Annotated in this window: 51 protein-coding genes and 1 pseudogene (2 of these 52 running past the window's edge); 29 read left to right on the top strand and 23 right to left on the bottom strand. The window is 62.0% G+C overall.

Features of this window, described 5'->3' with window-relative positions; translation table 11 throughout:
• Positions 1-1,714, bottom strand: partial view of an ABC transporter ATP-binding protein gene (locus EFQ99_RS26410; protein WP_126924166.1) — the 5' portion only. Its footprint begins 143 nt before the window's first position; only the first 1,714 of its 1,857 coding nucleotides appear in the window; its start codon is at positions 1,712-1,714; its stop codon lies beyond the left edge, outside the window.
• Positions 1,715-2,100: 386 nt separating this feature from the next.
• Here EFQ99_RS26410 and EFQ99_RS26400 point away from each other — a divergent pair, with 386 nt between their 5' ends.
• Entirely contained in the window at positions 2,101-2,562 is a 462-nt protein-coding gene (locus tag EFQ99_RS26400) for a tRNA (cytidine(34)-2'-O)-methyltransferase (protein WP_126924165.1), read from the top strand.
• Between the two features lie 196 nt (positions 2,563-2,758).
• The gene (locus EFQ99_RS26395) at positions 2,759-4,405 is read left to right on the top strand and encodes a Na/Pi cotransporter family protein (protein ID WP_126924164.1); all 1,647 of its coding nucleotides are present in this window, start codon (positions 2,759-2,761) and stop codon (positions 4,403-4,405) included.
• A gap of 3 nt (positions 4,406-4,408) precedes the next feature.
• On the opposite strand, the gene EFQ99_RS26390 is transcribed toward EFQ99_RS26395, so the two are convergent.
• On the bottom strand, positions 4,409-4,669 hold the full coding sequence (locus EFQ99_RS26390) for a hypothetical protein (RefSeq protein WP_126924163.1): 261 nt from the start codon (positions 4,667-4,669) through the stop codon (positions 4,409-4,411).
• Between the two features lie 175 nt (positions 4,670-4,844).
• Between EFQ99_RS26390 and hemF the strand changes: the two genes are divergently transcribed.
• The 3 genes from hemF (at position 4,845) to EFQ99_RS26375 (ending at position 6,414) form a co-directional block, all read left to right on the top strand.
• Positions 4,845-5,756, top strand: coding sequence for an oxygen-dependent coproporphyrinogen oxidase (gene hemF, locus EFQ99_RS26385; protein WP_126924162.1), 912 nt, complete (start codon positions 4,845-4,847; stop codon positions 5,754-5,756).
• Positions 5,757-5,857: 101 nt separating this feature from the next.
• Positions 5,858-6,118, top strand: coding sequence for a hypothetical protein (locus EFQ99_RS26380; RefSeq protein ID WP_126924161.1), 261 nt, complete (start codon positions 5,858-5,860; stop codon positions 6,116-6,118).
• 110 nt (positions 6,119-6,228) lie between these two features.
• On the top strand, positions 6,229-6,414 hold the full coding sequence (locus tag EFQ99_RS26375) for a DUF1059 domain-containing protein (protein WP_126924160.1): 186 nt from the start codon (positions 6,229-6,231) through the stop codon (positions 6,412-6,414).
• A gap of 57 nt (positions 6,415-6,471) precedes the next feature.
• Here the strand turns inward: EFQ99_RS26375 and EFQ99_RS26370 are convergent, their stop codons facing one another.
• Genes EFQ99_RS26370 through EFQ99_RS26360 form a run of 3 tightly spaced genes read right to left on the bottom strand, consistent with a single transcriptional unit; the run spans position 6,472 to position 8,992 of the window.
• On the bottom strand, positions 6,472-7,725 hold the full coding sequence (locus tag EFQ99_RS26370; RefSeq protein WP_126924159.1) for a CCA tRNA nucleotidyltransferase: 1,254 nt from the start codon (positions 7,723-7,725) through the stop codon (positions 6,472-6,474).
• On the bottom strand, positions 7,722-8,372 hold the full coding sequence (locus EFQ99_RS26365) for a CoA pyrophosphatase (protein WP_126924158.1): 651 nt from the start codon (positions 8,370-8,372) through the stop codon (positions 7,722-7,724). The genes EFQ99_RS26370 and EFQ99_RS26365 overlap by 4 nt, the downstream gene beginning before the upstream one ends.
• On the bottom strand, positions 8,369-8,992 hold the full coding sequence (locus tag EFQ99_RS26360; protein ID WP_126924157.1) for a DUF1285 domain-containing protein: 624 nt from the start codon (positions 8,990-8,992) through the stop codon (positions 8,369-8,371). Before EFQ99_RS26360 ends, EFQ99_RS26365 begins: the two co-directional genes overlap by 4 nt.
• A 158-nt stretch (positions 8,993-9,150) precedes the next feature.
• Here EFQ99_RS26360 and EFQ99_RS26355 point away from each other — a divergent pair, with 158 nt between their 5' ends.
• The 5 genes from EFQ99_RS26355 to EFQ99_RS26335 are packed head-to-tail and all read left to right on the top strand — an operon-like array spanning position 9,151 to position 16,395.
• On the top strand, positions 9,151-10,161 hold the full coding sequence (locus EFQ99_RS26355) for an AAA family ATPase (RefSeq protein WP_126924156.1): 1,011 nt from the start codon (positions 9,151-9,153) through the stop codon (positions 10,159-10,161).
• Positions 10,162-10,174: 13 nt separating this feature from the next.
• Positions 10,175-11,095, top strand: a complete 921-nt coding sequence (locus EFQ99_RS26350; RefSeq protein WP_126924155.1) for a DUF58 domain-containing protein — start codon at positions 10,175-10,177, stop codon at positions 11,093-11,095.
• Positions 11,092-13,905, top strand: a complete 2,814-nt coding sequence (locus EFQ99_RS26345) for a DUF4159 domain-containing protein (RefSeq protein WP_126924154.1) — start codon at positions 11,092-11,094, stop codon at positions 13,903-13,905. Before EFQ99_RS26350 ends, EFQ99_RS26345 begins: the two co-directional genes overlap by 4 nt.
• A gap of 1 nt (position 13,906) precedes the next feature.
• Entirely contained in the window at positions 13,907-15,976 is a 2,070-nt protein-coding gene (locus EFQ99_RS26340) for a hypothetical protein (RefSeq protein ID WP_126924153.1), read from the top strand.
• Positions 15,977-15,978: 2 nt separating this feature from the next.
• The gene (locus EFQ99_RS26335; RefSeq protein ID WP_126924152.1) at positions 15,979-16,395 is read left to right on the top strand and encodes a GNAT family N-acetyltransferase; all 417 of its coding nucleotides are present in this window, start codon (positions 15,979-15,981) and stop codon (positions 16,393-16,395) included.
• 8 nt (positions 16,396-16,403) lie between these two features.
• On the opposite strand, the gene EFQ99_RS26330 is transcribed toward EFQ99_RS26335, so the two are convergent.
• Complete coding sequence (locus EFQ99_RS26330) at positions 16,404-16,967, bottom strand: GNAT family N-acetyltransferase (protein ID WP_126924151.1); 564 nt, start codon at positions 16,965-16,967, stop codon at positions 16,404-16,406.
• A gap of 268 nt (positions 16,968-17,235) precedes the next feature.
• Between EFQ99_RS26330 and EFQ99_RS26325 the strand changes: the two genes are divergently transcribed.
• Positions 17,236-18,222 (top strand): glutathione S-transferase family protein, encoded by a 987-nt coding sequence (locus EFQ99_RS26325; RefSeq protein ID WP_126924150.1) that lies wholly within the window; start codon positions 17,236-17,238, stop codon positions 18,220-18,222.
• A 6-nt stretch (positions 18,223-18,228) separates the two neighbouring features.
• Here the strand turns inward: EFQ99_RS26325 and EFQ99_RS26320 are convergent, their stop codons facing one another.
• The gene (locus tag EFQ99_RS26320; protein ID WP_126924149.1) at positions 18,229-18,708 is read right to left on the bottom strand and encodes an NUDIX domain-containing protein; all 480 of its coding nucleotides are present in this window, start codon (positions 18,706-18,708) and stop codon (positions 18,229-18,231) included.
• 70 nt (positions 18,709-18,778) lie between these two features.
• Between EFQ99_RS26320 and EFQ99_RS26315 the strand changes: the two genes are divergently transcribed.
• The 4 genes from EFQ99_RS26315 to EFQ99_RS26300 all read left to right on the top strand — a co-directional run bounded on the left by EFQ99_RS26315 (position 18,779) and on the right by EFQ99_RS26300 (position 21,946).
• A complete protein-coding gene (locus tag EFQ99_RS26315; protein WP_126924281.1) occupies positions 18,779-19,687 on the top strand; it encodes a metallophosphoesterase family protein in 909 nt (302 codons plus the stop codon).
• A gap of 158 nt (positions 19,688-19,845) precedes the next feature.
• Positions 19,846-20,406, top strand: coding sequence for a tetratricopeptide repeat protein (locus EFQ99_RS26310; protein WP_126924148.1), 561 nt, complete (start codon positions 19,846-19,848; stop codon positions 20,404-20,406).
• A gap of 186 nt (positions 20,407-20,592) precedes the next feature.
• Entirely contained in the window at positions 20,593-21,102 is a 510-nt protein-coding gene (locus tag EFQ99_RS26305; protein ID WP_126924147.1) for an RNA polymerase sigma factor, read from the top strand.
• Between the two features lies 1 nt (position 21,103).
• Positions 21,104-21,946: an anti-sigma factor family protein gene (locus EFQ99_RS26300; protein WP_126924146.1), complete on the top strand. Its 843-nt coding sequence runs from the start codon at positions 21,104-21,106 to the stop codon at positions 21,944-21,946.
• Positions 21,947-22,262: 316 nt separating this feature from the next.
• On the opposite strand, the gene leuA is transcribed toward EFQ99_RS26300, so the two are convergent.
• The 3 genes from leuA to EFQ99_RS26285 all read right to left on the bottom strand — a co-directional run bounded on the left by leuA (position 22,263) and on the right by EFQ99_RS26285 (position 26,290).
• A complete protein-coding gene (gene leuA, locus EFQ99_RS26295) occupies positions 22,263-23,981 on the bottom strand; it encodes a 2-isopropylmalate synthase (RefSeq protein ID WP_245441588.1) in 1,719 nt (572 codons plus the stop codon).
• A 343-nt stretch (positions 23,982-24,324) separates the two neighbouring features.
• Positions 24,325-25,524, bottom strand: coding sequence for a benzoate/H(+) symporter BenE family transporter (locus EFQ99_RS26290; protein ID WP_126924145.1), 1,200 nt, complete (start codon positions 25,522-25,524; stop codon positions 24,325-24,327).
• Between the two features lie 181 nt (positions 25,525-25,705).
• Complete coding sequence (locus EFQ99_RS26285; protein ID WP_008530697.1) at positions 25,706-26,290, bottom strand: ATP-dependent Clp protease proteolytic subunit; 585 nt, start codon at positions 26,288-26,290, stop codon at positions 25,706-25,708.
• Positions 26,291-26,521: 231 nt separating this feature from the next.
• Here EFQ99_RS26285 and EFQ99_RS26280 point away from each other — a divergent pair, with 231 nt between their 5' ends.
• Positions 26,522-27,304: a DUF2076 domain-containing protein gene (locus tag EFQ99_RS26280; protein WP_126924144.1), complete on the top strand. Its 783-nt coding sequence runs from the start codon at positions 26,522-26,524 to the stop codon at positions 27,302-27,304.
• Positions 27,305-27,497: 193 nt separating this feature from the next.
• On the opposite strand, the gene queF is transcribed toward EFQ99_RS26280, so the two are convergent.
• The 6 genes from queF to EFQ99_RS26250 all read right to left on the bottom strand — a co-directional run bounded on the left by queF (position 27,498) and on the right by EFQ99_RS26250 (position 34,770).
• A complete protein-coding gene (queF, locus tag EFQ99_RS26275; RefSeq protein ID WP_008530693.1) occupies positions 27,498-27,962 on the bottom strand; it encodes a preQ(1) synthase in 465 nt (154 codons plus the stop codon).
• Complete coding sequence (gene emfA / locus EFQ99_RS26270; RefSeq protein WP_126924143.1) at positions 27,962-28,876, bottom strand: CDF family cation efflux transporter EmfA; 915 nt, start codon at positions 28,874-28,876, stop codon at positions 27,962-27,964. The genes queF and emfA overlap by 1 nt, the downstream gene beginning before the upstream one ends.
• Before the next feature lie 196 nt (positions 28,877-29,072).
• Positions 29,073-29,753 carry a DUF2161 domain-containing phosphodiesterase gene (locus tag EFQ99_RS26265; protein ID WP_126924142.1) on the bottom strand — a complete coding sequence of 227 codons (681 nt, stop codon included), beginning with the start codon at positions 29,751-29,753 and terminating at the stop codon, positions 29,073-29,075.
• 15 nt (positions 29,754-29,768) lie between these two features.
• On the bottom strand, positions 29,769-30,008 hold the full coding sequence (locus EFQ99_RS26260) for a hypothetical protein (protein ID WP_126924141.1): 240 nt from the start codon (positions 30,006-30,008) through the stop codon (positions 29,769-29,771).
• 101 nt (positions 30,009-30,109) lie between these two features.
• Positions 30,110-32,299, bottom strand: a complete 2,190-nt coding sequence (locus EFQ99_RS26255; protein ID WP_126924140.1) for an anthranilate synthase — start codon at positions 32,297-32,299, stop codon at positions 30,110-30,112.
• Positions 32,300-32,565: 266 nt separating this feature from the next.
• Positions 32,566-34,770, bottom strand: coding sequence for a TonB-dependent hemoglobin/transferrin/lactoferrin family receptor (locus tag EFQ99_RS26250; protein WP_245441592.1), 2,205 nt, complete (start codon positions 34,768-34,770; stop codon positions 32,566-32,568).
• Between the two features lie 281 nt (positions 34,771-35,051).
• Here EFQ99_RS26250 and EFQ99_RS26245 point away from each other — a divergent pair, with 281 nt between their 5' ends.
• Both EFQ99_RS26245 and EFQ99_RS26235 read left to right on the top strand, forming a co-directional pair.
• Entirely contained in the window at positions 35,052-36,020 is a 969-nt protein-coding gene (locus EFQ99_RS26245) for an extensin-like domain-containing protein (RefSeq protein ID WP_126924138.1), read from the top strand.
• 261 nt (positions 36,021-36,281) lie between these two features.
• Entirely contained in the window at positions 36,282-36,539 is a 258-nt protein-coding gene (locus tag EFQ99_RS26235) for a CopG family ribbon-helix-helix protein (protein ID WP_126924136.1), read from the top strand.
• Here the strand turns inward: EFQ99_RS26235 and EFQ99_RS26230 are convergent.
• Entirely contained in the window at positions 36,518-38,197 is a 1,680-nt protein-coding gene (locus EFQ99_RS26230) for a formate--tetrahydrofolate ligase (protein WP_126924135.1), read from the bottom strand. The two genes, EFQ99_RS26235 and EFQ99_RS26230, sit on opposite strands and share 22 nt — an antisense overlap.
• Before the next feature lie 258 nt (positions 38,198-38,455).
• Between EFQ99_RS26230 and EFQ99_RS26225 the strand changes: the two genes are divergently transcribed.
• Positions 38,456-38,977, top strand: a complete 522-nt coding sequence (locus EFQ99_RS26225) for a TIGR00645 family protein (protein ID WP_126924134.1) — start codon at positions 38,456-38,458, stop codon at positions 38,975-38,977.
• Between the two features lie 12 nt (positions 38,978-38,989).
• Here the strand turns inward: EFQ99_RS26225 and EFQ99_RS26220 are convergent.
• Positions 38,990-39,931, bottom strand: a pseudogene (locus EFQ99_RS26220) (COG3904 family protein); the annotation flags it as partial.
• Positions 39,932-40,262: 331 nt separating this feature from the next.
• On the opposite strand from EFQ99_RS26220, the gene EFQ99_RS26215 reads away from it, so the two are divergent.
• Together EFQ99_RS26215 and EFQ99_RS26210 are read left to right on the top strand one after the other, a co-directional pair.
• Positions 40,263-40,988: a helix-turn-helix transcriptional regulator gene (locus tag EFQ99_RS26215; RefSeq protein ID WP_126924132.1), complete on the top strand. Its 726-nt coding sequence runs from the start codon at positions 40,263-40,265 to the stop codon at positions 40,986-40,988.
• Between the two features lie 47 nt (positions 40,989-41,035).
• Positions 41,036-41,497, top strand: coding sequence for a PAS domain-containing protein (locus tag EFQ99_RS26210; protein WP_126924131.1), 462 nt, complete (start codon positions 41,036-41,038; stop codon positions 41,495-41,497).
• 4 nt (positions 41,498-41,501) lie between these two features.
• On the opposite strand, the gene EFQ99_RS26205 is transcribed toward EFQ99_RS26210, so the two are convergent.
• The 3 genes from EFQ99_RS26205 to EFQ99_RS26195 form a co-directional block, all read right to left on the bottom strand.
• Positions 41,502-42,632 carry a DUF2333 family protein gene (locus EFQ99_RS26205; protein WP_126924130.1) on the bottom strand — a complete coding sequence of 377 codons (1,131 nt, stop codon included), beginning with the start codon at positions 42,630-42,632 and terminating at the stop codon, positions 41,502-41,504.
• 148 nt (positions 42,633-42,780) lie between these two features.
• On the bottom strand, positions 42,781-43,854 hold the full coding sequence (locus EFQ99_RS26200; RefSeq protein ID WP_126924129.1) for a hypothetical protein: 1,074 nt from the start codon (positions 43,852-43,854) through the stop codon (positions 42,781-42,783).
• 121 nt (positions 43,855-43,975) lie between these two features.
• A complete protein-coding gene (locus EFQ99_RS26195; protein WP_126924128.1) occupies positions 43,976-44,578 on the bottom strand; it encodes a thymidine kinase in 603 nt (200 codons plus the stop codon).
• 237 nt (positions 44,579-44,815) lie between these two features.
• Between EFQ99_RS26195 and EFQ99_RS26190 the strand changes: the two genes are divergently transcribed.
• The 5 genes from EFQ99_RS26190 (at position 44,816) to EFQ99_RS26170 (ending at position 48,955) form a co-directional block, all read left to right on the top strand.
• On the top strand, positions 44,816-45,772 hold the full coding sequence (locus tag EFQ99_RS26190; protein ID WP_126924127.1) for a choline ABC transporter substrate-binding protein: 957 nt from the start codon (positions 44,816-44,818) through the stop codon (positions 45,770-45,772).
• Between the two features lie 73 nt (positions 45,773-45,845).
• Positions 45,846-46,691, top strand: coding sequence for a choline ABC transporter permease subunit (gene choW / locus EFQ99_RS26185; protein ID WP_126924126.1), 846 nt, complete (start codon positions 45,846-45,848; stop codon positions 46,689-46,691).
• Entirely contained in the window at positions 46,688-47,740 is a 1,053-nt protein-coding gene (gene choV, locus EFQ99_RS26180; protein WP_126924125.1) for a choline ABC transporter ATP-binding protein, read from the top strand. The genes choW and choV overlap by 4 nt, the downstream gene beginning before the upstream one ends.
• 31 nt (positions 47,741-47,771) lie before the next feature.
• A complete protein-coding gene (locus tag EFQ99_RS26175; protein WP_126924124.1) occupies positions 47,772-48,521 on the top strand; it encodes a HugZ family pyridoxamine 5'-phosphate oxidase in 750 nt (249 codons plus the stop codon).
• A 116-nt stretch (positions 48,522-48,637) separates the two neighbouring features.
• Positions 48,638-48,955, top strand: a complete 318-nt coding sequence (locus EFQ99_RS26170; protein WP_126924123.1) for an ArsR/SmtB family transcription factor — start codon at positions 48,638-48,640, stop codon at positions 48,953-48,955.
• Positions 48,956-49,087: 132 nt separating this feature from the next.
• Here the strand turns inward: EFQ99_RS26170 and EFQ99_RS26165 are convergent, their stop codons facing one another.
• The gene (locus EFQ99_RS26165) at positions 49,088-51,103 is read right to left on the bottom strand and encodes a PhoX family protein (protein WP_126924122.1); all 2,016 of its coding nucleotides are present in this window, start codon (positions 51,101-51,103) and stop codon (positions 49,088-49,090) included.
• A gap of 249 nt (positions 51,104-51,352) precedes the next feature.
• On the opposite strand from EFQ99_RS26165, the gene aptA reads away from it, so the two are divergent.
• A complete protein-coding gene (gene aptA / locus EFQ99_RS26160; RefSeq protein WP_126924121.1) occupies positions 51,353-52,678 on the top strand; it encodes an omega-aminotransferase AptA in 1,326 nt (441 codons plus the stop codon).
• 98 nt (positions 52,679-52,776) lie between these two features.
• Here aptA and EFQ99_RS26155 read toward each other — a convergent pair whose 3' ends face one another.
• Positions 52,777-53,691: an HD-GYP domain-containing protein gene (locus EFQ99_RS26155; protein WP_126924120.1), complete on the bottom strand. Its 915-nt coding sequence runs from the start codon at positions 53,689-53,691 to the stop codon at positions 52,777-52,779.
• Positions 53,692-54,160: 469 nt separating this feature from the next.
• Here EFQ99_RS26155 and EFQ99_RS26150 point away from each other — a divergent pair, with 469 nt between their 5' ends.
• Together EFQ99_RS26150 and ade are read left to right on the top strand one after the other, a co-directional pair.
• Positions 54,161-55,264, top strand: coding sequence for a branched-chain amino acid ABC transporter substrate-binding protein (locus EFQ99_RS26150; protein WP_126924119.1), 1,104 nt, complete (start codon positions 54,161-54,163; stop codon positions 55,262-55,264).
• Between the two features lie 116 nt (positions 55,265-55,380).
• Positions 55,381-57,000, top strand: partial view of an adenine deaminase gene (gene ade / locus EFQ99_RS26145; RefSeq protein WP_126924118.1) — the 5' portion only. It continues 78 nt past the right edge of the window; the window shows 1,620 of its 1,698 coding nt (coding positions 1-1,620); the start codon lies at positions 55,381-55,383; its stop codon lies off the right edge, out of view.

Raw genomic sequence — 57,000 nt, 5'->3', positions numbered from 1 at the left:
CGATCAGCCGGTCCATTTCCGTCAGCGTCGAAAGCCGGTGGGCGATCGCGATCACAGTCTTGCCCTCCATCAGGGCGAAGAGGTTTTCCTGGATCGCCGCCTCGACTTCGGAATCGAGCGCCGAGGTCGCCTCGTCGAGCACCAGGATCGGCGCGTCCTTCAGAAAGACGCGGGCAATCGCGATGCGCTGCCGCTGGCCACCTGACAGTTTGACGCCGCGTTCGCCGACCTGGGCGTCGAGCCCCTGCCGACCCTGCATGTCGACGAGCCCTTCGATGAACTCCCAGGCGTTGGCGCGCTTGGCCGCCTCGGTCACCTCTGCGTCGGTCGCCTCCGGCCGGCCATAGGCGATGTTGTCGCGGATCGAGCGATGCAGCAGCGACGTATCCTGCGTCACCACGCCGATCAGCGAACGCAGGCTTTCCTGCGAGACGCCTGATATATCCTGCCCGTCGATGGTGATGCGGCCGGCTTCCAGATCGTAGAAGCGCAGGAGCAGGTTCATCAGCGTCGTCTTGCCGGCGCCGGAGCGGCCGACGAGGCCGACCTTTTCGCCCGCCTTGATGTCGAGCGACAGGTTGTCGATGACGCCCTTGCTCTTGCCGTAATGGAAGCCGATGCGGTCGTAGTGGATCGCGCCCTTCTTCGCCGTCAGGACGGGCGCACCCGGCTTGTCGACGATGTCGTGCTGCTTGCTCATCATCTCCATGCCGTCATAGACCGTGCCGATATTCTCGAACAGCGCCGAGACTTCCCACATGATCCATTGCGACATGCCGTTGACGCGCATGGCAAGACCGATGGCGATGGCGATCGCGCCGACCGAAATCGCCCCGTTCAGCCAGAACCAGATCGACAGTCCCGAGACGACGAAGAGCGCAACGCAGTTGTTGAGGTAGACGCTGATGTGGAAGAGCGTCACCTTGCGCATCTGCTTGTGCACGGTCTGCAGGAACTCGTCCATGCCCTCCTTGGCATAGACCTCCTCGCGGCCCGCATGCGAAAACAGCTTGACCGTCGCAATATTCGTATAGCTGTCGACCACGCGCCCCGTCATCATCGAGCGTGCATCAGCCTGCGTCGCCGCAATCTTGCGAAGCCGCGGCACAAAATAGCTGACAATGCCGATATAGACGGCGAGCCAGACGAGGATCGGAATCATCAGCCGCCAGTCGGCCGCCGCAATCACGATGATCATCGTCAGGAAATAGCTGACGACATAGACGAAGACGTCGAGGATCTTCATGACAGTTTCGCGTACGGCAAGCGACGTCTGCATCACCTTGGTCGCGACACGTCCGGCAAACTCATTGGCAAAGAACGACATGCTGTGGCGCAGCAGGAAGCGATGCATCTGCCAGCGCGCGCTCATCGGATAATTGCCGAGCAGCATCTGGTGCATGATGAGGGAATCGATCCCGGCCGCCAGCGGCAGGCCCACCAGCACCAGCGCCGCCATCCAGAAAAGCCTGTGGCCTTCCGTCTGCAGGAAGGTGGCGCGGTCGGCTTTCGTCAGCCAATCGACGATGTCGCCGAGGAACTGGAAAAGCGCTACTTCGCCGACGGCGATGAGCGCCGTCAATACCGCCATCAGGCCGAGCCAGGGCGCGGCCGGCTTGCTGTAATGCCAGCAGAAGGCAAAGAGACCTTTCGGCGGGGCCACGGGCTCCTCGCTCGGAAAGGGATTGAGTCTCTGTTCGAACCAGCCAAACATGAAATTGCTCCGAAACGTCAGCGTTCCGGCTCCCGGCTTCGCGCCATCCCAGCGCTACGCAAGCACATATGGGAACCGGACGTTCTAAGGGCGAGGCTGAAACCGCCGCGCAATGGATCAAAAGGGGGAATTTTAGAAAGAAGCCCGCTCTAGCGGCGCCATGTCGCCTTGACCGGCCTCACGGCGGGAAAGCGCATAATGAGCAAAATATTCATGTGGCCCTCCCGGCTGGCGATTGAAGACGTGCATGCATAACGCGAAAAGCGCGAAACTTCCAGCCCTGCGATGGCGTAAATTGGATGATTCCGAGCCAAACCACGCCCTGTTGCGCCGAAATCACAGTTGTATTAGGCCTCCCGCGTCGAAACGAAAACAAACGGCGCGAGATGACGAACCTCAGACTGGCACTCTACCAGCCGGATATACCAGGCAATACGGGCACCATCCTGCGTCTCGCCGCCTGTCTCGGCTTTGCGGTCGATCTGATCGAGCCCGCCGGCTTCGATATCTCCGACCGCAACCTGAAACGCGCCGGCATGGATTATATCGCCGCCGCCGCGCTGACCCGCCATGTCAGCTGGGACCGCTTCGACGCGTGGCGCGCCACGACCAGCCGCCGCCTGATCCTCGCCTCGACCAAGGCTGCGGATCGTTATATCGATTTTACCTTCCGTTCGGACGATATCCTGCTTTTCGGCCGTGAAAGCGCCGGCGTGCCGGATCAGGTGCATGAAAAAGCAGACGGTCGAGTCCTGATCCCGATGGTCGAAGGCCAGCGCTCGATCAACGTCGCCGTCTCGGCTGCGATGATCGTCGGCGAAGCGATGCGCCAGACCGTCTGGGCCTGACCGGTACCGGCTTCGGCGAATTGCCGCCCAGCTCCGGAAGTGTCGCAAAATGACGTTGTCAATCCGTGGAACTGAGCTATATTTATTAGCCGGGCAATCAAAAACCTCGATTGACCGCTATAATATCAATAGCTTGAGAAGATCGACTATCCGCTTGCGCTTCTTTAAGCAGATGAAAGAAGAATAAAAACAAGAAATGGATTCCACCGTCATCATGATCAACCTGTTCGGAGCGGTGGCCCTGCTGCTGTTCGGCCTTGCGCAGGTGAAGGACGGCGTTTCCAGGGCCTTCGGCGCGCGGCTGAGAACGGGTCTTGCCACCGGCACGCGCGGCGGCCTTCGTTCCTTCCTGTCGGGGCTGGTGGCAACAGTCGCCCTGCAAAGCTCGACGGCAACGGCGCTGATGACCGCATCCTTCGTCGAGCGTGATCTGATCAAGCCGCGCATGGCGCAGATCGTGCTGCTCGGCGCCAATGTCGGCACGGCGATCACCGCATGGATCGTGGCCACCGGCATCGAATGGCTCTCCCCGCTGCTGATCCTGGCCGGCATCGTGCTTTACCGCGGCCGTTCCAGCACTCGCCAGGGCGGCGGCACGGCGCTGATCGGCATCGGACTGATGCTGCTGTCCCTGCACCTTCTCGGCCTTGCCACGGAGCCGATGCGCGCCTCTCCCGCTCTCGCCGCCTTCATCGGCCTGCTCGACGGCGCCCTGCCTGTGGCGCTGATCTTCTCGGCAGTCCTCGCCTTCGTGTCCTCGTCGAGCCTCGCGGTAGTGGTGCTCATCCTGTCGCTCGCCTCGGCCGGGATCGTCTCCGCCGAACTCGTCATCGTGCTGGTGCTCGGCGCCAATCTCGGCGGCGCGATACCGCCTGTCGTCGCGACGTTGTCTGGCCCGGCCTCAGCGCGGCGCGTGACATTCGGCAACCTTGCCGTTCGCACGATCGGCTGCCTCATCGCCCTACCGCTGGCAGGCTACGGCGCCGAACTGATCCAGATGCTGCCCTTCGGCCCGGCCAAACTGCCGGTCGACGCTCATCTTGCCTTCAATCTCATGCTGGCCGCGCTGGCCTGGCCGTTCTCCCGGCCGCTCGCAACCCTGATGGCCCGGCTGGTGCCGGATCAGGTCGAACCCGACAACGCCCCGAAATACCTCGATGCGCAAGAGCTTTCGACGCCGGTCGTTGCCCTTGCCAGCGCCACCCGCGAAGTACTCGGTGTCGGCGACCTCATCGAACGCATGCTGATGCGGGTATCCGAAGCCTTCGAGCACGGCGACTCATCCAAGCTCGCCGAAATCCACGCGCTCGAAGAGCGTGTCGATCGGTTGCAGCAGGCGGTAAAAATCTATCTCTCCAAGCTTGGACGCGAGGGTCTCAGCGACGAGAACGCCCGCCGCTCGATCGTCGTCATCGACTATGCGATCAATCTCGAACATATGGGCGATATCATCGAGAAGGGCCTGCTGGAGCAGGTGACGAAGAAGATCTCGCTCGGCCTGAAGTTTTCCGAGGACGGTCATCAGGAACTGCGCAAGCTGTTCGAGCTGACGATCGACAATCTGCGCGTCGCCCAGACGATCTTCGTCACCCGCGATTTCAATCTCGCCCGCCAGATGATGGAGGTGAAGGTCGAGGTGCGCCGGATGGAGAAGCAGTCGGCGGAGCGCCATCTCGAACGCCTGCGTGACGGCCGCGCCGACAGCCTGCAAACGAGTTCGCTGCATCTCGACATGCTGCGCGACCTGAAGCGCATCAACGCCCACATCGTCTCGGTGGCGCATCCGATCATGGATGAAAGCGGCCTCTTGATCGAAAGCCGCGTGCGCGCTGACGCGAAGTGACGGTCAGTCGGCCGAAGGCAGGCGGCGCATGGTGAATTCGATCTGGTCGCCGTCGAGCTGGCGCCAGCTTTCCACCTCGGTCCAATAGGCGGCTTTCGGATATTCGTCGAACCATTCGCGCGCCTTGGCGCGGGCGTCCATCAGGCCGAGGCAATATGTCTCACGCACGAAATGGTCTTTCCTGCGGGCAGAATTTTCCGCCCGGTGTCTCGCCATTCTGCGCTTCAGGCCGTCGAAAGACGGAGGTCCTGGAATTTTTGCCATCAAACCTACCTCTTCAGGAAAGGTAGTATCGAATTCCTCGCTTTGCGAGTCGAATCTCGAAGGCTTGCCGAGCCCGCCTCGGCTTGGCGAGACGCGGCGCCACCTGCTAGATGTGGCCGGAAACCAGGAATGAGCGAGTCGCGTCCGCAGCGGATGTCGCCCGCCGGAGACGCAAATGGAAAGACCGGAACTGCCGATCGGCTTGCCTGACGACATCGAGGAGAAGAAGGCGGCTGCCCGCGGCTGGTTCGAAGGGTTGCGCGATACGATCTGCGCCTCCTTCGAAGCCCTCGAAGACGAGCTGGCTGGCCCCCTCTCCGACCAGGAGCCGGGCCGTTTCGTCGCCAAGGACTGGTCGCGCGAAAATGGTGCGGGTGGCGGTGGCCGGATGTCGATGATGGAAGGCCGCGTCTTCGAGAAGGTCGGCGTCCACACCTCCACCGTTCACGGCGAATTCTCTCCGGATTTCCGCGCTCAGATACCGGGCGCCAAGGATGATCCGCGCTTCTGGGCCTCGGGCATCTCGTTGATCGCCCATCCCGTCAATCCCAATGTTCCCGCCGTGCATATGAACACCCGCATGGTCGTCACCACGAGCCGTTGGTTCGGCGGCGGGGCCGACCTGACGCCGGTGCTGTCGCGCCGCCGCACGCAGGAGGACGAGGACAGCCAGCTCTTCCACAAGGCGATGGAAATCGCCTGCCGCAACCATGCGGTCGCCGATTACAACGCCTACAAGGCCTGGTGCGACGAGTATTTCTTCCTGAAGCACCGCAACGAGGCCCGCGGCATCGGCGGCATCTTCTACGACTGGCTGCATTCGAGCGAGGAAGCCGGCGGCTGGGATGCCGATTTCGCCTTCACGCGCGATGTCGGCCGGGCCTTCGCGATGGTCTATCCGAAGATCGTCCGCTCCAATTTCAATAAAATGTGGACAGAAGCCGACCGTGACGAACAATTGATCCGACGAGGCCGATACGTCGAATTCAATTTGCTGTATGATCGCGGCACGATCTTCGGCCTGAAGACCGGCGGCAACGTCGAATCCATTCTTTCCTCGCTGCCCCCCGTCGTCCGCTGGCCGTGAACCGTAACACCCCGTCGATAAATCGAACTGAAGGACCTTCATAAAAAATCAGTGCGTCCTAACTTTATGTGTATGTGCGTAACAATCGGAGGAGGATTGTCATGACGATACAAAGTGGTTCGCCTGCACCCGCGAATGCTCAGGAAACCCGGGTCATCGACACACCCGAATTCCTGGCGCGCATCGCCGAGGAACTGAGAGCCAAGAGCGGCTCGGATCTGCCTCTCTGCTGCTTCATCGAGCAGGTCAAGCTGCAGCTGGCCGGCGGAAAATCGCCGGAAGAACTGCAGAAAGAGGCAGCCAACAGCAACATGCCCCGCCATCTCTTGGATACCTACAAAGCCTGGGCGATGCCCGATTGAAGATCTTGTCCGGTCGACACTTGATGCCGGCCGGAACCTTCTCTTCCCACGTACATTCATCAATCGCGTGAAAGCGCGATGGCCGTTGCGTTCAGACAGAGGAGACAACCATGCGACTTTTCGAATGCGGCACGCTCGTTCCCGGCTGCGCCTGGCACACTCGGGCGGATAATGACGCAGAAGTGGTCCGCCGCGCCGTCGAGCACCTGAAGTCCGCTCATGGCGAAACGATCATCCGCGAAAACATGGTCGACAACATCAAGGCCCGCATCCGCGACGAGGCGACCGTAGCCTGATTGACCCCAGCGATGACACGGGCTGCGCCGCATCCATCGGATGCGACGCGATGCCGTTTATTGCACGCGTTCCTGCAGCCGGGCGAGAAGAGCGGCCCGATCGGAAGCGAAGTTTTCCTCCACCCACTGGTTTTCCAGCGCCGCAAGCAGTTCGCCGACACGCGGACCGGAGGCGATGCCGGCCGCAATCACATCGCCACCATTCAGGGGAAACGGTGGCTTCTTCCAGTTCATTGCCTGGTCCAGCAGCTTGGTGAGCCACGCCGAGCGCGCCATTTCGTCGAAATCGCCTTCGGCCTTGCCGCGCGCAACACCTAGCGCCAGCTTCAGCCGGGTGGTGATGCCGTCCACGCCGTTGCGATAAAGCAGCCGTTCGAAGGCGGCCGAGGAGATGTCATCATTGACCGGCGCTGCCATTGCCCAGGCGTTGAGAGTTGCCGCTTCCGCATTGGAGAGCTTCAGCCGGCCAGCCAGCGCTTCCAATCGCGCCGCATCAGGCGGCACGATTGCCGCAAGGCGCAGCAGCGGATCGGGCGCCCAGCCGAGCGCCTTTTCGGTGGCGACTAGCGACGGGATCGCATCGATCCCCCATCGTTCCGATTCCGGCAGGATTTCCGTCAGCACGGCCACCTGCCGCATCCACAGCAGCGCCCGGCCGGGATCGTCGGCGCCGAGCAGCTTTCTCAGCTCCGACCAGACGCGCTCCGCCGACAATGTCTTCAATTTCGACCGCGCCGCCGAACAGGCCTTGAGCCCCGCGGCATCCGGACGTCCGGAACCATAATAGGCAAAGAAGCGGAAGAAGCGCAGGATGCGCAGATGATCCTCGGCAATGCGCGTCGCCGCATCGCCGATGAAGCGGATGTTGCGGTTCTCGATATCGGCAAGCCCGCCGACGAGATCCACCACCTCGCCCTCCGCATCGGCGTAAAGCGCGTTGATCGTCAGGTCCCGCCGCTCGGCATCGGCCTTCCAGTCGGTGCTGAAGGCAACCTTGGCACGACGTCCGTCGGTCTCGACATCGGTGCGCAGCGTCGTCACCTCGAAAGGCTTGCCGTCGATGACGAGCGTCACCGTGCCATGCTGCAGACCTGTTGGAACCGCCTTGACGTCGGCCGCCGCCGCCCGTTCCATGACGATGTCAGGCGTCAGTGTCGTCGCAATGTCGATATCGCTGACCGGCAACCCCATCAGGCTGTTGCGCACCGCACCGCCCACCACCCGGCCTTCCCCACCATCGGCGTTGAGAAGCGCAAGCACCCGGGCAAGCGCCGGGTCGCGAAACCATGCTTGGTCGGCCAGACCGGTCATGCATAAAGCCTTTCGTAAAGTGTGCGGACGATGCCGGCGGTGATGCCCCAGATCATTCTGGTTTCATAGGGCATGCGGTAAAAATGCCGGTCGATGCCGTCGATCACACGCCTGTCGCGGGCGTGGTTGGCCGGGTTCATCAGGAAGGAAAGCGGTACCTCGAACACGTCGTCCACCTCGGCCGGGTTCGGCCTCAGCGCGAAGCCCGGCGAGACGACGCCGAGCACCGGCGTGATGCGGAAACCCGTCGAGGCAAAATAGTTCGGCAGCCGCCCGACGGTTTCGACGAAGGAGCCGGCAAGGCCGATCTCCTCCTCCGTCTCGCGGATCGCCGCCATTTCAGGCGAGATGTCGGCGGGATCGATCGAGCCGCCGGGAAAGGCGATCTGCCCGGAATGCTTGCGCAGCGTCGCCGTTCGCTTGGTGAAGATCACATGCGCCTCCTCGCCGTCATCGACGACGGGAACGAGCACGGCGGCATCGCGCAGCTTGAAGGTCGCGACCTCGGCCACGATATCGGGGTTGAGAATATGGTCCCCGTGATCGCGCCAGGCATGATCCACCGGCCCGCCACTCTGGTTGAGCGCGCGGCGACGGAACTCGGCTGCGGAGAACCGCGGGTAACGTTGAGTGATTGCATCATTCATCGGCAAAGCGCATCCAGTTCGTCGGCCGGCATGATGGGGAAAACCTCGCCGGCGGAGCGGACCGCAAACACCGCCTGTCCCTCAACGTCGAGTGTCTCGCCAAGCGCGACCAGTTCATACATCACCGCACGCGACACCAGCGCCTCCAGCCGCCCGCGCACATGTAGATAGGGTTTCAGTTCGGCATTGTCGCCGGTTACGGCAAAACGCAGCCGATGCTCTCCTCCTGCCTCCACGACATCGCCGACATTGGTGCGGAATGTCAGCACCTGATAGCCGTCACGTACCGTCGCACTCATCTCCACGGCGACGAAAGGCGCGTCGACGACCCTTATCCCGACCTTTTCCACAGGAGTTACGAGATAGGTCTTCTCGTCTTCGTCCCTTCTTAAAACCGTCGAAAACAGTCGCACCAGCGCCGGCCGGCCGATCGGCGTGCCCATATAGAACCAGGTGCCGTCGGCCCTGATCTCCATGTCGATATCGCCGCAAAAGGGCGGATTCCACCGCTCGACCGGCGGTAGCCCTCGTTTTTTGCTGCCGTTTTCCTGGGACGCGCGCGAAATCAGCGCGGCAAGCCCCGCCGCATCCGCCTGTCCGCTGATTTCCTCGGCTGCCATTCTTCCGTCCCGGTTTGTCCTTAACGAAGTGATGTCACGAGATAGTCATTCGCAACGAACTTGTCAGCCCGTCGCATCTCCATAACTCTATCGAGTATGAGGCAGATGTATAAGTCCGCCGATTCGCTGCCGAATGATTTCAGCCGTTGGAGATGCCCGTGGGTATGATGAAGACCGAAGCCAGCCTCGATGATAAGGCGATCGTCGCCGCCGCCGAAAGGGCGCTCTCCGATATCGCCGCCATCCGCGGGGAAGTCTCGAAGGTCATCTTCGGTCAGGAAGGCGTGGTCGAAAACACCATTCTCGCCGTGCTCTCCGGTGGCCATGCCCTGCTCGTCGGCGTTCCCGGCCTTGCCAAGACCAGACTGGTGACGACGCTCGGCGAGGTACTCGGTCTTGCCGCCAACCGCATCCAGTTCACGCCTGATCTGATGCCCTCGGATATTCTCGGCTCCGAGGTGATGGACCAGGACGACAGCGGCCGCCGCTCCTTCCGCTTCGTCAAAGGCCCGGTCTTCGCCCAGCTTCTGATGGCCGACGAAATCAACCGCGCCTCGCCGCGTACGCAGTCGGCGCTGCTGCAATCCATGCAGGAGTATCATATCACCATCGCCGGCCAGCGCTACGACCTGCCCGCGCCCTTCCACGTGCTCGCCACCCAGAACCCGCTCGAGCAGGAAGGCACCTATCCCCTGCCCGAGGCCCAGCTCGACCGTTTCCTGCTGCAGGTCGACGTCAACTATCCCGAGCTTGCCGCCGAGCGCCAGATCCTGCTCGAGACGACCGGCTTGAGCGAAACCCGGCCGGAAGCCGTCATCGATGCGAAGCGGCTGATCGAGATCCAGACGCTGGTGCGCCAGATGCCGGTGAGCGACACGGTCGTCGACGCCATTCTTTCGCTGGTGCGCTCCGCTCGTCCCGGACAGGGCAATGCTGCAACCGACAAGAACGTCGCCTGGGGCCCCGGCCCGCGCGCCGGCCAGGCGATGATGCTCTGCTCCCGCGCCCGCGCGCTCTATGAAGGCCGTCTCGCCCCGTCGCTCGACGACGTCTTCGCGCTCGCCGAACCCATTCTTCAGCACCGCATGGCGCTGACCTTCGCCGCCCGCGCCGAAGGCATGTCGGTGCGCGACGTCATCGCCGGATTGGTCAGACAGGCAAAGGGATAAGGAAGCCGGACGCGTGGCATCTATCGGACAGATCGTCAACCCGACGTCAGGCAGCGATGCCCTTTCCCGCGCCAGGCAGCGGGCCGCCCTGATACCGGACTGCCTGGTGGAAGCCAAGCGCATCGCCAACACGGTGATCGCCGGCTGGCACGGCCGCCGCAAGCGCGGCATTGGCGAGAATTTCTGGCAGTTTCGCCCCTATGCCGAAGGCGAAAGCCTGTCGCGCATCGATTGGCGCCGCTCCGCCCGCGACGATCATACTTACGTGCGCGAGCGCGAATGGGAGGCGGCGCACACCATCTGGCTCTGGTGCGACATGTCACCCTCGATGATGTACAAGTCGAGCTACGGCAGCGTCTCCAAGGAAAGCCGGGCGCTGGTCGTCATGCTGGCGCTGGCCGAAGTCCTCGCCCGCTCCGGCGAGCGCATCGGCTGCCCCGGCATCATGGATCCCGTCTCCACCCGCAACGCCGCCGAACGCCTTGCGGCCGCGCTCATGCACACGCCGCTGACCGGCGGCTTGCCGGAAACGGCGATGATCCGCGGCTGGAGTGACCTCGTGCTCATCGGCGATTTCCTCGACGACGCGCAGGCGGTCATGGAGCGCCTCGGCCCACTTGCCCGCCGCGGCCTTCGCGGCCATGTGATTGAGATAGCAGATCCGGCCGAGGAGATATTTCCCTATAGCGGCCGCACCGAGTTCACCGATCCGGAAACCGGGGCCAGGCTGATTTCCGGCCGCGCCGAACACATCCGCGACGCCTATCGCAACGCCTACCTCGCGCGCAGGGAGAACCTCGGCCAGTCGCTGCGCCATCTCGGCTGGACGTTTGCGACCCACCGCACCGATCACCTTGCTTCGGAAGCGCTGGTTGCCATCCACATGTATCTCTCAGGCATGCCGGCCAAGGCGACGCATGGAGGGCAGCTATGAACGCCCTTCCCTTCGCTTTCGCCTATCCCGCCATTCTCGGCGCTCTCATTGCGCTGCCCGTCATCTGGTGGCTGCTGCGGCTGACGCCGCCGCGCCCGAAGGCCGAGATCTTCCCGCCGCTGAAGATCCTCGCATCCGTGCTGAAGCGCGAAGAGACGCCGGCGCAGAGTCCCTGGTGGCTGACGCTGCTGCGCATGCTGCTCGCCGCCACCATCATCCTTGCGATCGCCGATCCGGTCTTCAACCCGCGTACCAATTCGCTGGCTTCGGGCGGTCCGCTCGTGCTCTTCGTCGACAACAGCTGGGCGGCAGCACCCGATTGGGAGCGCCGCGTCCAGACCGCCGACGCGCTGATCGACGACGCCGAATCCGCCGGCACGCCCGTCTCGATCGCCTTCACGGCCGATCCCACCAACGACGCCGTGCCCGGCACTGCAGCCAGCGCCCATGACAAGCTGCGCGCCGCCGAGCCGCGACCGCTGGTGCCGGACCGCGAGCGCGCCTTCCAGGCGTTGCGCGCGGCCCTCAACGGCGTCAAGCCCGGCACCCTCGCCTTCCTGACCGACGGCGCGGCCGCCAAGGCCGACGACGCCACGGTGCGCCAACTCGCCGAACTGCAACCTGCCGATCTCCGCGTGATCGAGGGCGATGCCGCAAAGACGGTCGCGGTCACCGCGGCCAACAACGCGGCCGATGCCATGACCGTCAAGGTCACGCGGCTCAACAGCGCGCATGCCGCATCCGTGGCGCTGAACGCCGCCGATGCCCAGGGGCGTTCGATCGCCAACGGCAGAGTGGATTTCAGTCCCGGCCAGAGCGTCGCGACGAGTTCGCTCACCGCTCCCTTCGAAATGCGCAACGATTTTGCCCGCATCGGCGTCGACAACGGCGCGACCGCGGGCGCGGTCCATCTTCTCGACGACGCGTTCAAGCGCCGTCGCGTCGTGCTGTTGTCGGGCGCGGGAGGCGACGAGTTCCAGCCGCTGCTCTCGCCGCTCTATTATATCCAGCGGGCGCTGCAGCCTTATGCGGACCTGATCCAACCCTCCGATTCCGATCTTGCGGTCGCCATCCCGAAGCTTCTTGCCAGCAATCCCTCCATCATCATCATGGCCGATATCGGCCGGCTGCCGGAGGAGACCTATGAACCCCTGACGCGCTGGATATCGAACGGCGGCATGCTCCTGCGTTTTGCCGGTCCGCGCATGGCGGCCGCCCCTGCCGACGATCCGCTGATCCCCGTCATCCTGCGCCAGGGAGAACGGGCGCTCGGCGGCACATTGTCCTGGAGCGAACCGCAATCGCTGGCCGAATTTCCGAATTTCGGGCCTTTCGCCGGCATCGCGCGTCCTGCCGATGTGGTCATCAAGCGGCAGGTTCTGGCTGAACCGACGCCCGATCTTGCCGAGCGCACCTGGGCAAGCCTTGCCGACGGCACGCCGCTCGTGACGATGAAGCAGCTCTCATCCGGCCAGATCGTCCTGTTTCATGTCACCGCGGAAGCGACCTGGTCCGATCTGCCGATCTCAGGCACCTTCGTCGACATGCTGCGCCATCTCCTGCAGGTGTCGCGCTCGGGCGGCGTGACGTCGGAGGCGCGCGGCAATGCACGCGTTGCCGAGACCCTGCCGCCGTTCCGCATGCTGACGGCCAAGGGCATGCTCGTCTCCGAGACGGGTTCGGCGCGGCCGCTCATTCCCAAGGCCGGAACCGAACCGATTGCGAATTTCGACAATCCGCCCGGGCTCTACGGTTCGGAAGATGGTTTCACCTCCTTGAACGTATTGCCCGAGGGCGCCGAACTGAAGCCGCTCGACATATCGGGAACCAATGCCGTTCGCGAAGGCCTGATTGGCGGCGAAAGCTGGTCGGCAAAGCCGTCGCTCTTCCTCGCAGCCTTTCTGCTGCTGCTCGCCGACAGCCTGATCGTCCTCTTCATGAATGGCGCGTTCTCGCGATTGCGCCCGGCCGTCCGTACCATGGGCGTCATCGTAGTCGCGGTCGGCGCGGGCTTCCTCATGCAACCCGGCACACTTCACGCCAACGACACCAGGCCCGGCGACGATCTCATCCTGGAGAGGCTTGATAATACGCACCTCGCCTATGTCGTCACCGGCGAACAGGACGTGGACGATGTATCCGAGCGCGGCCTGGAGGGTCTTACCCAGTTCCTGACCTTCCGCACGACGCTGGAGCCGGCGCCGCCCGTCGGCCTCGACCTCACCAAGGACGAGCTTTCCTTCTATCCGATCATCTACTGGCCGGTCTCGGCGACGGCGCCGATGCCGTCCTCGGCTGCAATCAGCCGCATCGACGCCTATATGCGCAATGGCGGCACCGTGCTGTTCGACACGCGCGATCAAATCAGCGCATTGGACAATGGCGGCAATGTCAGCGCCAACGGCCAGAGGCTGCAGGCAATCCTCGCCAATCTCGACATTCCGCCGCTGGAGCCGGTGCCGTCGGACCACGTGCTGACGAAATCCTTCTATCTCCTGTCGAGCTTTCCCGGCCGTTATACCGGCAGCCCCCTCTGGATCGAGGCCCGGCAGGGCGGCCGCGAGCCGAGCGAAAAATCGGCGGCGACGGCCGACGGCGTTTCGCCGATCCTGATCACCGGCAACGATTTCGCCGGTGCCTGGGCGATCGACGAGAACGGCACGCCGATGCTGCCGACCGTGCCCCAGGATGAAACGCAGCGCGAATATGCCTACCGCTCCGGCGTCAACATCATGATGTACATGCTGACCGGCAACTACAAGACCGACCAGGTTCATGTTCCCGACCTGCTCGAGCGGTTAGGACAATGATATGACGTTCGATTTCTCGCCCTTCCTGCCCTGGCCGGTTCTGGCGACGCTGGCCGCCGTCAGCGCTGTTATCGCCGCCTTCGCGCTCTGGCGTGGCGTTCGCGGCGCCTGGGTCCGGACACTGGCGGCACTCGCCCTGCTGACGGCGCTCGCCAATCCCGTGCTTCTGCAGGAAGACCGGGATCAGCTGTCGACGATCGTTCCCGTCATCGTCGACCGAAGCCAGAGCCAGCAGACGCCGGACCGTGTCAAGATGACCGACGACGCGCTCGCCGCCCTGAAGGGACAGCTCGCCCGCTTTCCCCAGATCGAGCCGCGCTTCATCGATGTCGAAGGCGACGTCAATTCCGATGTGCCCTCCACGCGCCTGTTCGACGCGCTGGCCGCCAACATTGCCGATGTCCCTCCCTCCCGCGTCGGTGGCGCCATCATGCTGACCGACGGCGAAGTCCATGATGTCCCGGCCGCCAATCAGGCGCTCGGCTTCGACGCGCCGATCCATGGCCTCGTCACCGGCAAGCCCAAGGAATTCGATCGCCGCATCGAAGTCATCAAGGGGCCGCGCTTCGGCATCGTCAACGAGGAGCAGCAGGTCATCCTGCGCGTTTTCGATGACGGCCCGAGCCCGGGCGGCACTGCCGATGTCATCGTCAAGATGAACGGCAACGAGATCGCCACCCTGCGGGCGACGCCCGGCCAGGACACGCCCTTCTCCTTCCAGGTGCCGGGCGGCGGCAGCAACGTGCTCGAATTTTCCGTCGCCGAGCTTCCGGGCGAAGTCACCGCCGCCAACAATCGCGCCGTCCATGTCATCGACGGCATCCGCCAGAATCTGCGCGTCCTGCTCGTCTCCGGCGAGCCGCATGCCGGCGAGCGGGCCTGGCGCAACCTCTTGAAATCCGACGCCTCGGTCGATCTCGTCCACTTCACCATTCTTCGTCCGCCGGAAAAGCAGGACGGCACGCCGATCAACGAGCTGTCGCTGATCGCCTTCCCGACACGCGAACTCTTTGTCGACAAGATCAAGGATTTCGACCTGATCATCTTCGACCGCTACCAGCATCGCGGCGTGTTGCCGCTGCTCTACTACGACAATATCGCCCAATATGTCGAAAACGGCGGTGCGCTGCTGATCGCCGCCGGCCCCGAGCATGCCGGCCCCGATTCCATCGCCATGACGCCGCTTTCCTCGGTGCTGCCGGCAATGCCCACCGGCCAGATGATCGAAAAGGCCTTCTATCCCCGCCTCTCCGAGGAAGGCCAAAAGCATCCCGTCACCCGCGGCCTTGATGGTTCGGGCGAGGACCCGCCGCATTGGGGCCGCTGGTTCCGCAGCGTCGACGTCGAGAAGCCTGAGGGCGAGACGATCATGCTCGGCGCCGACAACCATCCGCTGCTGGTGCTGAACCGCGCCGGCCAGGGCCGCGTCGCCATGCTGCTTTCCGATCAGGGCTGGCTCTGGGCGCGCGGCTTCGAAGGCGGCGGCCCGAATGTCTCGCTCTATCGCCGCATCGCCCATTGGCTGATGAAGGAACCGGCGCTCGAGGAAGAAGCGCTGACGGCGCGCGCCTCCGGCCGCACCCTTGAAGTCACGCGCCAGACGATCGGCGACAATCCTGGCAACGCCACCGTTCGTTATCCCTCCGGCAAGACCGAAACGCTGCCGCTCACCCAGACCGAGCCCGGCCTCTACAAGGCCGAGAAGAAGATGGACGAGATCGGCCTCTTCGAAATCCGCAACGGCAAGCTCTCGACGCTCGTCCATATCGGCGCCGTAGATGCGCCTGAGTTCAAGGCGATGATTTCGACGACGGATGTGCTGAAGCCGGTCGCCGACAGGAGTAAGGGTCTCGTTACCCGTGTCGCCAATGCAAACGGCGCAATCAGCGTGCCGCCGATCCTGCCGGTGCGCGGCCAGATCCGCGTCTCCGACAATGAGCGCATGATGATCCGCATGACCAGCGAGACGGTTCTGAAGGGCATCAACACGCTGCCGCTCTTTGCCGGTTTTGCCGGCGTCGGCATCCTGCTCTTCGCCTTCGGCGCCATGTGGTGGCGCGAGGGGCGGTAGGCATGCCGGAATTAGAGCTTAGCGCCTCGCCCTCGCAGGAGGAACTCGCGGCGATCACCGATGCGCTCTCGGCTTTCAACAACGGTGATGCTGGCCCTGCGGATCGCAAGCCGCTTGCCGTCCTCATCCGCGATACCGACGGCAATGTGACCGGCGGTCTTTCGGGCTTTACCGCCTGGGGCTGGCTCTTCACCCAGATGCTTTATGTTCCCGAGACGCTGCGCGGCATCGGTCTATCAGGCAATCTGCTCGCAAAGGCCGAAGAAGAGGCAAGAGCCCGGGGCTGTCGCGGCGCCTGGATCGACACGTTCAATCCGCAGGCTCTGCGTGCCTATCTCAGGCAGGGTTATGAAGTCTTCGGCGAACTCAAGGATTTCCCGGAAGGCCGCACGCGCAGCTTCCTCAGGAAAAACCTGTAGAGCCTAAATCATTCGCGCCAGGCGATCGTGCCCTTCAGCCGCCCGTGGACGCCTTCGCCGATCGGAACGACGAGCACGCGGCTGGGATCGACCGGACCCGGAAAGGCAAGCGCGGCATAGGCGACCTTCTCGAAGCCGAGCGGACCGTAATAGGGCGGATCACCGACGAGGATGACGGCTTCCGAGCCTTTGCGCCTTGCTGCCTCCACCGCGATCCGCACCAGTTCCCGGCCGATTCCCTTGTTCTTGTGCGAAGGGCGCACGGCAAGCGGGCCAAGCAGATGGCCCTTCACTGAGCCGGCGAGTACCGGCGTCATGCGCACGGAGGCGATCGTCTCGCCGTCGTCAGTACAGATGAAGGAGAGCGACAGATCGTGCGGCCCCTGCTCGCGGATGCGCGCTGCGGCACGCGTGAAGCGGCCGGGACCGAAGGCTTCTTCGTTGATGTGTTCGATGGCGGCGTCATGAGACGCGTCTTCTGTGAGATAGACGAGATCGTGCTTGTACATGATGACAGAAACCGGATGGACAGATTGATGGGTCTCGAACACGCCTTTGGCGTTCGGGAGCATCAGCGTCGTCGCGGGTTTCTGGAGATGAACATCAGGCAGGGGTCTCTCAAATCGTGAAAAGGCCGATAGCAGGAAAAATTTCCGTCGTCCAACGCAAAATGCGCTACGCCTGCGCCGCGCATCTTTTCAGATGCACAAAGGACACGGCAGCAATCCGGATTGTGCAGCGCATGAACGGTGTAACGCACTGTTCAATCTTTCCCCCCTGCAAATCCCCGCTATCTCAGCTAACTCTAGTCCCGACACGCAAATCAAGGAAATGAAGATCATGGGAATGCTGGTGGACGGCGTCTGGCATGACGTCTGGTACGATACGAAAGAGAGCAAGGGCCAATTCAAGCGGCAGCCTTCGCAGTTTCGCAACTGGGTGACGCAGGACGGCGAGGCCGGGCCCTCCGGCAGCGGCGGCTTCAAGGCCGAGGCCGGGCGTTACCATCTCTACGTCTCGCTCGCCTGTCCCTGGGCGCATCGCACGCTGATCTTCCGCAAGCTGAAAAAGCTGGAAGACTTGATTTCGGTCTCCGTCGTCGATCCGCTGATGGTCGAGAACGGCTGGGAGTTCCACATCGGCGACGGCGCCACCGGCGATCCGCTCTTCGGCGCCGCCACCCTTTGGCAGATCTACGTCAAGGCCGATCCTCACTATTCCGGCCGCGTGACCGTTCCCGTCCTCTGGGACAAAAAGACCGGCACGATCGTCAACAACGAATCGGCCGAAATCATCCGCATGTTCAACAGCGCCTTCGACGGACTGACGGGCTCGAAGGCCGATTTTTACCCGGAGGATCTGCGCGCCGAAATCGACGCGCTGAACGCCACGGTCTACGACACCGTCAACAACGGCGTCTACAAGGCGGGCTTTGCCACCACCCAGGAAGCCTATCAGGAAAATGTCGGCAAGCTGTTCGAGACGCTCGATATGCTCGACGAACGCCTGGGCAAGAGCCGCTACCTCTTCGGCGACAGGCTGACCGAAGCCGATTGGCGCCTGTTCACCACGCTGGTGCGCTTCGATCCCGTTTATGTCGGCCATTTCAAGTGCAACATCCGCCGCATCGCCGATTACAGCAACCTCTCCGGCTACCTCAGCGATCTCTACCAGACAGCAGGCGTTGCCGAGACGGTGAACCTGAAGCACATCAAGCAGCATTATTACCGCAGCCACAAGACGATCAACCCGACCGGCATCGTCCCTGTCGGCCCGGAGCTCGATCTCGACAGCCCGCATGGCCGCGCCAGGCTAAACGCGGCCTGATTCTTGTCACCAGCGGTGGTCGGGCTCCTGCTCGCCTCGAAGCTCGGCGAGGCGGCGATGCGTCGCCTCGGTCGTGCCAGCAGGCAGATTGTCGAGAGTGAAGAACCCGCTGTCGGAGATTTCCCAGTCCGGCGGGCGCGGCGCCGTCTGCGCCACGGTCGCCCGGTAAAACACGACGTGGTCGCGCCGGGTGGTCGAGGTGTTGAAATAGACCTGGATCAGATGCGGCTTGCCGATGATCTGGAGGTTGCCCTCCTCGCGCAGCTCCTTGACCAGTGCTTCCTCGACCGTCTCGTTGCGTTCCAATCCGCCGCCCGGCATATGCCAGCCGCCGACATAGCTGTGGCGCACGAGGAAAATCCGCCCCTCCGCATCGAAGCAGGCAGCCCGGACACCCATCGTCATGCCACGGGCGACGGAGAAATAGACATGCAGGAGGCGCAGGGCCATCCTGATGTAAAAGGGCCGCTTCTCTTTATCCACCATTGCTCCGTTTCAGCTCTTCATCACGCCGGATGTGTTTGATTTGTCAATAAGCTGGTCTATGTCTCGTAACATGTTCAAGCTCGCGCATATTTCCGACGTCCACCTCGGACCGCTGCCCCGTCTTTCCATTCAAGAGCTGTTTTCAAAACGCATAACCGGCTTTGTGAACTGGCATCGAAATCGACGCAAGCACCTTTTCGGCAGCACGCTGGATCTGCTGCTCGACGATATTCGTGCGCATCAGGCCGATCACCTGGCCGTCACCGGCGATCTCGTCAATCTGGCGAGCGGTATCGAGATCCGCGGCGCCGCCGCCTGGCTGCGCGCGCTCGGCGATCCCGCCGAGACGTCGGTCGTTCCCGGCAATCATGACGCCTATGTACCCGGCGCCTACGAGAAGTCGATGCGCGCCTGGTACGATTATGTCCGCGGCGACCTTTCCCCGCCGCAATGGCAGGAAGACCGCCACATCTTCCCTTATCTGCGCGTCCGCGGCAAAGTCGCGATCGTCGGCTGCTCGACGGCGGTCGCCACCCCTCCCTTTGCCGCCTCCGGCTTCTTCGGCGCCCGCCAAGCCCGTGACACGGTGAACATGCTGCGCGCGGCCGGCGAAGCCGGTCTCTTCCGCGTCGTCATGATCCACCATCCGCCGATCCGCGGCGCCACCGCCTTTCACAAGCGGATGATCGGCATCCGCCGCTTCGCCGCCGTGATTTCGACCGGCGGCGCCGAGCTCGTGCTGCACGGCCACACGCACCTCAACACGCTGCACTGGCTGCGCGGCCAGGTGCAGCCGGTGCCCGTCGTCGGCATCGCGTCGGCCTCGCAGGGACCGGGCAGCATCAAGCCGCCCGCCGCCTACAACCTCTTCACCATCGACGGTTCTCCCGGCGCTTGGGAGCTCACCGGCGAGCGCTTCAGCGTGAACAAGGCCGGCGATGCCGTCATGCCGGAAAGCACCGATATTTTCGTACGTTAGCGTTTTTTCTGAACCGTCCTTATGCAGCGCTTCAACCGGCTTGTGAGAGCAGAGAGCCGTCGCCGCAACATTTGCCGTGGAGGCCGCTTACCCCCTTGGTATTTTTGGCGTTAAGCGTACACTCCCGATAACTGCATCGCCTCAGAACGGAGCCGCCAATGACTTCCCCTTTCCATCGCCTGTGCAGAATTTCGCTTGTAGCCGGCTTTGCCGTCGGCATGGCTACGGCCGCTTTCGCGGTCGGCGACAATAACGACGACACCAATCCGCCGCAGAAGACCCAGACGACCAAGACCTGCACCGGTGGCAAGGTCTGGGACAAGGCCAAGAAGGAATGCGTCACCCCGAAGAAGAGCAGCTTCAACGACGACGATCTTTATAAGTTCGCCCGCGAATTTGCCTATGCCGGCCAGTATGAGAACGCCATCACCGTGCTCAACCTCGCCAGCAACCAGAACGACCCGCGCATCCTGAACTACCTCGGCTATTCCAACCGCAAGGCCGGCCGCATGGAGCTCGGCATGTCTTATTACAAGAAGGCGCTGCAGGCGGATGAGAACTACATCCTCGCCCGCTCCTACATGGGCATGGCGCTGGTGGAACAGGGAGATATTCAGGGCGCCCGCGTCCAGCTCGTCGAAATCCGCGATCGCGGCGGCGAGGGTACCTGGGCCTATCGCGCTCTGCTGCAAAGCTTAAACGGGTACAAGACATATTGACGCAAGCTTTGCGGGCTACGCTACGAAAATCCCTTGAGAAAGGGGGAGGAAGACGACCGGATGCTTGCACAGTGCAGGAGACTTGCTTCATAAAGCACATGCATCGCCGGCGCGGTAAAGTCGGCTTCGCGCCCGACGGCGAACCCTTCGTCCGCGAAACCATTGTGAATGCTTCTTGGATAGACAATGCGTCAGCCCGCAACGACCATCGATCTCCGGCGTGACCTCGTCGGCCTTCTGCCCCGCCTTCGCCGCTTCGCGATCACGCTCGCGGGTGATGCGGTCGTGGCCGACGAACTGGTCCAGGCCATCTGTCAGCGCGCCATCGCCAAGGGACATCAGTGGAACGGCGAAGGCCGGCTGGAAAGCTGGATCTACACGCTCGCCCGCCAGCAATGGGCCGATGACAGCCGCAAACGCAAGCCGAAGGCGTCGGCCCGCGGCAACGTCACCGATATCAGAGAGGCCGCGCGCGAACGCTCGGCCGCGGCCGATCCCGACGTCATCCATCGCATGATCGCCGAAATGCCGGACGGCGTTTCCTCGATCTTCCTGCTCGTCGACGTCGAAGGCCACAGCTACCAGCAGGCGGCTGACATCATGGGCATTGCCCCGGCAAGCGTCGTCTCCCAGCTCGCCACCGCAAGACTGCATTTCGCCGCGCTCGCCGACTCCCACCCGATCCACAGGTATTGAATTGCTCGATCTCAGGAAATTGCCGCTCGAAGCCCAGCTCACCGCCCTTCTCGACGGCGAAGTCTCGCCCGAACAGCGACATGAACTGGAGCAGCGCCTGGCAAGCGATGAGAATGCGCGCCGGCTGCACGAAAAGCTGCGCCATGGCGCCGATTTCGGCCGCCGCCGCCTCGAAGACGTCCTGAAGGAGCCCGTGCCGCTCTCCCTCGTCCGCTCCATCAAGAGCACGCAGCCGCCGAAGACGCCGATAGCCCAGCGCGCCACGCGCCCACAGGTGAAACTGGCGCCGAGCGGCCCGCAGGCGCTGGCCGCCGCCCTCATCCTCTTCGTCGTCGGTTGCGGCATCGGTTATTTCGTCGGCAACAGCCCGGATGCCGACGAGATCGCTACTACGACCTCCACCACGGCGCCCGCCAATACCAGTGACTGGCTGGGCGACGTCACCGCCTATCAGCGCCTGCTGATCCGCCAGCCCCGTCATCTCGTCGAGGTGCCCGCCTCGCAGGCCGAAGAAATCTCCAGCTGGCTGACGACCGCAATCGGCGTGCCCTTCCGCGTGCCCGATCTTTCCGCCGAGTCCTGGACCTTCCAGGGCGCCCGCGTCATCCTCGGCGACAGCCGTCCCGTCGGCCAGCTCGTCTATTCCAACACCGACGGCGACATCATCTCCATCTGCTTCCGCAAAGACGCACAGCCGCCGGAGACCGACGACTTCAAGGAAACGATCAAGGACGAGATCGGCCTCGTGACCTGGCACAATGCCGGCACCTCCTATGTCCTCGCCGGCCCCTCCGCCGAAGCAGCCCTCAGCCAGCTCGCCATGGAGATCGCGACAGCGATCTGATGCCGGCTGTCGTATGTGGCGAACGGTGGGCGTGCCAACGAAGCAACATCGACCATCAGCCGCCCCTCATCCGCCTGCCGGCACCTTCTCCCCGAGGGGAGAAGAGACATGTGGCAACGTCTCGGCTCCTAAAAGCATCTGTGGTGAGAAGGCATAGCGAGCGGCTTGCTCCCTCTTCTCCCCTCGGGGAGAAGGTGCCCGTAGGGCGGATGAGGGGGCTACACGGTACGCCTTTCATTGCTTGCACCCAACGAAACCAGCCTAATCGTCAGGCCGCGCCGTACCAAGACGATCGCGGCCTGAGACTTTCCGGATATCAGGCCTTGCCGGCCTTCACCTCAAGCACCCGGTTCGCCGCCGAGACGATCGCTTCCAGCGATGCCGCGACGATGTTGGTGTTGATGCCCGCGCCGAAGAGCTTGCCGCCGGGATAGGAGGTCTCGACATAGGAGATCGCCGCCGCGTTCGAGCCGTGCTGCAGCGAATGCTCGGAATAGTCCTCGACCGACATTTCGATGCCGAGATAGTGCGACAGCGCGTTGATGAAGCCGTCGATCGGACCGTTGCCGCGCCCTTCGATGCGCTTGATCTCGCCATTGTCGGTGATCTCGGCCGCGACGATCCGCTGACCCTTGCGCTCCGTGTCGGGATAGGTGTGGTGGTCGACGAACCTGAGGCGTGCGCCCGGCTGCGTCACGTAGCGCTCGATGAAGCGGTCATGGATACGCTTCGAGGGAAGCTCCTTGCCCTCGACGTCGGTGATGCGCTGGATGTCCTCGCGGAACTCGACTTGCAGGTTGCGCGGCAGGTTCAGCCCATAATCCTGCTGGAGGATATAGGCGATGCCGCCCTTGCCGGACTGCGAGTTGATGCGGATGATCGCCTCGTAGGAACGGCCGACGTCACGCGGATCGATCGGCAGATATGGGACTTCCCATACGGGATGGTTGGCGACCTGCGCGGCCTTCATGCCCTTGTTGATCGCATCCTGGTGCGAACCGGAGAAGGCCGTATAGACCAGTTCACCAACATAGGGGTGCCGCTCGCCGATCGCCATCTGGTTCGAATATTCGAACACTTCCTTGATACGCTCGATATTCGAGCAGTCGATCTCGGGATCGACCCCTTGCGTGAACATGTTCAGCGCCATCGTCACCATATCGACATTGCCGGTGCGCTCGCCATTGCCGAAGAGCGTACCTTCGACGCGGTCGGCACCTGCCAGCAACGCCAGTTCGGCAGCGGCAATGCCCGTGCCGCGGTCGTTATGCGGATGCAGCGAAATAATCAGGTTCTCGCGATTGTCGAGGTTGCGGCACATCCATTCGATCTGGTCGGCATAGACGTTCGGCGTCGCCATCTCGACGGTGGACGGCAGGTTGATGATCAGCTTGTTATCGGCCGTCGGCTTGACGACCTCGATGACACCATTGCAGATTTCCAGCGCCACTTCGAGTTCCGTGCCGGTAAAGCTCTCGGGCGAATATTCGAAACGGTAGCCACCCCCAGCCTTGGCCGCCATGTCGGTAATCATCTTGGCGGCATCGACGGCGATCTGCTTGATGCCCTGCACATCCTTGGCAAAGACGACGCGTCGCTGCAGCTCGCTGGTCGAGTTGTAGAAATGCACGATCGGCCGGTTTGCGCCTTCCAGCGCTTCGAAGGTGCGGGTGATGAGTTCCGGGCGGCACTGCACCAGCACCTGCAGCGAGACGTCGGCGGGCACATTGCCCTCTTCCACGCACCAGCGGGCGAAATCGAAATCGGTCTGCGAAGCCGAGGGGAAGCCGATCTCGATTTCCTTGAAGCCCATCTCGAGCAGCAGATGGAACATGCGGGCCTTGCGGTCGTGGCCCATCGGATCAACAAGCGCCTGGTTGCCATCGCGCAGGTCAACCGAGCACCAGACCGGCGCCTTGGTGATGGTCTTGGTCGGCCAGGTGCGGTCGGGAATGTTCACCTGCGGATAAGGGCGGTATTTCACCGCGGCGTCGGGCATGCCCTTTGTGGAGGATCGGCTGGTGGTATTGTCCATTGTCTTGTCTCCTCGTCCCGGCATTTGCCCCGCTCTTAGCCGATCGCATCGGGCTTGGCGATAAACAAATGCGGACCTTCGTCGGTCGTTAGGTCAATTTTGAAAGTGAGTCGCGAGGAGCGATGGCCGGGCGGGCTCTCGGCCGCCGGGCGCTCCTCAACGGACCCGGCAACCGCGCGTAAGGCCGAGGAGAAGAAGCGAGGTCAGGGCGCGCGAGTTGTCACGCAGGGCAATGCGGCCGCGTGCAATCGTCTCTGAAATCTTGGCGCCAGTGGTCTTCATGGCCGCGCTTATAACCTTGGGCAGCGGAACTGGCAAGCCCTCGCGGCGCGCCGCCTTTCCGTCATTTCGGCTGAGCCCCGCCTTTCCCCATCTTCACCAGTTGCGACAGTGCGAGCATCAGGCCGCCCGCGATCAATCCCCAAAAGGCGCCTGAAATGCCGCCGAAGGAAACGCCGGATGCGGTGACGAGGAAAGTGATCGCCGCCGCCTCGCGCGATTCCGGCGCCTGGAAAGCCGACATCGCCGAGGATGAGAAGGCGCCGACCAGCGCCAGCCCCGCCACCGCCTCGATCAGGATGGGAGGTGCCAAGGCGACGAAGGCCGTGACCGCACCGGCGAGCAGCCCGAGAATGATATAGCCCACGCCGGCACTCAACGATGCCCAATAGCGCCGTTTGGGATCGGCATGCGCATCTTGGCCCGCGCACATTGCCGCCGTGATCGCCGCCAGATTGACGGCGTGACCGCCGAAAGGCGCCGAAAGCAAAGAGAAGAAGCCGGTGACGGCAAAGAGCGGACCGGGCTTCGGATCATAATGATGGACCTTCAGGACGGCGATACCGGGAATGTTCTGCGAGGCCATGGTCACGATGAAAAGCGGCAGCGCGATCGAGATGAAAGCGGCAAGGTTGAACACCGGCCAGACGAATTCCGCCGACGGCACCAGTGATTGCTCAAGCGAGGCGAAAGCGCCGTCGGGAATGTCGATGCCGAAGGCAAGCACCAGCACGAAGGCTGCAAGTGCGGCCGGCACCGCCCAGAGGCGCTTGAAAGCGCCGACGACGATCCAGGAAATGACGATCGGCAACCCGAACAGCGGATTGAAGCCGATCGCCTTCACCGGCGCGAAGCAAAGCCCGATCAGCACGCCGGCGAGCATTGCATTGGCGAGCGGCGCGGGAATGGCGGCAACCGCCCGGCCGAGCGGCTTGAACAGCCCGGCGACGACGATCAGCGCTGCACAGATCAGGAATGCCCCGACGGCCGCATTGAAGCCGCCCTCGATCGCCCCGGTACTTGCAAGCAGCGCAGCGCCCGGCGTCGACCAGGCAATGCTGATCGGCGATCGCGTTACCGCACTCAGCACGATCGCGCAGACGCCCATGGAGATCGACAGCGCCATCAGCCCCGAAGCCGCCTGCGCATCCGTTGCACCCACCGTCTGCAGCCCATGCAGGACGACGGCGAAGGAACTGGCGGAACCCACGAAAGCGGCAAGCAGGCCCATGAACAGGGCCTGGACGGAAAAATCTTTGAGCATGGCGGAACTCGCTGCTGCGGGAATGGCGCATGGAGCATGACGATCGCCGCCCGCGCAAGGCCGGAATCAGCCCTTTCGGTCCAACCCTCGCGATGGATGACCGCAAGCATCGTCTGAAACAAAACGCCCTCGCCTGCGATCGGCAGGCAAGGGCGGTTCTTAACAGCTTGAGCTTGGAAGCTCAGATATCGGACTGCGACGTCACGATCCGCGAAACGAGGCCATAGTCCTTCGCCTCTTCGGCCGAAAGCCAATAGTCGCGATCGGTATCCTTGGCGATCTTGTCGAGCGGCTGGCCGGTGGCCTCAGCCATGATCTTGTTCAGGCGCTCGTTCATCTTGATGATTTCGCGTGCCTGGATCTCGATGTCGGATGCCATGCCGCGCGTGCCGCCCGAGGGTTGGTGCAGCAGGAAGCGCGTGTTCGGCAGGCACAGGCGCCGCTCTTTGGGAGCCGCGACATAAATCAACGCGCCGGCCGAGGCGACCCAGCCCGTACCGATCATCCAGACCTTCGGCTTGATGAACTTGATCATGTCATGGATGGAATCGCCGGATTCGACGTGACCGCCGGGCGAATTGACATAGATGCGAATGTCCTCGTCGCTGGCCGCGGCAAGCGCCACGAGCTGCGAGCAGACCTTCTGCGCCAGTTCCTGGTTGATCGGTCCATAGATGAAGATCGAACGCGACTTGAAAAGATTCGCCTCCGTTTCCTTGCCGAGCGGCAGTTCCTTCGTCTTGTCGTCTTGTTCTTCGTCGTTCATTCGAACCTCTCGGAGATGAATTCGGGTTCCTCGCACATAGTGCGACTCAATGCCTAAAACAATGCGGGAAAAACACAAGGCACCGAAGCGGTGGAGATATCCTTAAGAAGCCGCGCGCCGTTCTGCAAGCCTTACTGAAATGTAACGGTGAAAGGCTTTGAAAAGCCAGAATCGGTTCCTACCTCACCCTTCACGTGGCAACCGCCATACGAGATCAACAGGAGACTGGACATGTCACCGGAAGAACGCCAATTGCTGACCGCCCTCTTCGACCGCGTGCGCACGGCAGCCGCCCAGCCGCGCGACCGCGAGGCCGAAGCCCTGATAGACCAGGCGACACGCGAGCAGCCGTCGGCCACCTACTATCTGGCCCAGGCCGTCATCGTTCAGGAAAAGGGCTTGGAGGCAGCCGCCAACCATATCAAGGAACTCGAAGAGTATGTCCGCCAGCTGGAAGCCGGCGCGAGTGAGCACCGCCAGGCCGAACAGGGTGGCGGCTTCCTGAGCTCGATCTTCGGCAATACGCAGACGCAGCAGCCCGCGCCTGTTCCCTCCAATCCCGGCCCCTCCAATCCCGGCCCTTGGGGCCAGCCCTCCCGCGGCTATGACGAGCCCCGTGGCTACGACAGCAACGCGCGCCAGATGTCGCAGCAGCCGACCGGTCCATGGAGCCAGCAGGCCTCAGCCCCCTCGGCCGGCGGCAGCTTCCTGCACGGCGCACTCGGCACGGCGGCGGGCGTTGCCGGCGGCATGCTGCTTGCCAATTCGCTGAGCGGCATCTTCGGCAATCACATGTCCTCGCTCGGTTTGGGCTCGCCCTTCGGCGCCAACCCCTTCGGCAATGCCAGCGCGCCGACCGAGGAAACCGTCATCAACAACTATTATGGCAATGACGGCACGCGCCAGGCTTCGGATAATGCCGACGACAAGGACAACGACAATATTCAGCAGGCCGATTACGACGACGGCGATGATTACAGTGACGACTCGTCCGGCGACGTTACGGATGTTTGAGGTCTAATAGCCAGGGAATGGGCGGCAATTTGTATTCGATTGCCGCGCCGTTGCCCGGCCCTTCGCTTGGGCTCAGGGCGTTCGTCGCTGCAATCGATTCAGAGCAATTCCAGAAAAAGTGCGAAGCGGTTTTTCGTCCGGAATTGCGTTGAAGGAAGAACTATCGATTGCTCGGGCTGCGCCCGATCGCTCCTCACCCACGTCCACGATAGGTGGCGACGCCCTGCTCCGGCAGCCACACGCCTTCCGGCGGCTTGCCCGTCTGCCAGAAAACGTCGATCGGAATGCCGCCGCGCGGATACCAGTAGGCGCCGATCCGGAGCCACTTGGGATCGAGCAGCTCGACGATGCGCTTGGCGATATAGATCGAGCAATCCTCGTGGAAGGCGCCGTGATTGCGGAACGAATGCAGGAAGAGCTTCAGCGACTTCGACTCCACCAGCCATTCGCCCGGAATGTAATCGATGACGATATGGGCGAAATCCGGCTGCCCGGTCATCGGGCAAAGTGAAGTGAATTCCGGTGCGGTGAAGCGCACCACATAGTCCGTGCCGGCATGGTTGGAGGGCACTTTTTCAAGCACCGCTTCCTCAGGCGATTTGGCGGTTTCGGTCTGCTGACCCAGCATCGACAGGCTGGAAACATCTGTATTCGGCATCATGCCTCCTTGACGACTTTGACGCGGATGCCATGGGCTTTTTCGCCCTCCGGCTCCACATGAATGGCGATTTTGGCGCCCTCGTGAACCATCCTGATGGCATCCTCAAGGCGGTCGCATATATCATGCGCCTGCCGCACGGACATAGTGCCGGGCACCACCAGGTGAAAATCGATGAAAGTAACGGTGCCGGCGCGGCGCGTCTTCAAATCATGCACGCCGATCGAACCCGCCGCATGGGTGGCGATCGCCTGTTTGATCGCCTCCTCTTCCTGCGGTTCGACCGCCTGGTCCATCAGACCGCCGATCGATTGCGAGATCACCTTCCAGCCCTGATAGATGATGTTGACGGCAACGAGGATGGCAAGCACCGGATCGAAGATCGCATAACCGGTCGCCAGCGCCAGCAGCAGACCGATGAGCACGCCGACCGAAGTGACGACGTCGGACATGATGTGCTGGCCGTCCGCCGCAAGCGCGGCCGACCGGTGTGTGCGCCCGATCCGGATTAAGAGCCGTGCCCAGACCGCATTGATGACGCCGGCCGCGAAATTGATCGCAAGGCCGAGAACCGGCGCATCGAGCATGCGCGGCGCGGCGAGATAACCGATCGCCTCGTTGACGATCAGCAGTGCGGCAACGACGATCAACACTCCCTCGGTGACGGCGGAGAGATATTCCGCCTTGTGATGGCCGAAGGGGTGGTCGTGATCGGCCGGCTTCTGCGCATAGCGGATGACGAAGAAGGCGACGAAGGCGGCAACGACGTTGACCGTCGATTCGAGCCCGTCCGACAGCAGCGCCACCGAGCCGGTGACCCACCAGGCCACCATCTTCAGCCCCATGACGCCGAGCGACAGCGGAATTCCCCACATCGCCAGCTTTCGAACCGTAAGATCGCCGTTGTCGCTCATATCGTCCTCCTGCGGTTGCGAATGAATTGCAGGGTCTAAGCCATTGAAATGCAAAACCGCCCACGCGAATATCGCGCAGGCGGCCCAGTTGAAGCTGATATGGGCGATGATGAAGGATTTGTCAAAGAGAATGACACGTCCTTCACAGCTGTTGCCGCCCCGACAGACAAGCGCGGGCGCAGGATGCGCAATCCCGCTACAGCGCCGAGGAAGCGGGATCGGGCTGGACAGATTGCGGCCATCGCAGAAGAGCGGCCTGCCCTGCCGGCGTCAGGGCATAGACGCCCTTTTCCTGGCGCTCGAACCATCCATAGACATTGTCGCGCAGGATCGGACCGGCCTTGGGCGTCAGCGCCTTCATATCCCGTGGGCGCACAATTCCCCTGTCGAGCGCGGCCGCGCAAAGCAGCGCCTGCTGGCGATAGGCGGTCATGATCGGCGCCCGCGAACCGCCGCCGACGGCGGGATCGCCACGGCGGCGCTGATGCTCCTTGACGAGACGCGTCCGCCGCTTCGGATTGGTGCGCGGCATCGGCGAGACGGAACTGACGATGACGCTGACCTCACCGCCATCGGAGACGCCGAGCATGCCGATGCCGAGACGCCGGCAAAGGTCGCGGTAGCGTTTGTCGGTCTCGCGCCCCCGCCCCTTGGCCGAAACGCGCGCCGCTATCCAGACCTCATCGCTCATCGACGCCCGGTCGACCGCTTGAAGGATCAGTTCAAGATTGAAGGAGAGCTTCAGTTCGCAGATCACCACGACGGGCGGCTCGACTTCGCTGAGGCCGACGAGATCGCATCCGCCGACTTCGCCCTTCACGGCATAGCCGGCCGCTTCCAGGAACGCTTTGACCGGCAGGTAGAGCGTCGTCTCCATGCTGAAAACCGCGCCTCAGGCGGCGTTGAGATCGGCAATCTCGCCGTATTTGGCAAGCAGCCGCGGCGAGGACATGTCGCCGGTCTCCTCATCGACCATCACGGCATAGGCCGCGACGCCGACGAAACGCTCAGCCATCGCCGAGGCGATTTTCTCCGCGCTGACGGCATTCGAGGCCTGCCGCATTTCACCGGGCACGAGGTTGCCGCGGTTCTTGCGATAGGGAAGGACGATGAACTTTTCTGCATTGGACACGGCGATACATCCCGGTTGATCGTTCCGGAAATGTTCTGATTTGCCTGATAGAGTCAACCCTCGCCCCTTCCCGCACGGAAAAGGGGCGAGAGGGAACTGCATCAAGCAGCCTTGGTCTTCACCCTGCGCGCCAGATGCGCCACGACGTTCTCGATCATCCGCATGCCGGCATCGCCGCCAAGCGTCATGATCGATTCCGGATGGAACTGCACCGCGGCGATCGGCTCCTTGGCGTGTTCGATGCCCATGATCGTGCCGTCCTCGCTTTCGGCCGTGATGATGAACTCACGCGGCAAGGTCGAGGGATCGGCGAAGATCGAGTGGTAGCGGCCGACCGTGACCTCTTTCGACAGGCCGGAGAAGACGATGCCCGGTTCCAGCACGCGGATGCGCGAGGGTTTGCCGTGCATCGGCAGCGCCAGGTGGCGCAATTCCCCGCCATAGGCTTCGGCCAGCGCCTGCAGACCGAGGCAGACGCCGAAGATCGGCAGGTTGCGCGCCCGCGCCTTCTTGATCGTCGCCTTGCAGTCGAAATCCTTCGGCGTTCCAGGCCCGGGCGACAGCACGACGAGATCAGGGTTCAGCCGGTCGAAGATTTCCTCCGGCACCGGCGTGCGCACGGTCGAAACCGTTGCCCCCGTCTGGCGGAAATAATTGGCAAGCGTGTGGACGAAGCTGTCCTCGTGGTCGACGAGCAGGATGTTGACACCCTTGCCGACGCTTGCGACGTCGCGCTGGACCTTGCCGGAATTGCCGGTCTTGGCGTCTCGGATGGCGGAAAGCATGGCAGAGGCCTTCAGTTCGGTTTCGGCTTCTTCTTCCTCTGGAATGGAATCATTCAGCAGCGTCGCGCCGGCGCGCACCTCGGCAATGCCGTCCTTGATGCGCACGGTGCGCAACGTCAGGCCGGTGTTCATATCGCCGTTGAAGCCGACCATGCCGATCGCCCCACCATACCAGGCGCGCGGGCTCTTTTCACGGCTCTCGATGAAGCGCATCGCCCAGAGCTTCGGCGCGCCGGTGACGGTGACCGCCCAGGCGTGGCTGAGGAATCCGTCGAAGGCGTCCATGTCGTCGCGCAGCCGCCCCTCGATATGGTCGACCGTGTGAATGAGGCGCGAATACATCTCGATCTGCCGGCGGCCGATCACCTTGACAGAGCCCGGTTCGCACACACGGCTCTTGTCGTTCCGGTCGACGTCCGAGCACATGGTGAGCTCGGATTCGTCCTTCTTGGAGTTCAGCAGTTTCAGGATCTGCTCGCTGTCGGCGATCGGATCGTCGCCGCGCTTGATCGTGCCCGAGATCGGGCAGGTCTCGATGCGCCGTCCCGACACGCGCACGAACATTTCCGGCGAGGCGCCGACCAGGTATTCCTGATTGCCGAGATTGATGAAGAAGGAATAGGGCGACGGATTGATCGCCTTCAGCCGCCTGGAAATGTCGGAAGGCTTGCTTTCGCACCGCTCCATGAACTTCTGCCCGGGCACGACTTCGAAGAGATCACCCTTGCGGAAGCTTTCCTTCGCCTTGACGACGAGTTCGGCATATTCGCCAGGCCGGTGGTCGCTCTTCGGCGGAATGGTATCGGTATGCTTGAAGGGCTCAGCCGCGATATCCCCGGCCTTGCCTTCGGTCGAGAGGCCGCCCTTCTCGAAATCGTAGCGGTCGATCCAGGCCTTGGCGGCGTAGTTGTCGACGACGAGAATCTCGTCAGGCAGATAGAGCACCATGTCGCGCTGGTCGGAGGGCCGCGTCAGCTTCAGATCGATCGCATCGAACTGGAAAGCGATATCGTAGCCGAAGGCGCCGTAGAGCCCGAGGCTTGCATCCGCCTGCGAATAGAAGAGATCGGTGACGGCGCGCAGCACGGTGAAAACCGTCGGCATCTTCGAGCGCTCTTCCTCGGTGAACACCCGGTCCGGCGCCTTGACGGAGAGATCGAGCCGACGGGCGGTGGAGGCGCCGAGCACGAGTTCGGGCACAGTCTTCAGCCGCTCGGCCACAAAGCCGAGGATGACCTCGCCGCGCTCGTTATAGGCCTCGATCCAGACGTCGCGCCCGAAGGAGGAGATGCCGAGCGGCGGATCGACGACGGCGGTATCCCAACGTGTATAACGGCCCGGATATTCGTAGTTCGACGAGAAGACCGCGCCGCGGCGCTCGTCGAGCTTGTCGATATAGGAAGAGACCGCATCGGCATAGGGGATCGCCCGCCGCTGCCGGGTGACAGTGATGCCGCCCTTGGTCTCGTAGATTTCCGCACCATCATCCCGCAGGATCGTTACCATTGTTCCACTCCATTATCGGGGCCCGGACGACAGGCGGCGATAAACAAAAAAGCCGCCTCGAAGTTTCGGGCGGCTCACTCGTCGTCGTCTTTGGACACGATTGGTCGAGGCCGCCTTAGCGAGCCCACCACCAAACTGCAATGTTCAAGGACGTGATCATGGGAAAATTGTTAGCCTGAGATCAGCCGTCGTGCAAGAGGCGATTGCGGGAATGAAAAGGCGGCCCGAAAGCCGCCCTTCCCCAGCATTGAAGATGTGATCGGCACTCAGAAGGTCTTGGTGATCGAGACCTTGAATGTGCGGCCCGGCTCGGAATACCACTCGCGCGGCTGGGACGCGGTCAACGAAGTCAGGTTGACGTCGCGCACGGCCAGCGCATTGAAATATTCCTGGTCGAAGACGTTGTAGACTCCAGCCTGCACGCGCAACCCCGGCGCCTGTTGCGGCGTCCACCAACCGGCCAGGTCGACGATGCCATAACCCGGCGCATCGAAGGTCGTGGTGGAGTCGTCGTCGGGCATGCCAGCCGAAAGCGTCGAGGAGAGGTCGAAGCCGAAATTGTCGTTGCTCCAACCGCCGCCAACGATCGCCTTGAAGGGGGCCACCGACCGCAAGTATTTGTCTGTGTCTTCGTTGCGGCCATAGGCATAGGCAAGCGACGCATGCAGGTTGATGCCGTTGTTGAACGTCTTGGCTGCGCTTGCTTCAATACCCGAAATCGTGGCGGCTGAGACGTTCGTGTAATTGAACGTCGTGAAGCCTGTCGCATCGACGCTCGTCACCGTCTCGATGAAGTTCTGGTAGCGGGTGTGGAAAGCCGCGACCCTGCCGGTAAAATCGCCCGTATCGAAATTGGCGCCGATCTCGACGCCGCGGCCGATTTCCGGTTCCAGATTGGGATTGCCAAGCTGGGCATAACGACCCGTTGGATTGTAGAAACGGCTGTAGAGTTCGTCCACGGTGGGTGCACGGAAGCCGACGGCCAGCTGTGCGTAAAGCTGCACGTCAGGCGTCAGGTCGTATGTCGCAAGGATCTTCGGCGAGATGGCGGCTTCCGTCCGGTCGCGGAGATCGCCGAAGCGGGAAAGCCCGGTATTGGTTGCAAAACCGCCGCCGGCCGAGGGATCGTAGTTAAACCAGTCGAAGCGGAAGCCGGGTGTCAGCGCAAAGCCGGTATTGCCGATTTCGATCTTGTCTTCGAAGGTCAGCGCAAGATTCTGGCTGTCGACATCAGGCACCTCTGCCTGATTGTTCAGTGCCGGGCAGGTCGTCGGCGTCGGGCAAAGCGCCGAGCTAAACTGGCTCCAGTTGGAAACGCCGACATCGAGGCCAAGGCGAACGGAGTGGCTGAGACCGGAATATTCAAAATCCTTCGTCGCCGTGCCGCTGAAGCCCCAGGTTTCGTTCTCGATCTCGTTGTTGCGACCATAGGGCACGTTGGCGGTCGTGCGGCCATGACTGCCGGCTTCCTTCTTCAGATCCAGCCAATAGAGCGTGGCCCGGGCACTGCTGAAGAACGAGTCGGAAGACTGTGCCTCATAATCGTAATCGAGTGAAACACGGTCGCGGTCGCGCTGCTCGCGGCCGTCATAGTTGTTGATCAGGTAGTTGCGGGGCGTGGTGCCGCCCTGGAGCTCGCGCAGATCGGTATTGAGATCGCGGCGGAAACGTTCCGCCGTCAGGCCGATGCGATGGCCGCCCTCCAGGTCCTGGCGCAGCTTGAAGAGCAGGTTGTGCTGGTCGAAATCGGCGGGATCCGCCTCGGTGCGAGCACGGCCGTAGCCGTCATTGTCGCCCATATTGTCGCGTTCATGGCCCTTGCGGTAGCCGCCCTGAAACAGGATCGACGTATTGCCGATCTTTTTGGCGGCGGCGGCCGAGCCGGAAATGCTGCGGTCTTCGCTGTCATAGGTCGACTTGACGATCGCGCCCCAATCCCGGCCTTCGGGAATAAGATCCTCCGGCTCCAGCGTATTGAGAACGATGGCGCCGCCGAGCATGCCCGAACCACCCTTGCTCGAATCCGCGCCGCGCACGATATCGAGCGAGGAGAGCGAGTCGAAATCGAAAGTATCGCCGCCGCCATTGGCGTTAGCCGGCGCGAAAGCACCCTGGCGCGAGCTGTTCGAAATATAGGGGATCGGAATGCCGTCGATGGTGGTCAGGATGCGGGAACCGGAAAGGCCGCGCAGATTGAAGCCCGAGTCGGCGCGCGAATAGTTCACGCTCGCATCGACGCTGCGGCCGATATCGTCGTAGCTGGTGACCTGCTTCTCTTCCAACTGCTTCTTGGTAATCTCGGTCGCAAGCGGCGTATCGGCGACGCTGCCCGGCGCCACGCGTTTGCCCTTGACGACGATCTTCTGCAGCACGGCGCTATCCTCGGCCGTCGCTTGCGGCGTGGTTGCCGGAGCGCTCTGCGCGAAAGACTGCGAAACAGGAAGAACAACTGCGGCTGCCGTGCAGACCATTAAAACCGAGCGCCAATGCCGGACGATCATAACCTACCCTCTCATGATGATTACCGGGCTGGCTGGTCGTGGCGCGTCGAACGCTCGAGGGGCTGGCTGGGCTTTTACGGATAAAGGCGAAGCGGAAATTTCGCCTTCTTTTCGCCGCATAAAAAACATGAGCATAATTGTCAACATAATCCGCCGGTTTATGTTGAATAATAATATCAAGTTTTAGCGATCTTCCCGGACGTTGCGCAATTGCAACGAAATCCGCCCTCGCGCGTTATCCCTTCCCATCGATCAGGGATTCGGATGCGTTGAGAAAACTTTCGATACTGGCGATTCTTCTCGCCGCTACCGCCTTTCTTGCCGGCGCCCGCCTGCCCCCGCACGGTCCTCTGCCTCAACCCCGGCCCGATGCTGAAGATACGACCACCCCCACTCCGCTTCCCGATAAGGCTGGGCCGCCTGCACCGGCAGATGTGCCCGCGCCTCAGCCGAAACCTGATGTGAAGGAGCCGGAGGCACCGACCGCAAACCAACCGTCAACACCGCCGGCCGAACCGGCAAAGCCCAAGCCGGCAAAGCCGATGCAAGGCCCGCCCTTGCCGCCGGGCCACCTCGAAAGCCCGCAGGCGCCGGCGGAAGAAAATAAGCCGCCCGGCGAACAGACGCTGGAAGAGCAGCACCTGACCATCGAGCCCGAAAGCGACGCGGCACATGCCGAATGTACGGCCGCACTCCAGGCCTTGGGCGTCGTCTTCAAGGAAACGCCACGCATCGACGATGGCAATGGCTGTGGCATCGACAAGCCGATCATCGTCTCCGAACCGCTGCCCGGCATCAAACTTAAGCCCGAGGCGACGATCCGCTGTCCGGCCGCCCTCGCCCTTGCCCGTTGGATGAAGGAGAGCGTCATCCCCACAGCCTCCGCCGCCCTGCCGGAACAGGGCCGCATCACATCAGTCAACCAGGCTACGGCCTACATGTGCCGCCTGCGCAACGGTGCCGAAACCGGCAAGATCTCCGAACATGCCCGCGGCAATGCCATCGACATTGCCAGCTTCCATTTCGAAAAGGGTGAGGACGTCGCCGTCCGCTCCCGCCGCGAGGACCCGACGCTCACCGGCGCCTTCCAACGCACCGTCAGCGCCGCCGGCTGCCTCTATTTCACCACCGTCCTCGACCCCGAAAGCGACGCCGCTCACGAAACCCATTTCCATCTAGACGTGATCGAGAGGAAGGGCGGCTATCGTTATTGCCACTGATCTTTCAGTGGCTCACGATTCGCGCTTGAATCGAGGCATCGAGGAGGGAAGACTGCGTATCCAGAAAAGACACGTCAGACTGCTGGCAAAGCCCGCCAACTCCTCTTTCGTCATGCTCGGGCTTGTCCCGAGCATCTGCCTTCGGCCGATAGGGCAGCAGATCCTCGGCACAGGGCCGAGGATGACGTCGCATAGAGGGCGCGGTAGTCGCGGTGCCCCCAAAGGACACACTATCACTTTGAATTCGCGGGAGTGCCTGTCATGGCCTTATTAAGCTTCCAGATGAAAGACTCGACGGTTTCCCGTTTGGATCGACTTGCCGAAAGGCGAAAACTTTCGTCGGCACAGGTCGCAGCGCTGGCAATCGAAGAATTCATCGAACGGGAGGAATGGCAGCTCTCAGAGATCGAGGCCGCTATTCGCGAAGCCGACCAAGGCGACTTCGCTTCCGATGAGGATGTTGCCGCCGTTCTGTCCCAATATGCCAGCACGCCCGATCAGAACAGCCCCTCGATATAGCCCTGCTCATTCAAAAAAATCCGTTCCGCCGATGGTGACTTCGGCAAACCGGGCATCGTCATGATCTCGCCGGTGATGGCGACGACGAAGCCGGCGCCGGCCGAAAGCCGTACCTCGCGCACGGAGACGATATGGCCTTCCGGCGCGCCGCGCAGGTTCGGATCGGTGGAGAAGGAATACTGCGTCTTCGCCATGCAGACCGGTAGTTTGCCGTAGCCCTGCTCCTCCCATGTCTGCAATTGATCGCGCACCGCCTTGTCGGCCGTCACCTCGCCGGCATGGTAGATCTTCGAGGCGACGATCTCGATCTTTTCGAAAAGAGAGAGATCATCGCCATAGAGCGGATGGAATTTCGCCTGGCCGGATTCGGCGAGTTCCACCACCTTGTGCGCCAGTTCCTCGATGCCGGCCGACCCTTTCGCCCAGTGCTGGCAGAGGATCGCTTCGGCGCCGAGCCGCGAGACGAATTCCTTCACCGCGGCGATCTCGGCATCGGTATCCGAGGTGAAGTGATTGATCGCAACGACGACGGGCACGCCGAAACGGCGCACATTGGCGACATGCCGGCCAAGATTGGCGCAGCCCTTCTTCAGCGCCGCCACATCCTCCGTGCCGAGATCCTCCTTCCTCACCCCGCCATTCATCTTCAGCGCTCTCACGGTCGCGACGATGACGGCTGCATCCGGCTTCAGCCCGGCCTTGCGGCATTTGATGTCGAAAAATTTCTCGGCGCCGAGATCGGCCCCGAAGCCTGCTTCGGTCACCACGTAGTCGCCGAGCTTCAGCGCCGTCTTCGTCGCCGTCACCGAATTGCAGCCATGGGCGATGTTGGCGAAGGGGCCGCCATGCACGAAAGCCGGATTGTTCTCGAGCGTCTGCACCAGGTTTGGCTGCATCGCATCCTTCAGAAGCACGGCCATGGCGCCGTCGGCTTTCAGGTCACGCGCATGCACCGGCGTCCTGTCGAAGCGGTAGCCGATGATGATGTCGCCGAGCCGCCGCTCGAGATCCTTGAGATCGGTGGCGAGGCAAAGGATCGCCATCACTTCGGAGGCGACGGTGATGTCGAAGCCGCCCTGGCGCGGAAAACCGTTGGCAATGCCGCCCAGCGAGGAGACCATGCTTCTGAGCGCGCGGTCGTTCATATCCATGACCCGCCGCCAGGTGATGCGGCGGATGTCGATATTCTCTTCGTTGCCCCAGTAGATGTGATTGTCGACCATCGCCGCCAGCAGATTGTGCGCCGAGGTGATCGCATGGAAATCACCGGTGAAATGCAGGTTGATGTCTTCCATCGGCACGACCTGCGCATAACCGCCGCCGGCCGCCCCGCCCTTGATGCCGAAGCAGGGGCCGAGCGAAGCCTCGCGAATGCAGACGATGGCTTTCTTGCCGATCCGGTTCAGACCGTCGCCAAGCCCGACGGTGGTCGTCGTCTTGCCCTCGCCCGCCGGCGTCGGATTGATCGCGGTGACGAGGATCAGCTTGCCGTCCTTCTTGCCTGCCTGCGCGGCGATGAACTCGGCGCTGACTTTCGCCTTGTCGTGACCATAGGGAGCGAGATGCTCGACCGGAATGCCGAGCTTCGCCCCGATCTCGAAGATCGGTTTCTTGACCGCAGCGCGCGCGATTTCGATATCGGACTTGATTGATGGCATGGATGTTCCCCGTCCCGACCTCCGCGGGAGCGGAGGCGTTTTTCTCCCTTCATCGGGATAGCGAAATATCGGCGGGGTGTGAATAGCGCGGCGCCCTTGCGGCCGTCGCTCTTACAGCGCCGCGTGTCTTTTCAGACGCGCAAAGGACGCTGTAACACTTTCAATCCGCGCATCGATTGGAAAATCGATTCCGATTTTCCGATCGATGCGCTAGGCGTTTATGTGGCATTCAACGTCGCGGTTTGGCAGGATGAAAATATGAAATCACTGGAACTCCTCATCGAGCGCATCATCCTGTCGAGCCGCTGGATCCTTGTGGTCTTCTATATCGGCCTGGTAGCGGCGCTCGCCGTCTATGCCGTTTCCTTCGGCTACAAGTTTCTGAAGATCGCCGCCGGCGTCTTCGAACTCGACGAGGCGGAGATGATCCTCGCCATGCTCGGCCTGATCGATGCAGCCCTTGTCGCAAGCCTGATCGTCATGGTGATGATCTCGGGATACGAAAATTTCGTCAGCCGCTTTGATGAGGCCAGCGAGGCCGACAACGAGGTCTCCTTCCTCGGCAAGCTCGATTCGGGCAGCCTGAAGATCAAGGTCGCCTCTTCGATCGTCGCCATCTCCTCCATCCACCTGCTGCAGGTCTTCCTCAACGCCGACAAATATGCCGACGCCAAGATCATGTGGCTGACCTTCATGCACCTCGCCTTCGTCGCCTCCGCCGTCATGCTCGGCTTCCTGGAGAAGCTGATGAGCGTGACGTCGAAGAACGATGAAGGATAAGGGCTAGCCGCCCGAGGGCGTCGTTGACGCCGACACGGGCGTCTCGATGGCGCGACGGCCATGGCAGACGGCTTCGGGAGCGGCATCCGGCGCGCAGAGCGGCATGCCGGGCCACTCGTTGTAGGCCAGCATATCCGTCATGAGACCTGTTCGAAGGGCGTCTGCAGCCGGCACGATATGGATGCTGTCGGGCGTGGCGCTCATCATCATATCGATCACATCGTCGCTGATGCCCATTTCTTTCAGATAGGCCGTCAGGGCAACGTTGGCTTTCTTACCAAGCTTGGTGGAACTGCTCTGTCCGGCCACCTTGCGTCCGACCTCCTTGCGGGAGATTTCCTTCTTCTTGCCGTTCACGATCTTGTATTCGATGCGGTAGGAGACGCGCACCCTGTTGTAGATAGTCGTGATTTGGTGAACGCCGATGAAGGCCCATTGCGACGCGACCCGCGACGTGCCGCCGGCAAATGCCAGCGGACAGGCGGAAAAGCAGTATGCGCCGGACGAATAGGTGTAACCGGCCGCGGTGCCGTCCTTTGCGATCGCCGCATCGCAGAGCGTTTCCTGAACCGGGCAACCCTTCAGCCGCGTGCCGCCGACCGCCGTCTCCAAGCCCGCCTTGCGGATCATCCGGCCCATCGTGTAGGCGGCCTCGACGTCGCCTCCTTCCGAGCGCAAGACGACCGGCAGTTTCCGGTCGCCGATTTTCTTGAGGATTTTTCTCAAGCGAGCGGGCGTATCAGCGGCTATCCGCCCCTCCGCCGATATCCATTCCGGGCAGTTCTCCTGGCAGAGGGAGCTGCGCACGATGATGAACCGCATCGGGGGCTGTTCGGCCTGCTTCTTCTGCTCGGCAGCCTGCGAGGTTGCAGCGATCGGCAAGGTCAAAAGGAACAAAGAAAGTAATATCAGGGAAAACAGATACTTCGCTAGAAAAGAAATTGCAAAGCGCACGATTAAATGCCTCATTTATACATGCCAATATGCTTAGCAATTGCATTGAATCGCAGCAAGCCGGATTTCAATGGCGGTTGCCGCCCAGGCTCTCCCCGAAGTGATTCTCTTCCGGTCCGGCGTAGCTGAAATTCACAGTCATCAGGTCACGAACGACGTCACTGATACCGCAACGGTACTTGCCTCATCGGCAACTCAACCGAGGCGCGCGCAGTTGTGACTATTTCTTCACAATTTGAATTAATCGGCTTGTATGAAGTCGGTGGGGACTAGCATACGGCCGAGATTCTGTGTCTGATAGCGGTAACATAAGACTGCCGGGGGCGTATAAATGTCTTACATGACCACCTCTGAAAGACAGTCACTGCTTTCGGCGGAACTTGCGAGCGCAAGAACACGTGGCCTCTTTGCACAGGCGCTCAACAGAATATCCACGGCTTTCGGCCTGTCGCATGCGACTGTGATGCTCGCCCCCTCGCCGGAAGACCTTCTCCTGAAACCGCTCTTGATCGAGAGTTCTCTTCCCGCCGCTTATATCAGGGATTTCGACCGCGCCCACATGATGCGTGGCTGCCCGTTCGGCTTGCGGCTGAGGGAGTCGGTCGTGCCGCCGGTGTGGCATCTGAACGACGCCGTCAATGGCCAGGCCTTCCCCGCCGAACTGCGCGCCCTGATGCTGCGCCATGCCATACCGGCGGGCATCGCCATGCCGACCATTGCAGCCGACGGCCAGCGCCTGGTCTTCTGGTTCTGCGGCGAACGGGCCGCACTCGGCCAGAGCGAAGTCAACGAGCTGGCGATGATCATTCTGCATGCGCTCGATGCGTATAATGCAGTCAAGCGCAATGAGGAAAGCGCGCACAACGCGCTCTCGGCGCGCGAACTGGAAGTCGTGCGCTGGACGGCGCAAGGCAAGACCTCGATCGAGATCGGCCAGATCCTGGCGCTGTCGGACCATACGGTGAACGCCTACATGACGAACGCGATCAAAAAACTCGATTGCGTCAACCGTACGCAGTTGGTAGCGAAGGCCATTCGATTGAAGCTGATCAACTGAAAAATTCAGAAGAGAGTCAGCGGGTCGTCCCCTGACCTGGTGGAATTGTGCCCCTTCGCTTCGAACAGCCCGTTATCGACAAGATCGAACAATCCCGCGCCCATATCGGCATCACCGATGCGGAAATCATCCAGATGTTCGCCGCCTACCGCCTTTTCGGTTTCTGGCGTATCGACATCGAGACCGGACATTTCTTTGCAAGCGAGGATGTGCACGCGATCTTCGACCTCCCCCACAGTGAAGGTCCGGTCAATCTCGTTGAACTGATGTCGCGCATCCACGAGGAAGATCGCAGCCTGATCGCCGAAACCTTCGAACAGGCAAGCCTTCACCGCGTCGGCTTCCATTTCGTCTATCGCGTCGACAACCGGCTCGGCGGCTACAAGCTGGTACGCAGCGTCGGCCGCTTCCGCGACGACCAAAGCGGCGGCGGCATCGTCGGCGTCACCTATGAATTCGTCGAGAAGCTGCGCATCGTCGGCTTCGAGGACAACGCGCTGCCCCGTTGAGTTTTTAGCGGTCGAGCACCGACCGGATCTCGACCAGGTTCGAACGAACTCTCAGGATATAGAAGCCCATGGTGGCGAGATGGCTCGGCATGATCCAGCCGTCCTCGCGCCCGTTCGAGATGATCGCCGGCTGGATGCGCAACGCCGCCTGGAATTGCCGCGTCGTGCCGCCCCAGATCGCACCGAGATTGCGTTCCTGCACCACCTGCGAGAAATCGGCCTGTGCGGCGGTCAGGATGGCGTAGTAGGCGTAGAGCTGGCCATAGGCGAACCAGAACCGGTCGTCGGCACGCGTATCGAACCAGCCGCGATTGTGGTTTTCCGAGCGCTCGGCAAGCATGTCGGAAGTGCTGCCGAGATCGTTGGCGATGCGGTCGATGAACTGCATCAGATTGTCGGCGCGGCCATCAAAAATGGCATTGCAGGCGGCCAAATCGGTGTTGAATTTGCGCAGGCTGCCCATTGCCGTACGGTAATAGGATGGCGTGGGCGTCTTCAGCCCGAACGGATTGAGCCCGAAATACCAGCTGTATTCATCGAACTGCAGATTGCCGCGCGCGCTTTGCAAATCGTTGTTGATGCCCGAAGTGCCGCGCACGCGCCCGAGCGTATCGACAAGCTCCGCCGACGTCCGGCGGACCGCCTGGTTGATGCCGCGCTGGAACGATGCCTTGTTGTCGAGGAAGGGCGTGTGATCCCAGTCGATGCCAAAGAAGCCCATCTTGTAGAGCAGCATGGAGGATATCCATGCGTTCTGGTTGACATTGAAATCAGTCAAGTCGGCCGTGACGTCAACGATGGCCGAGCGCTGGCAGGTTTTCGGAGCGGTCGCATTGGCTCCCTCGGCAACCGGCAGTTCCTGCCCGGCGGCAACCTTGCGCTCGGAGAGCCGGTACTGGTCGACGAAGGCGGTGTTGAAATTCGACCAGACCTGCGTCTGCCAGAAGAAATAGCCGTAGAGCACTGCGAAAAGCGCTACGAGCGCGATGACCGGCAATCGGATCATCCAACTCCGGCGCTGATACCAGCCGTGCGCAGCGAGAAAGGGCCAGAAGGCCCAGGCGAAAAACAGGCGGGCCCAGCGGCCGATCGTGTGGCCGATCAGCCTGAAAAAACCGGCTATCCGGTCAAGCATCGTCGTCTCCTGTCAGGCGAGGCGAACATCGGGGCATCGCCGCCCCGTTGCATCCACATATGCGCTAGATGGGCCAAGCACAACACGAGCCCTCCGATTTTTCGGACGGAAAGATTGCGCAAAAGCGGCGCCGACCGCGCGCGGCCGCTCAGGAGCGCGGGAAAGGCAGCCTGAGACGGAAGGACCCGCGCGCCGTATCGATCAGCGGCGCTCCCGATGCTTCCGGCAACGGTTCGCCATAGGCCGGGAACCTGCCCGTGGCTTCGAGATCGGCGCGGCTCTTGCGCCGCTCCAGATCCTGGGCGACCAGCATGCCCTTCTCAAACAGCCTGATCGGCGCCGCGATATCGGGAAAGAATTCCGGCTTGATCCGCATCTTCATGCCCGGCCGGTCGGTATCGACCTGCGCCTGATAGATGATCAGCCGCTCCTCGACATCGATCATCAGCTTGCGCAGCAACACGTTGCATGCGGCGATCCGGCCGTTCAGCGAATCGACGAAGGATTGGAACAGCCCGATGAAGTGCTCGCGCCGCTGGCTGTCGTCGCGCATCTCATGCTCCTCGGCGGAAATACGCTCGGCCTCCGCCTTCAGCGCTCGCCGCTCCGCCTCCATCTGCTCCCAATGCGCCCTGTTGCCATAGACGCCGATGCGGCCCTGGGTCGTCAGCGCCTTGGCGTTGAGCTCTTTCATCTTGAGCCGGGCGATATCGATGGAATCGACCAGCCGGCGCCGTTGCTCGACGATGTCGACGAGGCCGCGTTCGGCTGCCTTGTGCCGTTCGGTGATCCAGACGCGCTGGCTTGCGATCAGCCTGGCGAGCGCGTCGGACTTTGTCAGAAGATCGAGCAGTCGCTCGACAACGGGCGCCTCGCGCACGCGTTCGGTATACATGCGCCACATCCGCTGGCGTGATGTCCAGCCCGCCATCTTCTCGCGCAACGTCAGCCCCCGGAAACTGTCGAGATCGGCCGAAACCTCGGCCGTCAGGCGATCGAGGGAAAAGACCAGCTCGGCGAGCAGCGCATCGAGCGCGGCGCCGTCGGCAATATCGGCCTGGAAACGGGCATTCTGTTCAAGGAAGACCTCGTCGGCCGACTGCGTTTCGTCGGTGCTGAAGTCGCTGATACAGGCCACGCAATAGGCGCCCTCAGCCGCAATTTTCTCGGCAAGGCCGACTGCGGCTTCATACTGGCTGTCGAATGGCGGGGATTTGCGCAACCAAGCCTCTCCAGGGAATCTCCTGCGCTTAAGCTAGAGCATGATGCCGAAAAGTGTGAGCGGTTTTCGGACGACGTCATGCTCCATTATATCGGTTGCGACGCCGAAGAAACAGGCGGCTTCAGACCGGCTCGGCGATCCAGGCGCCGTTCATCGCATCGTCCCAGTGCCTGCGGCAGAGCGAAACATATTTCTCGTTGCCGCCGACGTCGATCTGCGCGCCTTCGTGCAGCACCTTTCCCTCCGCGTCGAGCCGCACCACCATCGTCGCCTTGCGCCCGCAATGGCAGATCGTGCGCACCTCGCGCATTTCGTCGGCGATCGCCAGGAGCTCCTGCGAGGCCGGAAACAGCTTGCCCTGGAAATCGGTTCTGAGCCCGTAAACCATGACGGGGATACCGAGCCTGTCGACGACACGGGCGAGCTGCCAGACATGGACGGAGGTCATGAAGTGCGCCTCATCGACGAAGACGCAGGAAATCGGCGCTCCCTCGCCGCTCAAGCCCGCGATCAGCCGGAACAGATCCTCGTGCGGCTCGAAGGGAATGGCGCTCGCCTCCAGCCCGATCCGCGAGCCGATGATGCCCCGCCCGGTGCGCTCGTCGAAGGCGGCAATCAGCTGCACCGTGCGCATGCCGCGCTCCTGGTAATTGTAGGAGGCTTGCAGCAGCATCGTCGACTTGCCGGCGTTCATCGTCGAGTAGTTGAAATAGAGTTTTGCCATCCGATTTCTCCTTAATCGGCTTATTGAAAGCTCGGAATGGCAAAGAAAAGCCCCATGAAGGCGATAATCACAGGAATCCATGCTCGAAAACCGCCAAAACCCCGGAAAACAGGGGGCAAGACAAAAACACGCCGACGTCGCAATCGCACCTGTTGATACGACGCAAACACACTGAGGTCGCTTGTCAAACTGGGTTATTGGTGATTGGCTTGGGAACTTAAAGACTGGGAGTCTAAAATGAAAACAACAAGCACATTCAAATTTGTCACTGCGACTGCCGTTGCCGCCCTCTCCATTGCGACCGCCGCATTCGCCGCCGATCCCGACAGCTGCTCGACGGTCCATTTCTCGGACGTTGGCTGGACTGATATCACCGCCACCACCGCAACCGCGTCCGTCGTCCTGAAAAGCATCGGCTATCAGACGGACATCAAGGTCCTCTCGGTGCCGGTCACCTACACCTCGCTGAAGAACAAGGACATCGACATCTTCCTCGGCAACTGGATGCCGACGCAGGAAAAGGATGTCCGTCCTTACCTCGACGACAAGTCGGTCGAATCCTTCGGCCCTAATCTCGTCGGCGCCAAGTACACGCTCGCCACCAACGCCAAGGGTGCGGAGCTCGGCATCAAGGACTTCAAGGATGTCGCCGCCCACAAGGACGATCTCGACGGCAAGGTCTACGGCATCGAGCCCGGCAATGACGGCAACCGCCTGATCATGGACATGATCGAAAAGAACACCTTCGGCATGAAGGATATGGAAGTCGTCGAATCCTCCGAACAGGGCATGCTCGCCCAGGTCGCCCGCGCTGAAAAGGCAGGCAAGCCCGTTGTCTTCCTCGGCTGGGAACCGCATCCGATGAACACCAACTTCAAGCTGACCTACCTCACCGGCGGTGACGATATCTTTGGGCCCGATTTCGGCGGCGCCAAGGTCTACACCAACGTCCGCGCCGGCTATCTCACCGATTGCCCGAATGTCGGCGCGATGCTGAAGAACATGACGTTCTCCCTCCAGATGGAGAACCAGATCATGGGCAAGATCCTCGACGACGGCAAGGAGCCGGAAGCTGCGGCCACCGAATGGCTGAAGGCGAACCCCTCCGCCCTCGAGCCCTGGCTCGCCGGCGTCAAGACCCGCGACGGCAAGGGCGACGCACTGGCGGCCGCCAAGACCGGCCTCGGCCTTTGATGATATGAACGGGGCGGCGAGCCGCCCCGTTTCATTTTGTCCATTGTTGATTTTTTTCGGATAGGCGCGCCCCTTGAATTGGATCACCGACTTTAAGATTCCCATCGGCCCCTGGGCCAAGTCCTTCGTGGATTGGCTCACCTCGAACGGCGCGTGGTTCTTCGACCAGCTCGCCTCCCTGCTGTCGCACGTCATCGACGGCCTGCTCTTCGTGCTGCAGAAGCCGCACCCGCTGATCGTCATCGCCGCCATCGCCGCCATCGCCTTTTGGCTGCGCCGGTCGATCGCGGTCACCCTCTTTACCTGTCTTGGCCTGCTGCTCATCATGAACCAGGGCTACTGGAAGGAAACGACGGAGACGCTCGCTCTCGTGCTCGCCTCCACGTTCGTCAGTATGGTGATCGGCATTCCGCTTGGGATTGCAGCGGCTCGCCGCGCCTGGATCTATTCCGCCATGCGCCCGGCGCTCGATCTGATGCAAACCATTCCGACATTCGTCTACCTGATCCCGGCGCTGATCCTGTTCGGCCTCGGCATGGTGCCGGGCCTGATCGCGACCGTCATCTTCGCGATCCCTGCCCCGATCCGGCTCACTCGCCTCGGCATCATCTCGACGCCGCCCTCCCTCGTCGAAGCTGCGGTCGCTTTCGGCGCCAGGCCGATGCAGGTGTTGCGCAAGGTCGAGCTTCCCTTCGCCGCGCCGCAGATCATGGCAGGCCTCACCCAGACCATCATGCTGTCGCTGTCGATGGTCGTCATCGCCGCCCTCGTCGGCGCCGATGGTCTCGGCGTGCCTGTCGTGCGCGCTCTGAACACCGTCAATGTTGCGAAAGGCTTCGAAGCCGGTCTTTGCATCGTCATCCTGGCGATCATTCTCGACCGCATGTTCCGCACGGCGGGTGAAGGAGACGGTGCATGACCGCGGTAAGCTTCAACAATGTCAGCATCATCTTCGGCGACCGGCCGGAAACAGCCCTTGCCATGGTCGACCAGGGCAAAACGCGCGACGAGATCGGCGCCGCCACCGGCCTGGTGCTCGGCGTCGCCGATGCCTCGCTGACGATCGAGGAAGGCGAGATCCTGGTGCTGATGGGCCTGTCCGGGTCCGGCAAGTCGACGCTGCTGCGCGCCGTCAACGGGCTTGCCCCTGTCGTGCGCGGCGATGTCGCGGTCTCCACGACCACCGGCTCCGTCAACCCATACAAGTGCAACTCCAAGGCCCTGCGCGACCTGCGCACCCACACCGTCTCCATGGTGTTCCAGCAATTCGCCCTCCTGCCCTGGCGCACGGTGGCCGAGAATGTCGGCTTCGGCCTCGAGCTCGCCGGCATGCCGGAGGCCGAGCGCAAGGTCCGCGTCGCTGAACAGCTCGAACTCGTCAACCTGACCAAATGGGCGGGACGCAAGGTCAACGAGCTGTCAGGCGGCATGCAGCAGCGTGTCGGCCTTGCCCGCGCCTTTGCCACAGGCGCTCCGATCCTGCTCATGGACGAGCCTTTCTCCGCACTCGATCCGCTGATCCGCACCCGCCTGCAGGACGAGCTCCTGGAGTTCCAGCGGCGGCTGAAGAAGACCATTCTCTTCGTCAGTCACGATCTCGACGAGGCCTTCCGCATCGGCAACCGCATCGCCATCATGGAGGGCGGCCGCATCATCCAGTGCGGAACGCCGCACGACATCGTCAAGAACCCTGCCGATCAGTACGTCGCCGACTTCGTGCAGCACCTCAATCCGATCAACATGCTGACCGCATCCGACGTCATGCAGCCTGGCCTCGGCCAGACGGCCGCCGGCATGAGCGTCAGCGCCACGGCCCGCGCCGCAACCCCGCTGGTCGATATCCTCGACGTGCTCGCCCGCCAGCCGGGCAGCATCGGCATCGTCGAGAACGGCTCAGTCATCGGCACGATCACGGCGCAGGACGTCATTGCCGGCCTCACCCGCCATCGCCGCAAGGAGGATGCTTGATGTTTTCACTCCGCTTTGCCACAAAGCGGATATGAAAGATCAGCCCTCCCCCTTACGCGAAACCGACGACGAGGCCCGAAAACTCGCCCGCGTACTTCTGCGCTCAGCAAGGTACGCGGCGATTGCCGTTCTCGATCCCGAGACCGGCTTTCCCTTCGCAAGCCGCGTCCTGCTCGCCACCGATATCGACGGCGCGCCCGTCATTCTCGTGTCCAGGCTGTCGGCCCACACTAAGGCGCTCACGAGCGACCCGCGCGCATCGCTGCTAACAGGTGAACCCGGCAAGGGCGATCCCCTCGCCCACGGCCGCCTGACGACCCAATGCCTGGCGACACCGATCGAGCGCGGCCACGTGCTGTACGAGCGCATCCGCACGCGTTTTCTCGATCGCCATGAGAAGGCAAAGCTTTACATCGATTTTCCTGATTTCCTTTTCTTCCGCCTCGAACCGGAACAGGCAAGCCTCAATGGCGGCTTCGGCCGTGCCTATCTGCTCGAAGGCCGCGACCTCATCATCCAGTCCCCGGCAAATGAGGAGGTCGCCGCAAAAGCTGATGAAACAGTGCAAGATTTAATAGGGCGCCACCCCGACATAGCCGAGAGGCTCGCAACGCGGCTAAGGGCACCGGAATCGGGTTCCTGGCGCATTTGCGGTATCGATCCCGCGGGCTTTGATATCGTTTCCGGTGATTTTCTGCTGCGATACGAATTCGAAACCCTCGCTGTGGATTCCGATCACATTTGTTCAAACATATCTAAAATAGCATACTCGATACCTTAAATTTAGGTATATACAATCTTCGAGCCTAATTGCTAATTTTCGCCGCCCAGTCGAAACTCCGGCTGACAGCCTGTGCCAACACGGATGATGTACGTTTCGCATTAGGAAGATAACATATGGAAACCTCTGATTTGGCCGACCACACGAATGTGGCGGCAGCGTTATTATCGGCCATGGCCAACCCGAAAAGATTGCTGATCCTGTGCAGCCTCGTGAAGGGTGAAGTGGCCGTCGGCGTGCTCGCGACACAAGTCGGCCTCAGCCAGTCGGCGCTCTCCCAGCACCTGTCGAAGCTGCGTGCTCAAAAGCTCGTCAAGACCCGCCGGGACGCACAGACGATCTACTATTCCAGCAGCTCCGAGCCGGTCATGAAGATCCTAGCGACGCTCGAAGACATCTACCTCGTCCAGAGCAGGAATAGATCCGCGGCCTGATAATGATAGCGCTGACATGACTGTCAGCCGACATCGCGCTGTAAGGGGATGTTCCCGGAGGCGCGGCAACGATATTTCAGCACCAGAACCTTAATGGCACGACCGGCAGATCTCGCGATTTGCCGGTCGTGCCTATTGGAAGCCAGCCGCCTTTTCCGCTCCTGTCGGCGCAATTTTACTCCCGACAACACCGTTATTGGCGCGGCTCAGCACCACCAGCGACGGACGGGCGGGCATGCCGGGCTTGAAATCCGGCCAGTTGGTACCGGCATCTTCCATCGAGGTCGCATCCTCGTTATCGGCCATCCTGAGTTCACCTGGGTGCTGGACGGAGAGGAAGACGCTGCTGCCGTCCGAGGTGAAGGTCGGCGAACAGGTTTCCGAGCCGACCGGCGCGATATAGAACAGCTTCGGCAGCGCCCGGCCCGGGCCTTCGGTATCCATGACATAGACGGAATCAGCGATGCCTTCCGGCGGCGGACCATCGGTGGTGACCCAGAGGCGGCCGGCCGGATCGACGGCGAGATTGTCGGGGTCGGTGAACCAGCCGGCCGACGTCGTGGCCGGATGAAACATCGCCTGGTCCTCGGGTTTGGCGGGATCGCCGCAGAGAATGAAGACGTCCCACTTGAAGCTGGCAGCCGCATACTCCGGCTTTTCGGGACCGCCGGGTGCGGTAAGCTCCAAAAGGTGGCCGTGCGGGTTGGGGCCGCGCGGATTGGCGATGTTGACCATCTCCTTCTCGTCGCCGCCCTCGCCCTTCGGCAGCCTGTCCTCGTTCTCGGTCATGGCGACATACAGCTTGCCGGTGCCCAGATGCGGAATGAAGCCTTCCGGCCCATCCATCGGCGTCGCGCCCACAAGGTCGGCTGCGGCGCGCGTCGCCAGCACGACGTCGGCCTGGCTCTTGAAGCCGGCTTCCGCCGTCAGCGGCCCCGCGCCCGCAATCAGCGGGATCCAGGCCATCGTGCCGTCGCTTTCGAACTTGGCGACGGCAAGCGTGCCGTGGTCGAGCAGATCCTTGTTGGCAGCGCGATCATTCGGGTTCCAGGGATCGCGGGTGACGAAACGGTAGATATATTCGAAATCGTCGTCATCGCCCATGAACACCACCACCCGGCTGTCGGGAGCGACACAACACTGCGCGCCCTCATGCGTCATGCGGCCGAGCGAGGTACGCTTGATGGGCTTTGCAGAAGGGTCGAACGGATCGATCTCGACCACCCAATCGAAACGCATCCATTCGTTCGGCTCTTCCTCGAACTTGAAGCGCGGCTCGACGCGGCTGACGGAGTAGATGTCGTTCTCATCCTCATCCCAGCCCTGGCGCTCGACCAGTTCCTGGTTCGTCAGCGTCTTGTAGTCGCCGGCGAAGGCGTCCATCGCGCCTTCCTCGCCCGACAGCATCGTGCCCCAGGGAGTGATGCCGCCATTGCAGTTCGAAACCGTGCCGAAGACGAGGGTGCCGCTCGGATCGGCCTTGGTCTTCAGGCGCTCGTCGCCGGCGGCCGGGCCCGAGATGCCGATCTCGGTACTCATATGGATGCGCCGATTGTACTTGCCGTCCTTGACGATCGCCCACTGGCCGTCCGTCTTCTTCACCTCGAAGATCGAGACGCCGAGGGCAGCCATGATGGCGCGGATCTGGTTGTCCGTCAGCTTCCCGCGGTAGTCCTCCTTCGTCAGGCCGGGAAACATCAGGAAGGGCTTCGCATATTCGTGGCTGACGACCATCAACCCATGATCGGAGCTCTTCTCGCCCCAGGGCAGCGGCAGGAACTGCGTGAAATCGTTGTTGTAGCCGAACTGCCGCTCGGCGGCCTTGCCATCAAGCGTGGCGATATCGAATTCCGGACTGTCGGGGAACAGGCCGTCGCCCCAGCGCGCCAGGATCTGGCGCTCATAACCCTCAGGCCAATGGTCGGCGGCATCGCGCACGCGCTTGAGTTCGGGAAATGTCAGACTGGAATCGATTGCCTCCGCGCGCGAAGTTCCAAGCGCCGGCGCAAGTGCCGCAGCACCCATGGCGGCGAGGAAGCCCTTGAGCACGCTGCGGCGGCGAACGCCCTCTTCGAGAATGGCGCCGTAACTCGGCGCGAATGCGCGGCGCGCGGTGGGCCGCGCTCTTGTCTTCTGACGGTCAGACATGAGTATCTCCGGTCGAAATATCGTTTGATTTCAGTGGATTGATGAAAATGCCATTGCGCCCGCAGGCCATCGCTTTTTGTAGCAAGGCGAGGCGAAGGATTGATGACGGGCGGCCCGCGCCTGCAGGTCCTCAGAGCAGCTTTCGGGACTTTTCCCGTTGACGCGTCGGGAAGCCCTGATAATTTGACCGGATAGTAAAAATATGGGCGTAAAGCCCGGGAACCGGCCGTCGGCGGCCAGGAGAACAGCATGTCCAATCGCCTCAATGCACCGAACGATCTTCGCGCCTTCTGGATGCCGTTTACGGCTAACCGGCAGTTCAAGAAGGAGCCGCGTTTGTTCGTCGGCGCCAAGGACATGTATTATACGACGCATGACGGCCGCCAGGTGCTGGACGGCACCGCGGGCCTCTGGTGCGTCAATGCCGGCCACTGCCGCCCGAAGATCACCGAGGCGATCCGCGAGCAGGCCGGCGAACTCGATTACGCGCCCGCCTTCCAGCTCGGCCACCCCAAGGCCTTCGAATTGGCAAACCGCCTGATCGATATCGCGCCGGAAGGCCTGAACCACGTTCTCTACACCAATTCCGGCTCCGAATCAGTGGAGACCGCGCTCAAGGTGGCGCTCGCCTATCACCGCGTGAAGGGCAATGGTTCACGCTTCCGCCTGATCGGCCGCGAGCGCGGCTATCACGGCGTCAATTTCGGCGGCATCTCGGTCGGCGGCATCGTCAGCAACCGCAAGATGTTCGGCACGCTTCTGACCGGCGTCGATCACATGCCGCACACCCACCAGCCGGGCAAGAACAACTTCACCCGCGGCGAGCCCGAGCACGGCGGCGATATCGCGACCGAGCTGGAGCGTATCGTCACGCTGCATGACGCCTCCACCATCGCCGCCGTCATCGTCGAGCCTGTGGCCGGCTCGACCGGCGTGCTGATCCCGCCGAAGGGTTACCTGCAGAAGCTGCGCGACATCTGCACCAAGCACGGCATCCTTCTGATCTTCGACGAGGTCATCACCGGCTTCGGCCGCCTCGGCGCCCCCTTCGCCGCGCAATATTATGACGTCAAGCCCGACATGATCACCGCCGCCAAGGGCCTGACCAACGGCGTTATCCCAATGGGCGCCGTCTTCGTCACCTCCGAGATTCATGATGCCTTCATGAACGGGCCGGAGCACATGATCGAGTTTTTCCACGGCTATACCTATTCCGGCAACCCGATCGCTTCCGCCGCCGCCCTCGCCACGCTCGACACCTACAAGGAAGAAGGCCTGCTCACCCGCGCAGCCGAGCTTTCCGACTACTGGGCCGATGCGCTGCACTCGCTGAAGGATTGCCCCAATGTCATCGACATCAGAAATACCGGCCTGATCGGCGCGATCGAACTCGATCCCATTGCCGGCGAACCCACCAAGCGCGCCTTCACTGCCTTCCTGAAAGCCTATGAAAGCGGCCTCCTGATCCGCACCACCGGCGATATCATCGCGCTCTCCCCGCCGCTGATCATCGAGAAGCAGCATATCGACGAGCTCTTCGGCAAGCTGCGGACCATCCTGCAGAACAACATCTGAGAAAACTCAAAAGCTTCCGGCATCAGGGCTTGCGTGTTTGAAAAGACGCGCAGGCCCTGCAAGTCCACGCGGGCCCTTGTCGCAAAGCCGAATAGAGCTCAGCCCACCGCAGCAACGGAAAGGCAGAGGGCGAATTTCTTCAAGAGCCGGCGATCGAAATGGCCTTCGCTGCCAAGCATCCATTTCAATGCTTGGCTCGCATTCCATGGCGCCCTGTACGGCCGCACCGAGGTGACGGCGTCATAGACGTCGCAGATCGCAGCAAGACGTGCGTGGAAGCTGACCTGCGTCTCGGAAAGTTTGCGGGGATAGCCCTTGCCGTCGAGACGCTCATGATGGTTGAGGCAGACGTCGAGAACGATTTCCGACATGCCTTCCTGGCGCGACAGGATCGCGTGGCCTTTTTCAGGATGATCGCGGATCATCTTGATCTCGTTCTCGTCCAGGGGGCCTTCCTTGTTGAGGACCTCGAGCGGAATTTCGAGCTTGCCGACGTCGTGCAGCAATCCTGCCGTGCCGAGCATCTGCACGGTCGCCTCGTCGAGCCCGAGATGACGACTGAAGAGGATCATCAGCGCACTCACGGAAATGGAATGCAGGAACGTCGTTTCGTCTTTGGATTTCAGCCGCGTAACGCTGAGAAAGACAGTCGGATTCTGATCCAGCGACTTGGAGACCGAGGAAATCACCGGCGCCACCTGATCGACGCTGATCCCATCGCCGTGCTGGAGCCGACCGAAAACACCTTCCAGCACCTGCATCGATTTCTGAATGGTCTCGCGTGCCGCCTTGGTGTCGATCTCGGTATTGCCACCTGACAGGCCGTTAAGGTCGACCCCTCTGCTGGTGTTGATGATCACAGCTTCAATGCCGCTCCTGCGAAGCTTCTGGGCATCAACTTCACGACGCAGGAGAAATCTTCGCTTGGACAGAAGAGGATCCTGCCAGGCACCCTCGATCGCCTCTACAAACATTCCGGTGCGCACCTGTCTGGCTTCGATACGCTTGAGCATCCAGATCTCTGTTCCTGAAATATCTCTCTGTTAAATGTCGACCATTCTTTTGCATCGCAGCAATATATAGGCGCAATCAATGGTTCTACCCTAATTGGTAGAATCAAGTGTTAATCTCAGACAGAATTCGGTGGTCGGAAATGCCAGGAGAGCTGCAGCGCGAACCGTAGGGTTCATCGGCGCACCGTGCCGATACGGGTTCAACATCCTCCAAAGATCGGCGATTTTTCACGATTTCGAGCTGGATCGCCTCGATTCTCCTTTCATTTTGTTATCATCTTGCGGAATCTCACCAAAATTCCTAGAAATCTAGCCATTGCACCCGTCCGAGCCAAATATGGCCGGAGGGCGCATTTGATCGCGCCGATACCGATCGTCCTTGGCACGGCCCGGAGGCCGTTGAACGATCCAGAAAAGCCGGCGCGGCGCTTCATCGTGGGTCGGACGACCCCATCCAAGGAGACAGACAATGACCCTCAAGACATTGACGGCGGCCCTCGTCGCGTCACTCGCCTTTGCTCCGCTTGCCCATGCCGATATCACCATCGGCCTGATCGCACCGCTGACCGGCCCCGTCGCGGCCTATGGCGACCAGGTGAAGAACGGCGCCCAGACCGCCGTCGACGAGATCAACAAGAAGGGCGGCATTCTCGGCGAGAAGGTCGTCCTCGAACTGGCCGACGATGCCGGCGAACCGAAACAGGGCGTTTCCGCCGCCAACAAGGTCGTCGGCGACGGCATCCGCTTCGTCGTCGGCCCGGTGACGTCGGGCGTCGCCATCCCCGTTTCGGACGTTCTGGCTGAAAACGGCGTGCTGATGGTCACTCCGACCGCGACGGCTCCCGATCTCACCAAGCGCGGCCTCACCAACGTGCTGCGCACCTGCGGCCGCGACGACCAGCAGGCCGAAGTCGCCGCCAAATACGTGCTGAAGAATTTCAAGGACAAGCGTGTCGCCATCGTTAATGACAAGGGCGCTTACGGCAAGGGCCTCGCCGACGCCTTCAAGGCGACGCTGAATGCCGGCGGCATCACCGAAGTCGTCAATGATGCGATTACCCCAGGCGACAAGGATTTCAGCGCGCTCACCACCCGCATCAAGTCCGAGAAGATCGATATCGTCTATTTCGGCGGCTACCACCCGGAAGGCGGCCTGCTCGCCCGCCAGCTGCATGACCTCGCCGCCAACGCGATGATCATCGGCGGCGACGGCCTCTCCAACACCGAATTCTGGGCCATCGGCACGGATGCGGCAGCAGGCACGCTGTTCACCAATGCGTCCGACGCCACCAAGAGCCCGGATTCCAAGACTGCCGCCGATGCGCTCACCGCCAAGAACATCCCGGCCGAAGCCTTCACGCTGAACGCCTTTGCCGCCGTCGAAGTTCTGAAAGTCGGCATCGAAAAGGCCGGCAGCGCCGAAGATGCGGAAGCCGTCGCGGCCGCGTTGAAGGGCGGCATGGAGATCCCGACCGCCATCGGCAAGCTCACCTACGGCGAAACCGGCGACCTCACCTCGCAGAGCTTCTCGCTCTACAAGTGGGAAGGCGGCAAGATCGTCGCTGCCGAGTAAGCCGCGACGCAGAGACAGAGATCGGGCGCCGCAAGGCGCCCGGTTGCGTTTGTAGCCATCGCATGTCGCCGCAGATCGGTTATAACTTCGGAATCGGTTGCAATGTGAGCGAAGCCATGACCAGCAGACTCGAACGTCTCATAGACCAAGGTGTGGGCCGTATCCCCGCCGACATCGTGTTGAAGGGCGGCAGCTTCTTCGATCTCGTCACAGGTGAACTCGTCCGCTCCGACATCGCCATCGGCGCCGACCGCATCGTCGGCACGTCGGGCAATTACGAGGGCGAGACCGAAATCGATATCTCGGGCAGAACAGTCGTTCCCGGCTTCATCGATACGCATCTGCACATCGAATCCTCGCTGGTGACGCCACACGAATTCGACCGCTGCGTCCTGCCCTACGGCGTCACTACCGCGATCTGCGATCCGCATGAAATCGCCAATGTGCTTGGCAAGGAAGGTATCGAGTTTTTCCTCGCTTCGGCGCTGGAAACGATCATGGATATCCGCGTCCAGCTCTCCTCCTGCGTACCCGCCACACATCTCGAAACCTCCGGCGCCGACCTGCCGATCGAAAGCCTCCTGCCCTACCGCGACCATCCGAAAGTCATCGGCCTTGCCGAATTCATGAATTTTCCCGGGGTGATCCACAAGGATCCCGTCTGCATGGCAAAGCTCGACGCCTTTCAGGGCGGCCATATAGACGGCCACGCCCCGCTTCTTTCCGGCAACGATCTCAACGGCTATCTCGCAGCCGGCATCCGCACCGAGCATGAATGCACGAGTGCTGCCGAAGCGCTGGAAAAGATCCGCAAGGGCATGCACATCCTCGTGCGCGAAGGCTCGGTCTCCAAGGATCTCGCCGCTTTGATCCCCATCATCACCGAGCGGCTTTCACCCTACCTCGCGCTCTGCACCGACGACCGCAATCCGCTCGACATTGTCGAACAGGGCCATCTCGATCACATGATCCGCACGGCGATCGCAGCCGGTGTCGAGCCCCTGGCAATTTATCGCGCCGCCTCGATCTCGGCCGCCCGCGCCTTCGGCCTCAGGGACCGCGGCCTGGTGGCGCCGGGCTGGCGGGCCGATCTGGTCGTTCTCGACAGCCTGGCAAACTGCCGTGCCGAGATGGTCTTCGCAGCCGGCCGCCGCGTCACCGACGCACTCTTTTCCACGCGCAAACCGGTTGCCCCGATCGGCCTCGACAGCGTCAAGGCAAGGCCTGTCAACGCCGCCCATTTCGGCGTGCCCGCTAGAGAGGGCGAAACATCGGTGATCGGCGTCATGCCGGGCAAGATCATCACCGAGCACCGCCGCTACCGGCTGCCGGTCAAGGGCAATGAGACGACGGTCGACCTCACCAATGACATCATCAAGGTCGCCGTCATCGAGCGCCACGGCAAGAACGGCAACCATGCGAACGGTTTCGTCCAGGGCTTCGGCCTGAAGAAGGGCGCGATCGCCTCCACTGTCGGCCATGACAGCCACAATATCTGCGTCGTCGGCGTCAACGAGGACGACATGGCGCGCGCCGCAAACCGCCTCGGCGAAATCAAGGGCGGCTTCGTCGTCGTCGAGGATGGCAAAGTCACCGGCGAAATCGCCCTGCCCGTCGCCGGCCTGATGAGCCTCGAGCCTTACGAGATCGTCCGCGACACGCTCCATCATCTCCGCAAGGCCGCCTTCGCCCTCGGCGCCACGCTGGAAGAACCCTTCCTCCAACTCGCCTTCCTG

It is taken from the genome of Rhizobium vallis (assembly GCF_003985155.1).
GTDB lineage: Bacteria > Pseudomonadota > Alphaproteobacteria > Rhizobiales > Rhizobiaceae > Rhizobium > Rhizobium vallis.
The sequence above is the reverse complement of the archived record's forward strand: the minus strand, read 5'-3'. Positions and strand labels throughout refer to the sequence as shown.

What these genes read in the sequence shown, in the direction of transcription:
- emfA (WP_126924143.1), bottom strand. Translation starts at nt 28,876, where the DNA reads ATGAGCGACAACGGCGATCTTACGGTTCGAAAGCTGGCGATGTGGGGA.
- EFQ99_RS26305 (WP_126924147.1), top strand. Translation starts at nt 20,593, where the DNA reads ATGCGTCAGCCCGCAACGACCATCGATCTCCGGCGTGACCTCGTCGGC.
- queF (WP_008530693.1), bottom strand. Translation starts at nt 27,962, where the DNA reads ATGCCGAATACAGATGTTTCCAGCCTGTCGATGCTGGGTCAGCAGACC.
- EFQ99_RS26345 (WP_126924154.1), top strand. Translation starts at nt 11,092, where the DNA reads ATGAACGCCCTTCCCTTCGCTTTCGCCTATCCCGCCATTCTCGGCGCT.
- EFQ99_RS26330 (WP_126924151.1), bottom strand. Translation starts at nt 16,967, where the DNA reads ATGCTCCCGAACGCCAAAGGCGTGTTCGAGACCCATCAATCTGTCCAT.
- EFQ99_RS26230 (WP_126924135.1), bottom strand. Translation starts at nt 38,197, where the DNA reads ATGCCATCAATCAAGTCCGATATCGAAATCGCGCGCGCTGCGGTCAAG.
- EFQ99_RS26195 (WP_126924128.1), bottom strand. Translation starts at nt 44,578, where the DNA reads ATGGCAAAACTCTATTTCAACTACTCGACGATGAACGCCGGCAAGTCG.
- EFQ99_RS26265 (WP_126924142.1), bottom strand. Translation starts at nt 29,753, where the DNA reads ATGGAGACGACGCTCTACCTGCCGGTCAAAGCGTTCCTGGAAGCGGCC.
- EFQ99_RS26340 (WP_126924153.1), top strand. Translation starts at nt 13,907, where the DNA reads ATGACGTTCGATTTCTCGCCCTTCCTGCCCTGGCCGGTTCTGGCGACG.
- EFQ99_RS26155 (WP_126924120.1), bottom strand. Translation starts at nt 53,691, where the DNA reads ATGCTCAAGCGTATCGAAGCCAGACAGGTGCGCACCGGAATGTTTGTA.
- EFQ99_RS26235 (WP_126924136.1), top strand. Translation starts at nt 36,282, where the DNA reads ATGGCCTTATTAAGCTTCCAGATGAAAGACTCGACGGTTTCCCGTTTG.
- EFQ99_RS26400 (WP_126924165.1), top strand. Translation starts at nt 2,101, where the DNA reads ATGACGAACCTCAGACTGGCACTCTACCAGCCGGATATACCAGGCAAT.
- EFQ99_RS26290 (WP_126924145.1), bottom strand. Translation starts at nt 25,524, where the DNA reads ATGCTCAAAGATTTTTCCGTCCAGGCCCTGTTCATGGGCCTGCTTGCC.
- EFQ99_RS26365 (WP_126924158.1), bottom strand. Translation starts at nt 8,372, where the DNA reads ATGAATGATGCAATCACTCAACGTTACCCGCGGTTCTCCGCAGCCGAG.
- EFQ99_RS26280 (WP_126924144.1), top strand. Translation starts at nt 26,522, where the DNA reads ATGTCACCGGAAGAACGCCAATTGCTGACCGCCCTCTTCGACCGCGTG.
- EFQ99_RS26165 (WP_126924122.1), bottom strand. Translation starts at nt 51,103, where the DNA reads ATGTCTGACCGTCAGAAGACAAGAGCGCGGCCCACCGCGCGCCGCGCA.
- EFQ99_RS26395 (WP_126924164.1), top strand. Translation starts at nt 2,759, where the DNA reads ATGGATTCCACCGTCATCATGATCAACCTGTTCGGAGCGGTGGCCCTG.
- EFQ99_RS26190 (WP_126924127.1), top strand. Translation starts at nt 44,816, where the DNA reads ATGAAAACAACAAGCACATTCAAATTTGTCACTGCGACTGCCGTTGCC.
- EFQ99_RS26370 (WP_126924159.1), bottom strand. Translation starts at nt 7,725, where the DNA reads ATGACCGGTCTGGCCGACCAAGCATGGTTTCGCGACCCGGCGCTTGCC.
- hemF (WP_126924162.1), top strand. Translation starts at nt 4,845, where the DNA reads ATGGAAAGACCGGAACTGCCGATCGGCTTGCCTGACGACATCGAGGAG.
- choV (WP_126924125.1), top strand. Translation starts at nt 46,688, where the DNA reads ATGACCGCGGTAAGCTTCAACAATGTCAGCATCATCTTCGGCGACCGG.
- EFQ99_RS26175 (WP_126924124.1), top strand. Translation starts at nt 47,772, where the DNA reads ATGAAAGATCAGCCCTCCCCCTTACGCGAAACCGACGACGAGGCCCGA.
- EFQ99_RS26285 (WP_008530697.1), bottom strand. Translation starts at nt 26,290, where the DNA reads ATGAACGACGAAGAACAAGACGACAAGACGAAGGAACTGCCGCTCGGC.
- EFQ99_RS26205 (WP_126924130.1), bottom strand. Translation starts at nt 42,632, where the DNA reads ATGCTTGACCGGATAGCCGGTTTTTTCAGGCTGATCGGCCACACGATC.
- leuA (WP_245441588.1), bottom strand. Translation starts at nt 23,981, where the DNA reads ATGGACAATACCACCAGCCGATCCTCCACAAAGGGCATGCCCGACGCC.
- EFQ99_RS26380 (WP_126924161.1), top strand. Translation starts at nt 5,858, where the DNA reads ATGACGATACAAAGTGGTTCGCCTGCACCCGCGAATGCTCAGGAAACC.
- EFQ99_RS26315 (WP_126924281.1), top strand. Translation starts at nt 18,779, where the DNA reads ATGTTCAAGCTCGCGCATATTTCCGACGTCCACCTCGGACCGCTGCCC.
- EFQ99_RS26225 (WP_126924134.1), top strand. Translation starts at nt 38,456, where the DNA reads ATGAAATCACTGGAACTCCTCATCGAGCGCATCATCCTGTCGAGCCGC.
- aptA (WP_126924121.1), top strand. Translation starts at nt 51,353, where the DNA reads ATGTCCAATCGCCTCAATGCACCGAACGATCTTCGCGCCTTCTGGATG.
- EFQ99_RS26150 (WP_126924119.1), top strand. Translation starts at nt 54,161, where the DNA reads ATGACCCTCAAGACATTGACGGCGGCCCTCGTCGCGTCACTCGCCTTT.
- EFQ99_RS26325 (WP_126924150.1), top strand. Translation starts at nt 17,236, where the DNA reads ATGGGAATGCTGGTGGACGGCGTCTGGCATGACGTCTGGTACGATACG.
- EFQ99_RS26335 (WP_126924152.1), top strand. Translation starts at nt 15,979, where the DNA reads ATGCCGGAATTAGAGCTTAGCGCCTCGCCCTCGCAGGAGGAACTCGCG.
- EFQ99_RS26320 (WP_126924149.1), bottom strand. Translation starts at nt 18,708, where the DNA reads ATGGTGGATAAAGAGAAGCGGCCCTTTTACATCAGGATGGCCCTGCGC.
- EFQ99_RS26310 (WP_126924148.1), top strand. Translation starts at nt 19,846, where the DNA reads ATGACTTCCCCTTTCCATCGCCTGTGCAGAATTTCGCTTGTAGCCGGC.
- EFQ99_RS26170 (WP_126924123.1), top strand. Translation starts at nt 48,638, where the DNA reads ATGGAAACCTCTGATTTGGCCGACCACACGAATGTGGCGGCAGCGTTA.
- EFQ99_RS26215 (WP_126924132.1), top strand. Translation starts at nt 40,263, where the DNA reads ATGTCTTACATGACCACCTCTGAAAGACAGTCACTGCTTTCGGCGGAA.
- EFQ99_RS26375 (WP_126924160.1), top strand. Translation starts at nt 6,229, where the DNA reads ATGCGACTTTTCGAATGCGGCACGCTCGTTCCCGGCTGCGCCTGGCAC.
- EFQ99_RS26250 (WP_245441592.1), bottom strand. Translation starts at nt 34,770, where the DNA reads ATGGTCTGCACGGCAGCCGCAGTTGTTCTTCCTGTTTCGCAGTCTTTC.
- EFQ99_RS26390 (WP_126924163.1), bottom strand. Translation starts at nt 4,669, where the DNA reads ATGGCAAAAATTCCAGGACCTCCGTCTTTCGACGGCCTGAAGCGCAGA.
- EFQ99_RS26360 (WP_126924157.1), bottom strand. Translation starts at nt 8,992, where the DNA reads ATGGCAGCCGAGGAAATCAGCGGACAGGCGGATGCGGCGGGGCTTGCC.
- EFQ99_RS26255 (WP_126924140.1), bottom strand. Translation starts at nt 32,299, where the DNA reads ATGGTAACGATCCTGCGGGATGATGGTGCGGAAATCTACGAGACCAAG.